The organism is Ensifer sp. ZNC0028 (assembly GCF_000799055.1).
GTDB lineage: Bacteria > Pseudomonadota > Alphaproteobacteria > Rhizobiales > Rhizobiaceae > Ensifer.
Genome location: NZ_JTLA01000060.1, coordinates 1 through 53721, shown reverse-complemented (window position 1 = coordinate 53721; position 53721 = coordinate 1). Strand labels below are relative to the sequence as shown.

Genomic DNA, 53721 nt, shown 5'->3' with positions numbered 1-53721 from the left:
CCCGTGAACGGGCTCAGCACCTTCCGGCACTTCTCGATGTAAATCAGCTGATAGGTGCGTTTGACGCTCGCAAGCTCGGGCGAGCCGGCGAGCGCTGCCAGCACGCCGGGGATCTCGCGGCCCTGTGCCAGCACGCACTCGACATAGGACGCGGCAATGGTCCTGGCGGTTCCCTGAAGCGTCGGATCACTCGCGGCAATGGCGGCATCCATCACCACCGCCTGGCGCGCGTCGAAATCCTGGTAGAGCGCTGCGAGCAGGCCGTTGCGGCTACCGAAATGATCGTAGACCACCGGCTTTGCGACCGCTGCCGCCTCGGCCAGACGCGGCAGGGTCAGCGCGTCCGTGCCTTCGTCGCGAACGAGGCTCCATGCCACGTCGATGAGTTGGTTCAGCCGCTGCTCGCGGCTCAGGCGAACGCGCTTTGCAGCGGTCGGGCTTGTTTCCATTGCACTTGACATCGCTATATACCAAAAGTAACTTACCTTAAGTATATAAGATAAACCCTCCCATCGCAACCATCCGCCGACCTGACGGCCGGCGGCCGAAACGGCATGCGCACGCGTGCCGTTGGCAAAGGATTCGTGCTCAATGACTGACGTCTCACTCCCTCACTCCCAAGGCCGAAGCGCATGGCTCGGCCTCATCGCCGTGCTGCCGCTGGTCCTCATCGTAGCCATGGACGGCTCCATCCTCTATCTCGCCATGCCGCGCGTGACTTCGGCCCTCTTGCCCACCGCCGACCAGGCGCTTTGGATCCTCGATATCTACGGTTTCGTCGTCGGTTCGTTGCTGATTGCCTTCGGCAATATCGGCGATCGCTACGGGCGGTTGAAGCTGATTATGATCGGTGCGGTGATCTTTGGTGCAGGATCGCTCGGTGCGGCCTATGCGCAGTCGCCCATGGCGTTGATTGCTTCCCGGGCGCTGATGGGGCTCGGCGGCGCGACATTGCTGCCCTCGGGGCTCGCAATCGTCAGTGCGCTGTTTCCGGATCCGCGACTGCGGGCGCAGGCGATCGGCATCTTCGCCGCCACCTTTGCGGCCGGCTTCGCCATCGGTCCGGTGATCGGCGGCATCCTTTTGCAGCGGCTTGAGTGGGGCGTGGTGTTCCTGATCAATGTTCCCGTCGTGCTCGGCTTCCTCATCGCCGCACCAATCCTTCTTCGCGAAGTGCGCTCCACGACGTATGGCCGCATCGACCTGCCAAGCCTCGTCCTGTCCTTTGCCGGTATCCTGCTCACCACCTATTCGCTGAAGACCGCAGCCGCCTACGGCTTTACGCCGCTCCAGACGCTCTCGGGGATCGTTGGCGTCCTCGCCATCGTACTGTTCCTTCGCCGGCAAACGCGGATCGCCTATCCGCTCCTCGATCTCGGCCTGTTTCGCGACCGCATCTTTTCCATCGCCATTCTCACCGGCCTCCTGCCGTTGGTCGTCTGGTCCTCCGTCGGATACCTCTCGGGCATCTATCTGCAATCGGTCCTGGGCTTTGATGTTTTTACCGCGGCACTTTTGACCTTGCCGGGCGCCGGCGTGCTGATGGCGACCTGCGTCTGGACGGCGCGCATCGTCGATGCGGTCGGGCGTAAGAGGGCGCTTGTCGCGACGCATCTCCTGATCGCAGCCGGTCTCTTTCTGCTGCTATTTACGAGCACCGAGGCGGGCGTTCCAGCCCTTATCGCTTCGACGGTGGTTGCGGGCATCGGCTACGGCCTCTCCTTCAGCCTCGTCGCCGAGATCGCCGTATCGGCCGTGCCTGCCGAACGCGCCGGTGCCGCGGGCTCGATCGCCGAAACCAGCAACGAACTCGGCAACGCGCTCGGTATCACGCTTTTAGGCTCGCTGGCGGCACTCAGCTTCCGGCTGCTCGGCCCCGGCGTGGCCGGCACGCTCAACGAAACCCTCGATAACCCGGGTCTGTCGCCAGAAACGGTGCTGCAGGCCAAGGAAGCCTTCCTCACCGGCCTTCACATCGCGGCCGGCGTCGGCGCACTGTCGCTGCTCGCATTGGGCATCATCGCCTGGCTCTGGCTGCCGAAGAAGCTGCCGGAATAGCAGGGCCGATTGCCTAGAGCTTTACGCGATAACGGTCCCGCCGCTCCGGGTGTCGCCTCTCCCTCTCCGCCGTCATCCTCGGGCTTGACCCGAGGATGCACACCCATGCTCTCACCAAAGTTCGAAGTAGAGGTCGCGCCAGTCCGGGTTCATCTTCTCGATAAGCTCGATTTTCCATTGGCGGTACCAGCGTTTGAGAGACTTCTCTCGCTGAATGGCTGTGCCAATTTGAAGATGTTCTTCGTACCAGACGAGCTGGGCGCAGCCGTATTTTGATGCAAACCCCGGCGTCAGTCCCTCCCGGTGCTCGAAGATACGGCGTTCGAGATTGGAGGTGACGCCGATGTAAAGCGTTCCGCGCTTGTGGTTCGTAACGATGTAAACAAATCCGGCCATCACGCACAGGTTGCTCGTGTATGGATCCTCGGGTCAAGCCCGAGGATGACGACCGTAGGGGTGTTTCGACTGGGGAGGGGCGACCCCGGCGCGAAGACGAGCCCCCACGTCATCCGTCGACGGACTGTTTCCGCCGCGCGGGGCTTAATCTCTTAAGCGCGCCGTTTTCCTCCTACGTCATCCTCGGGCTTGACCCGAGGATCCAGTCGCGGAGGCCGTCGCGGGCGTGACGTTTCTTCCTGCCATCCGCAATTCAGCTTCCCGCCGGGCGGCTCTGGCGTAACTCAATCACGAACCAAAAAGAGCGACCCGAGGGCCGCCCTTTCAACTGTAGAAACATGCGGCGCTGCCGCTTATTCGTCGCCCATCTTGAGCGCGGCGATGAAGGCTTCCTGCGGGATTTCCACCTTGCCGAACTGGCGCATGCGCTTCTTGCCGGCCTTCTGCTTTTCGAGCAGCTTGCGCTTGCGGGTGGCGTCACCGCCGTAGCACTTGGCCGTCACGTCCTTGCGCAGCGCCGAGATCGTTTCGCGGGCAATGACGTTGCCGCCGATGGCCGCCTGGATCGGGATCTTGAACATGTGCTTCGGGATCAGCTCCTTGAGCTTCTCGCACATTTCGCGGCCGCGCTTTTCCGCCGCCATCCGGTGCACCATCATCGACAGTGCGTCGACCGGCTCGCCGTTGACGAGGATCGACATCTTCACGAGATTGCCTTCCTTGTGCTCGGTGATCTGATAGTCGAACGAGGCGTAGCCCTTGGAAATCGACTTCAGGCGGTCGTAGAAATCGAAGACGACTTCGTTGAGCGGCAGGTCGTAGGTCAGCATCGCGCGGGTGCCGACATAGGTCAGCTCGATCTGGATGCCGCGGCGGTCCTGGCAGAGCTTCAGGATGCCGCCGAGATAGTCGTCGGGCGTCAAGATCGTCGCGCGGATCCACGGCTCGTGGATTTCGGCGATCTTGACGACGTCGGGCATGTCGGCCGGGTTGTGCAGTTCGCGTTCCGAGCCGTCGGTCATGAACAGCTTGTAGACGACCGAAGGTGCGGTCGCGATCAGGTCGAGGTCGAACTCGCGCTCCAGGCGTTCCTGGATGATTTCGAGGTGCAGCAGGCCGAGGAAACCGCAGCGGAAACCGAAGCCGAGAGCCGCAGACGATTCCATTTCGAAGGAGAACGAGGCGTCGTTGAGGCGCAGCTTGCCCATGGCCGAGCGCAGGTCTTCGAAGTCGGCGGCATCGACCGGGAACAGGCCGCAGAAGACCACCGGCTGCGCCGGCTTGAAGCCCGGCAGCGCGGTTGCGGTCGGGCGCTTGTCCTCGGTGATGGTATCGCCGACGCGGGTATCGGCCACTTCCTTGATCGAAGCGGTGATGAAGCCGATCTCGCCTGGGCCGAGCGCATCCATCGCCACCATCTTCGGCGTCAGCACGCCGACGCGTTCGATCGTGTATTTTGCGTCGGTGCCCATCATGCGGATGGTCATGCCCTTCTTGAGCGTGCCGTCGATGATGCGCACGAGAACCATGACGCCGAGATAGGTGTCGTACCAGCTGTCGACGAGCAGGGCCTTCAAGGGCGCCGCATCGCCGCCGTCACTCTTCGGCGCCGGCAGCTTGGTGACGATCGCTTCGAGCACGTCGGGGATGCCGAGGCCGGTCTTTGCTGAAATCAACACGGCGTCGGAAGCGTCGATGCCGATCACTTCCTCGATCTGCTCCTTGATGCGGTCCGGTTCGGCCGCCGGCAGGTCGATCTTGTTGAGCACGGTGACGAGCTCGTGGTTGTTGTCGATCGCCTGGTAGACGTTGGCGAGCGTCTGGGCCTCCACCCCTTGAGACGCGTCGACGACGAGCAGCGAGCCTTCGCAGGCCGACAGCGAGCGCGAGACTTCGTAGGCAAAGTCGACGTGGCCGGGGGTGTCGATCAGGTTCAGCACATAGGTTTCGCCATCATTGGCCTTGTAGTGCAGGCGCACCGTCTGGGCCTTGATGGTGATGCCGCGCTCACGCTCGATATCCATGCTGTCGAGCACCTGCTCGGACATCTCGCGCTCGGCGAGGCCGCCGGTGGTCTGGATCAGCCGGTCGGCAAGCGTCGACTTGCCGTGGTCGATGTGGGCCACGATCGAGAAGTTGCGGATATGCGAAAGGGGCGTCTTCGAAGATGTTGTGCTCATGGGCCGCATATAGCAGTGCCTTCAACCGCCGCAAAGCGGGAAATGAAGGCTTCGTTCACTATAAATCAGGCTATTCGGCCCCCGCCTCCGCATCGACGAGCGCGCCGGCATTCGGCACCTGCGCGCTCCTGATCTCGAAGCTCTCGCGCTCGGCCGCCGGCACCTCGTCGCGTTTGCGCAACCTGAGCAGCACGAAGAAGGCATAAAGCGCAGCAACGACCATCGCCGCATAGATGAACGTGCGCTGCCCGAATACCGGTGTCAGCAGCGTTACCAGCATCGGCACGGCGGTCGCGGCAATCGACCAGGCAACCAGCATGGTGCTCGCAAGCGGCACGAAATCGGCGGGATCCGTGCGGTCGTTGGCATGCGCGTTGGCGATCGAATAGACGGTCTCGACCGCCCCGGCGAAGAGCGCAAAAACCAGCATCAGAAGGAGCAGATTGCTGAAGGAGGCCGAAAGCGCGAAGAAGCCGGCAGCAAGGATCAGCAGGCACGTGCCGATCAGCACCAGGCGGCGGTCGATCCGGTCCGACAGCGTTCCCATCGGGTACTGGATGGCGATCAGGCCGAACTGCATGACGAACATCAGATTGGCGACATCGCCCTGGCTGACATTGTTGGCGGCCGCATAGATCGGCGTGAAGCCCTGCACCACCATCGACAGGCCGCCGGCGGCAAGCACGCCGATGAAAGCGACCGGGGAATTGCGCCAGACCATCGGGATGTCGATGCTGACCTTGGCCGGCGGTGGTGGCGTCGGCAGGCGGGTGAGCCCGATCGGCAGAAGGGCAAGGGCGGTGAAGAAGATGGTGACGAGCGGCGGCAGGTTGCCGTCCGCCGGGATCTGCCCGAACAGCCAGGCGCCCGTGCCGAGCCCGATGACATAGGCCATGTAGAACAGCGCCATCGCCTTGCCGCGCCAGTGGTTTTCGCTCGCATGGTTGAGCCAGCTCTGGGCGATGATGAAATTGGTGTTGCCGGACGCGCCATAGAGGCCGCGTGCAAGCACCCACAACAGCGGATGCATGCCGAGCGCGATCGTCAGGGCCGAGAGAATGACGAGCGCCATCGAGCAGGAGAAGGCGCGCGCATGGCCGACACGACGGATCATCGGCCCGGCGATGACGCAGCCGATCAGTCCGCCAAAGGCAATCATCGTTACCGCCGCTCCCGGCACCCAGTCCGGCGCGTCCGAGCGCGTCAGCGCGAAGGGCACATAGGCGAGCATCATGCCGTTGCCGATCGCCACCGCCGTCATCGAGGCGACGATACTGGCGATCGAGGTCAGCGAGGAGGGCTGCTTGGTCATGTCCAACCTGTCGATGGAGGCCGCCCGTGCGGGTGCGCTGGCGTGATGGATGAGGGACGTCTAAAGTATTGAAGTGAAAGCTTTTCTCGTTTCTGCATCCGAAACCGCCACCATAGCCGAAACACCCGTGTCGCGCTGTCGCCAATGCGGCATCGCATGCCCGTATTTTTCAGTCTTTCGTAGTCTTGACTCCACTATATGAGAAATGCAATCTCAAATAATGGAAAACGTCACCGACCCTCTCGAACATGCCATCGGCGAGCGCATCCGCACGCTGCGGACGCAACAGAACCTGACGCTCGACGAGCTCGCCTCAAGCTCCGGCGTCAGCCGGGCGATGATCTCGCGCATCGAGCGCGGCGAGGCGAGCCCGACCGCCCAGCTTCTTGCCAAGCTTTGCAGCGCGCTCTCGACGACCCTTTCTGCGCTCTTTGCCTTCGAAGCCGAGGAGGCATCACCGCTTGCCAGGCGCGCCGATCAGCGGCTCTGGCGCGATCCGGAATCCGGCTATCTGCGCCGCTCCGTCTCCCCGGACGGTCTTGGCTCGCCGATCTATATCGTCGAGGTTGAGTTTCCGCCCGGTGCCCGCGTCGTCTTCGAGCGGCAACCCTCCGATCGCGGCATCACCCAGCATCTCTGGCTGTTTTCCGGGCGGCTCGAAATGACGACTGCATCCGGCTTCCATTCGCTCGAGCCAGGCGACTGCCTGTTCATGGGGCTGGAGGCGGGCCACATCTTCCACAACCCCCACGATGAGCCGGCTCACTATGCCGTCATCCTCTGCCGCACCAAGGTTTGACCATGTCCGATATTCAGATCCGCCTGCTGTCTGCGAATGAAGCGCTGGCCGCCATCCCTTCGCTCGCCGAGGTGCTGTCCGATTGCGTCGAGGGTGGCGCCTCGGTTGGTTTCATGCAGCCCTATCCGCCGGAAGCGGCACTCGCCTACTGGCGCGGCGTCGCGGAGGCGGTTGCCGGCGGTGAGACGCTGCTGATGGTTGCCGAGGTTGCCGGCCGCATCCTTGGCACCGTGCAGGTCGGCGTCGCGCAGATGCCGAACCAGCCGCATCGCGGCGACCTGAAGAAGCTGCTCGTGCATCGCGACGCCCGCGGCAAAGGCCTGGCGCGCCGGCTGATGGACGCGGTCGAGCGCGAAGCCGCCACCCGTGGCAAGACGCTGCTGGTGCTCGACACCGCGACCGGCAGCGATGCCGAGGCGATCTACCCGCGCTTGGGCTGGGAGCGCGTCGGTGTTATCCCGGATTACGCCATGTGGCCGGAGGGCGGCCTCTGCGCCACGACGTTCTTTTACAAGCGGATTGCGGCTTAGTGGCATTTGTCGCGGCTCGCGATTGCCCCTCTCCTCGGGTTAAACCCGAGGACTAACCCTCTCCCCGCTCGCGGGGAGAGGGGACATGCGCGAGGTGCGGGCTGACCGTTTCACGCCTGATCGGAGAACCCGCGAGCGTACACTGTGGCCGAGCGGGCGCCGCGCGTCTCCTTCGCCCCGCCTGCGGGGCGAATGTGGCCGGCAGGCCGGATGAGGGGCTTTGCTCAGCTTGCCAAGTCTGAAGCCTCGGGTAGGGTACGGGGCACCCGTCTGCAGCCTCTTCAGGACATCCCCATGCGCATTTGTTACACCGAAGACCACAAGCTCCGTGACGCCAAGACCGAGCTTTTCGGCGGCGAACTTGTGCCGCCTTTCGAGGCGCCGTTTCGCGCCGAGTGGATTCTGACGGCGGTCAAGGAAGCCGGCTTCCACGATGTCGTGGCACCGGAACGTCACGGTCTCGATGTCGCGCTCAAGCTGCATGCGCCCGATTATCTCGACTTTCTCGAAACCGCCTGGTCCCGCTGGGTTGCCGATGGCTACCGCGGTGAGGCGATTCCGGCCTGCTTTCCGGCGCGGCGTATGCGCCAGCGGCCGCCGAGGGATATCGATGGCGCGCTCGGCTACTATTCCTTCGCGGCGGAAACGGCGATCACCGAGGGTACCTATGCGGCCGCGCGCGCCGCGATGGATTGCGCCATCTCGGCCGCCGACCACATCCATGCCGGCAACCGTGCCGCCTTCGCGCTCTGCCGCCCGCCCGGCCATCATGCGGCGATCGATCTCTATGGCGGCTATTCCTTCATCAACAATGCTGCCTGCGCCGCCCAGCGCCTAAGGGATCATGGTGCCCAGAAGGTTGCCGTGCTCGACGTCGATTTCCACCATGGCAACGGCACCCAGGATATTTTCTACGAACGCGGCGACGTCTACTTCGCCTCGCTGCATGGCGACCCCGTCGAGGCCTTTCCGCATTTCCTCGGCTTTGCCGACGAGGAGGGCGCCGGCGCCGGGCTCGGCACGACGAAGAACTATCCGCTGCCGCGCGGTACGCTGTTTGACGCCTGGTCGGCCGCCATGGCCGATGCGCTCTCGCGCATCGAGGCCTTCGGTGCCGAGGCCCTGGTCGTCTCGCTCGGCGTCGATACCTTCGAGCGCGATCCGATCTCGTTCTTCCGACTGAAATCCGAAGATTATCTGCGCATGGGTGAAGCGCTGCGGCGCACCGGCCTGCCGGTCGTCGTCTGCATGGAGGGCGGCTACGGCGTACCGGAAATCGGCCTCAACGTCGCCAATGTGCTGAAGGGTATTTCTGGCTAAAGGTCAGCATTCGGAAAAATGCGCTTGCCGCTATTGACCTCAACTTTACTTGAGGTCGTACGACTGCTCTCGTTCAAAGGAGATCAGAGGAAAAGAGCTATGAGCAGTCAGTCAAATAGCGTGGCGCCGCTTTACCGCATCAACAAATACACCGTGCCGGCGGAAGCCCGGCCGCAATTCGTCGAACTGGTCGACAAGACGCTGGCCGTCATTCGCAAGCAGGATGGTTATGTGAAAGACCTGTTCCTGGAGCAGCATGCCGGTCCCGGCCAGTTCGATTTCATCACCATGATCGAATTCGCGAGTGCCGACGTCGCGCCCAAGGTCGCAGCCGCGCTGATCGAGTTCGACCGCCAGCTCGGCCTCGATCGCGAGGCGCTGATGAAGACGCTCGGCATCCGTACCGATTTCGCCAGCTACCGGGCCTTCGGCGGGCTGGCTGCCTAGGGCCGTTCCAGCAAACGTTGCAGCGGTTTTCCGTCCGGAATAACGTGTAACAGAGGGCTGGAACGAAAAAGGCCCGGCAGTCAGCCGGGCCGATCCATGCTTCCGATGCGAACGCGCGTCAGGAAACGAAGAACGTCGACAGGCCCTGGCCGGCGGCAAAGGCCATATAGGCAAGCACGGTGAAATAGACCGTCGTCGCGACGAGGAAGAGATAGCCGCCGGCCACCATCAGCCCGTCGCGCTGGATGATACCGAGCGAGAGAAGCAGGATCGCGATCCCCGGCAGCGTGTTCGACAGCGGGATGAGCCCAAGCGGGAACATCAGCAGCACACCACCGGCCATGATCATCAGGCCGTTGAAGCGGTTCATCAGCGCGCCCTGCGTCAGGAAGCCGAGACGCGGCCGGACATAGCGGTCGAGCTTGGAAACGATATCCGCGCCTTTTTGCAGGGTCGGCACCAGCTTCTCGGTTTCGATCCGGCGATCGAGAATGCGCTGCGGCATCCACGGCAGGCGATTGAGCGTGACCGATACGGAAATCAGGATGATCGCTGCGCCGAAGACCGTGCTGACGCCCGGGATCGATACCGGCAGCAGAAACGGCAGCGTCAACAGGGCGCACAGCAGCAGGAAGCCCTGTTCGCCGATTTCGGTCATCAGCTCGCGCAGCGTTATCGTTTCACCGCGGATCGAGGCAATCATGCCGTTGAGCGTGTCGCTGAGACTGCGTTGCGTGTCGCCGAACTCGATTGCCATTGGAGCTTGCCTCTCTTTTCTTGGATGCCCGTCCTATCAAGAGCGTGTGAAGGATCGGTTATTGTGTGCCCTGATGGCCACGCAGGCCGCTGGAGAAGCGGGATTTGCCGGCAAACCGTGGCGTGAATGGGACGCCTCTTCATCTTCCTGCCGCAATCGCTAGTATGAAGCAACTTCGAGCACCAATGGGGACAACTGATTCCATGATCAAGAAATGCGCCATTCTGGCTGTCGCGGCCATCTATCTTTCGGGATGCACCACCACCGATCCCTATACGGGCGAACAGAAGATGTCGAACACCGCCGGTGGCGCGCTGATCGGCGCAGGCCTCGGCGCGGCAACTGGTCTGCTGGTTGGCGGCAGTGCAGCAGGACGCCGTGACTCGGCCCTCGTCGGCGCCGCGATCGGCGGTCTCGGTGGCGGCCTGATCGGCAACTACATGGACAACCAGGAAGCCGAACTGCGCGCCCAGCTGCAGGGCACCGGCGTATCGGTTACCCGCGCCGGCGACCGCATCATCCTCAACATGCCGTCCAACATCACGTTCGCGACCGACCGCGACCAGGTGATCCCGGCCTTCTACGACACGCTGAACTCGGTGGCGATCGTGCTGCGCAAGTTCAACAAGACGATGATCGATGTCGACGGCCATACGGACGCGACCGGCAGCGCCTCGTACAACCAGGGCCTTTCCGAGCGCCGTGCCGCTTCGGTCGCCAACTATCTCGCTGGCCAGGGCGTCGACCAGCGCCGCATGTCGGCCATGGGCTACGGCAAGGAGCGTCCGATCGCGTCCAACGGCAGCGAAGCCGGCCGCGCGCAGAACCGCCGCGTCGAAATCTCGATCGCGCCGATCAAGGCCTGATCGGTCGAAATCGACGGCTTGTAATGAAAGGGCTGCGCCGAAAGGCGCGGCCCTTTTTCATTTTCGTCGGGCTAGAAGCGGTAGCGCAACAGGCGGCCCATCCGGCGCAGCATCGGCAGGGCGCTGACGACATGCGCCGCTATGCGCGCCAATGGCGACAGGCGCGCGACCTGAGCGGCGTCGTATTCGCTGATCTCGTCGAGCAAGGTCAGGCCGGGCACGTCCCGCTCCAGCGCCCGAGCGTTTTCCAACCCCCAGCGAAGGTCAGCCCCCGTCGCCCGCAGGGACGGGTTCAGTCGCAAAAGCTCGATGCCCAGATGGCTGTAGGCATCGAAGACGATTTCTCCGCCGGCAAGGCAGGAGGTCAGCCGTCGCAAGAGGTCGCGTACCTCCTGTTCGAAAAGATAGGGGAACACGCCCTCGGCGACGACGGTCGCCGGGCGGTCGCCCGGAACAAGGTCGATCCAACCGCGCTCCGTTATCGAGGAGGCGATCGTCGTGCAGCCCGGGCGCTTCGGGAAAAGCTGTTGCCGCAAGGCGATCACATCGGGAAAGTCGACGTCGAACCAGCCGACGGACGCGGGCGGATCGAGCCGCAGCACGCGGGTGTCGAGACCGCAGCCGAGATTGAGCACGATGGCGTCCGGGTGGCGCCCGATAAAGTCGCGCGTCCAGCGGTCGAGCATATGGGCGCGCACCGCGATGCCGATGGTCATGTCATGGCTTGCATCGGGCGGTTTCGGCCTGCCGGCAAGCCGCCGCATCAGATCGGCGGCAAAGTGATCGTTGAGCAGGGAATCCGGGAACGCGCTCTCCGCGGCCTTGGCCTGGAGCGTGACCAACAGGGTCTCCCGTACGCCATGAAGGCCGATCTCCTCGGCTTCCATCCTCTCCTCCCAAGGGCGCCCGCACCCCTCGTACAGCTTGCATTTGCTGGCCTTCCACCCCCGGGGAAAGCCAGCAATGCGCCTATTTAACCACCCGCCGCGCCCGCCAGACGCGTCCGGCTGTCAGCACGGCCAGCGCGGGCATCAGCGCGAACAGCCAGAAGAGCCAGCGCGTCGCCGTCGCCACGCCTTCCGTCGACGGCGTCTCGATGCCGGCGAGATTGGCAGTCAGCCCGGCAAGCGCCGCGCCGAGCGCTGCGGCGAAGAGCTGGACCGTGGTAATCGAGCTCGACGCCTTCTCCGCTTCGCCCTCCGGCGCAAATTCATAGACGGCCGTCACAATGTGCGGCCAGGCAAAGCCCATGCCGAAACCGACCGCCATGATGCCGATGCTGAGCGGCACGGCGATCGTCATGAATTCCGAGCCCGCCATCGGCATGAACAGCGCAATCAATGCCAGGCCGACGAAGCCGAAGGCCGGGCCGGCAAAAATCGTCCGCTTCGCCCTTTCGCCGTGCCAGTGGGCGCTTGTCATCGACCCGGCGGTCCAGCCGATCGACATCAGCGCCGCAATGTAGCCGGCGACCAGCGGCGACAAGCCGTGCAACTCCTGCAAGAGGTACGGCACATAGATTTCCGGCTGCAGGCCGACCATCAGCAGGGTGATCGTAGCATAAAGGGCTGCCAGCGGGGAGGCCGGGGTGAAACTGCCGGAGGGGAGCAGTTTGCCGGTCGCCCGCTTCTCGACGACGAGCAGCGCCAGGAACATAAGGATCGCGGCGCCGACGCAGTATATCTGCCCCGCCGCGGTGGTAAGCGTGCTGGCAATCGAAAGCGCAAGCACGATGGCGACAAGCAGCGCGAGTTGCACCAAGGGAAGCGGCGTGCGCACGCTCTCGCCGGCAGCCTTGCGCGGCAAGGTCGAGAAGGCGAGCGTCGCCAGCAACGCCGTCAGCGGCAAGAGCGACCAGAAGGCGACGCGCCAGGTGGAAAACTCGGCGAACATGCCGCCGATCGCCGGGCCGACAAGCGTCGCCGTGCCCCAGGTGGCCGAAATCAGGCCGATGGCGCGGGTCCACAGTTCCGGCCGGAAGACCTCGCGGATCACGCCATAGGCAAGCGCATAGAGCAGCCCGCCGCCAAAGCCCTGGATCGCGCGGCCGGCAAGCAGCATCGCCATCGAGGGGGCTGCGGCGCAGAGGAGCGTGCCCAGGCCGAAGACGAGCGCACCGATGGCGTAGGCGCCGCCGGCGCCGACGACACCAAGCAGCCGGGCCGACAGGGCCGCGCCGAGGATCGAGGCGGCGACGAAGACGGTCGTGCTCCAGGCGTAATATTCGAGCCCGCCGATCTCGCGCACGATCGACGGCATGATCGTCGTCACGACGTAGATGTTGAGCGCGTGCAGCGCGACGCCACCGCTGAGCACCAGCGAATGCACGGCGTTCCCGCCGGTCAAAAGCGCGCGCCAGCCGGTTTCCTGGTGGGGGGCTGATGTTTTTTCGAGCATGTCAGTACCTCATGCAGCGGTATTGCCGCAAACGTGCGACCGGCCTGGCCGGTGGGGAGGATCACGTTTGCAAGGGCGAATGCCGCCAATATCAGTGGAGCGCAGCCTCGCCGAAATGCGTGAGCTTGTCCGGGTTGCGCATGATGAAGATGTCGTTGACGTTTCCGTCGCCGTCATAGCCGAAGGCGACGGTTGCCGCGATCTCGTTTTTCGCTTCGTCCCGAAGCACGATGCCGCGGCCGCCATTGATGTCGCCGATTTCCCAAACGTAATGCGACCAGTATTCGGTAAGCCGGTCGACGATGAAGGCGAGCACAGTTTCCTTGCCGGCGAGCACGCCGAGCACGGTCGCCACCTTGCCGCCGCCGTCGGCCGTCAGCTTCACATCGGCCGAAAGCAGGGCCGAGAGCCCGGTGACATTGCCGCCGTGGATCGCCGTGTGAAAGGCCGAAAGCAGTTCGTCCTGTCGTTCGCGCGGCGTCTGGTGCCGGGCCTTCTCCAGCCCGATGTTGGTCTTGGCGCGCGACACCAGCTTGCGCGCGGCGGTTTCCTGCATGTCGAGCGTTTCGGCCACTTCGTCATAGGGCTGGCCGAAGATCTCGTGCAGCAGATAGGCGGCGCGCTCCTTCGGCGTCAGCCGTTCGAGCATCAAAAGGAACGCGGTGGTGAGCGAGGAGGTCAGCGCCAGTTTCTCTTCGGCATTGTCGTCGCTCGCCGTATGGATCGGCTCGGGCAGCCATGCGCCGACATAGTCGACGCGCTTGCGGTGCGCCGCTTTCAGGAGGTCGAGGCAGCGGCGGGTGCAGGCCGTCGTCAGCCAGGCCGCCGGCGTGTCGATCGATGCCCGGTCGACCTCCTGCCATTTCAGGAACGTGTCCTGCACCGCATCTTCCGCATCGGCACGCGAGCCGAGAATGCGGTAGGCAAGACCGAGGAGGCGCGGGCGCGCCTCCTCGAAGATCTGCATGTGCTGCCGGTCGTTCATGTCAGTGCCTCGAAATCTGGATGCGGTTCCAAAGGTTGATCATCGCCACCGTCGCGGTGATGACGCTGATCTCCTTTTCGCTGAAATGCTGGCGCAGCTCGGCGCGAAGCGGCGCAAAGTCGGTACGCGGCTCCAGTTCGGTCAGCGCCTCGGTCCAGGCAAGGGCTGCCTTCTCGCGCGGCGTGAAATCACTGACCTGGTCCCAGACGATGATGCGGTCGAGCCGCTCGTTGCTCTCGCCTTCGGCGCGGGATTCCTTGGTGTGCATCTTCACGCAGAAGCCGCAGCGGTTGATCTGCGAGGCGCGCAGCTGCACGAGATTGTGGATCGTGCGGTCGAGCCCGTGCAGGTCCATGGTCTTGTGCACGTCGGCGAGCGCGCCGAGCACATCGGGGATTTCCTGTTCGTAGCGGACGGCTTTGGTATCGGTCATGGTCTCAACTCCATCGTTGTCGTGTTGCTTATGACCAATTGACGATCGACGCCGGACAGCTGTGACGCGGGCTCGATGATTTTTCTCGCAGGACGCGAAGAAAAATGCATGAGCTGATTATTTTGAAGAAGTTTCAATAATTTGAGAGTCGCGATTTCTCGCGGTCATCAGGCTTTCGGTGGATAGCTGTGCTCGCCGCCGCGAAAATCCGTGACCGTGTAACAGCCGCCGCCCTCGGCCGCGATCGAGGCAGCGCTGATCACCGCCTTGCCGTGCCCGCCGGGGATGTCGAGGATGTAGGTGGGCTGGCAGAGGCCGGAGACCCGGCCGCGCAGGGCGGCGACCAGCGCCTGGCCTTCCTCGATCGTCAGGCGGAAATGGCTGGTACCGGGCGCGAGGTCCGGGTGGTGCAGGTAATAGGGCTTGATCCGCGTCTCGACGAAGGCGCGCATCAGTCTGGCAAGCACCTCGGCATCGTCGTTGACGCCCTTCAAGAGCACCGACTGGCTGACCATGACGATGCCGGCATCGATCAGTCGGGCAGAGGCAGCACGCGCCTCGTCCGTCAGCTCGCGCGGGTGGTTGGCATGCAGCGCCACATAGGTCGCCTTGCCGCTTACTTTGAGTGCCGCGATCAGGTCGGCGTCGATGCGCGCCGGCTCGACCACGGGGACGCGCGTGTGGAAACGAACGATTTTCACATGCGGGATCGGCTTCAGCCGTTCCATCAGTTCGCCGAGCCGCCGTGGCGACAGGATCAGCGGATCGCCACCGGTGAGGATCACCTCCCAGATTTCCTTGTGCGCGGCGATATAGGCGATCGCAGCATCGAGTTCGGCCGGCGTCAGCGTGCCGAGACCCTGCGGCCCGACCATCTCGCGGCGGAAGCAAAAACGGCAATAGACCGGGCAGACATGCACGGCCTTCAGAAGCACTCGGTCCGGATAGCGGTGAACGATGCCGGTGACGGGGCTGTGCGGCTTGTCGCCGATCGGGTCCTCGCGTTCTTCGGGCAGCAGCGTCAGTTCGGCCGCGTCGGGCACGAACTGGCGGGCAATCGGGTCATTGGGGTCGTCGGGATCGATGAGGCCGGCAATCGCAGGGCTGATCGCGACGGCATAACGCTCGGCGACAGCGGCAACCGCCGCCTCCTTGGCGCTGTCGATGAGGCCTGTTTCGACCAACTCGCGTGCGGTCTTGATCGGGCGGTGAACGTTCACGCTCGTGTCTCCGCCACGGGCGCCCAAAGCACCTGGTCGATGCGCGACGCCCCGGTTGCGAGCATCACCAGCCGGTCGAAGCCGAGCGCAATGCCGCTTGCTTCGGGCATAATCGCGAGTGCCGCCAGAAAATCCTCGTCGAGCGGATAGGTCTCGCCATAGACCCGGGCCTTTTCGACCATTTCCATCTCGAAGCGCCGGCGCTGCTCGGCCGCGTCGGTCAGCTCGCCGAAGGCATTCGCAAGTTCGACGCCACAGGCATAGAGCTCGAAGCGTTCGGCAACGCGACGGTCGCGCGCGGCGGGGCGGGCGAGCGCGGCCTCCGCCGTCGGGTATTCGTCGAGGATCGTCGCACGGCCGAAGCCGAGATGCGGCTCGACCTTTTCGACGAGCACGCGGCTGAAAAGGTCGGCCCAGGTGTCGTCATGGGCGACCCGAAGACCGGCCGCGGCCATCGCTGCGGCAAGGGTTTCGCGGTCGGTTTCGCCGTTGGCGGCAATCGAGGCCAACAGGTCGATGCCGGCAAAACGCTCGAAGGCGTCCGCCACGCTGAGGCGCTCCGGCGCGGCAAAGGGATCGCAGGCCTGCCCCTGGAAAACGAACTGCTTCGTGCCGGTCGTTTCCGCCGCAAGCGCCAGGATCTCGGCGCAGTCGCGCATCAAGGCCTCATAGCTTTCACCAGTGCGATACCATTCGAGCATGGTGAACTCGGGGTGGTGCAGCGGTCCGCGCTCGCGGTTGCGGTAGACATGGGCGAAGCAGGCGATGCGCTGTTCGCCGGCCGCCAGCAGCTTCTTGCAGGCAAATTCCGGCGAGGTGTGCAGATAGAGCGGATGGCCGGAGCCGTCGTGATTGAGCGCCTCCGTCGTGAAGGCATGCAGATGTGCCTCGTTGCCGGGCGAGACTTGCAGCGTCGCGGTGTCGACCTCGATGAAATCGCGTGTCTCGAAGAACCGGCGCAATGCCGATTGGATCCGGTTGCGGCCGAGAAGAAACGGGCGCCGGTCGGCATGGACATCGGGTGTCCACCAGGGAGAGGCATGCGACATGGTCGGTTCAGTCCAGGCTTTCTTCGCGCAGATGCCGGCTCAGGCTGGCTATTTGCACGAAATTAGGGTAGTGGCGGCGCGAAATCCTTATTTTCGCGTCCTTCAGGGCCAGTGTTTCCGGCCCACGGTGTCGCGCATACCTCTGTTACAAGGAAGACTAATGGTCAAGGTCATCGCTTCATCTGTCCGTAAGGGCAACGTACTCGACGTCGACGGCAAGCTCTATGTCGTGCTTACCGCCCAGAACTTCCACCCGGGCAAGGGCACGCCGGTCACCCAGGTCGACATGCGCCGCATTTCCGACGGCGTGAAGGTCTCCGAACGCTACCGCACGACCGAACAGGTCGAGCGCGCCTTCGTCGAAGACCGCGAGCACACCTTCCTTTACGAAGACGCCGAAGGCTTCCACTTCATGAACCCGGAAAGCTATGACCAGCTGGTCATGAGCACGGACGATATCGGCGACCTCAAGGCCTACTTGCAGGAAGGCATGGCCGTCATTCTTTCGATCCACGAAGGCCTGGCGATCGCCATCGACCTGCCGCGCCACGTGACGCTCGAAATCACCGAGACCGAGCCGGTCGTCAAGGGCCAGACGGCTTCGTCGTCCTACAAGCCGGCGGTTCTGTCGAACGGCGTTCGCACGCTCGTTCCGCCGCACATCCAGGCCGGCACCCGCGTCGTCATCGCGACGGAAGACGGTTCCTACGTCGAGCGCGCCAAGGACTGAGGCATCGACCAGGTCAATTTGGACGGGGACGGCAGCGAAGGTTGCCGTCCCCGTTTTCGTTTCCGGCAGGCTGCGTGAGCAACCAGAAATTTAAGGGGCGCATTTCGAAAAACGGGTGCTAGGATGCGGCGCCGATACGACGTGTCACGAGAGGGCCTGCATGTTCCCATTGTCGCATATGATGAAGTCGTTCATTCGCAAGGGTCGCCTGACGGTGATCGATGCCGATGGCAAGAGGCACGTTTATTCCGGGACGCCCGGGCCGGAAGTGACGATGCGTCTCACCGACAAGAAGCTCTATCGCAGCCTCGTCTTCAATGCGGAACTGGCCGCCGGCGAAGCCTATATGGATGGCACCATGCGCTTCGAGGAGGGCTCCACCCTCCGCGATTTCCTGACGCTGTTTTCGATCAACCGCCTGTCGCTCGGCTCCTACCCGATCCAGAAGTTGCTGCGCGCGGTAAAGATGCGCTTCCGCAAGCGCCAGCAGGCCAACCCCAAGGGCAAGGCGCAGCAGAACGTCGCGCATCACTACGATCTCGGCAACGAGTTCTACAAGCTGTTCCTCGACGAGAACATGCTCTACTCCTGCGCCTACTTCCGCGAGCCGAACGAGACGCTCGAGACGGCGCAGCGCAACAAGCTGAGGTTGCTTGCCTCCAAGCTTTGCCTGGAGCCCGGCATGAAGGTGCTCGATATCGGCTGCGGCTGGGGCGACCTTGCGATGTATCTCGCGCAGCTCGCCGATGTTCAGGTGCTCGGCGTCACGCTTTCCAAGGAGCAGCAGGCGCTTGCCACCGAAAGGGCGCGTAAGGCTGGCCTTTCGGACCGGGTGCGCTTCGAGCTCAAGGACTATCGCGATGTGCAGGGGCCGTTCGACCGCATCGTCTCGGTCGGCATGTTCGAACATGTCGGCGTCCATCACTATGACGAGTTCTTCAAGAAGCTGAACGCGCTGATGCCGGACGACGGCCTGGCGGTGCTGCATTCGATCGGCCACATGAGCCCGCCCGGCATGGCGAGCGCGTGGCTTCGCAAGTACATTTTCCCGGGCGCCTATTCGCCGGCGCTGTCGGAGGTCTTCGAGGTCGTCGAGCGCAACAGCCTCTGGGTTTCCGATCTCGAATTCCTGCGGGTGCACTATGCAACGACGCTAGCCCATTGGGGCGCGCGCTTCGACGCGAACCGCGACAAGGTGATCGCCCTATACGACGAGCGCTTTGCCCGCATGTGGGAGTTCTATCTGATCAGTGCCGAGATGATGTTCCGCACCGGCAGCCAGCTTGTCTTCCACATGCAGCTGTCGCGCTCGCGTGATGCCGCGCCGATCGTTCGCGACTACATCACCGACCGCCAGCGCGATTTCATGGCCCGGGAACAGGCGCTCGCTCTCAACCTTTGAACGGGTGTTCTCCGTCACCGTGCCAGCGTAATCGCTTGTAGTCGAAGCCGAACTCCAGCGTCGGCTTGACGATCGCGAAGAACGGCGAGAGGTCGAAATCCCTGGGCGTGTAGAGCGAATGATGGCGGATATGCAGGATCTCTTCGCGTGAATAGGTCGAGGTCGCGGACGCGCGTCCGGGCGCCCGTGTAACCTCGGGCAGGATCGGATAGCGGATCTGCTCGAAGGCGGCCGCAATCAGCGTCGAGCAGATCGCCCGCGTCGGATCGCCGGAACCGAAGGCCAGCAGCCGCCGCCGCCAGCGCACCGGAACCGGCGGTGTCGGCAGGAAGTAGCGCAGCATGTCCAGAATGTTCTTCAGGTCGTATTTCAACCCGAGCCTCGAGATCATGAAGCCGACGAGGGCCGTGCGATCATCCGGCGTCAGCGCGATCGGCCGGCAGATGCGGGTGTTGAACGAGGCGTATTTCTTCAACGGCACGGCGACGCAGCCCTCGCCGATGTTCACTTCGATCAGCTGCGGCCGCTCGATGACCGGCAATGTCGCCTGATCGAGCGTCAGCGGCATCTGGTCGCCGGCAAAGAAGGCGGCATGCGACCAGGTCGATTGCGTCAGGTACTTGATCGCCGCCGAAACCTTCTGGTTGCCCTCGATCAAGAGAATGTCGCCCGGGCGCAGCGTGCGCGCCAGCGTTTCCTGATCGGATGGCGTGTAGGGTTCGTAGCCGGATGTCTGCGCCTGCAGGCGCGCGGCGAGCCTGGCGCCGAGACGATCCAACACTGTGTCTTTGCTTTCGGAAAGCGGATAGATGGTCCTCATCGAGGCGATCGCTCCGGGGAAGGGAATGAGATTCGCGGGTGGCCGGCATGGTGGCCGAGCCGCGACACTCTGTCGAGAGATTGTCGCATGATTGCATGGCTTTGGCCTTGACGGTGGCATCTCAGATTTCTATTTTAGAATTATTCTAAAGAAGGTTTCCTCCCGATGTTTTCCCGTCTCTTCTCCCGTTCCAAGCGCCCGTTTTTGTCCCTGAGCGAACAGGAAATCCTGGCGCTCGCGATCTCCTCCGAAGAGGACGACGGGCGCATTTATCTCGCCTATGCCGATGCGCTTCGGGCGCAATACCCCCACTCGGCAAAAGTGTTCGAGGAGATGGCGGAGGAGGAAAGTCACCACAGGCAATGGTTGATCGATCTGCACGTCCAGCGTTTCGGCAACCGTATCCCGCTGATCCGGCGCGAGCATGTGCGCGACTTCCCCGAGCGCAAGCCCGACTGGCTGATTGCCGAAATGCCGATCGAAAAGGCGCGCGAGGAAGCCGAAGCGATGGAGGAGGCGGCGCACCGCTTCTATGTCGAGGCCGCCGCCAGAACCCAGGATGCCGCCACCCGCAAACTGCTCGGCGATCTCGCGATCGCCGAAAAATCGCATGAATCGCTCGCCCGTCGGCTTGGCGAACAGCACACGCCCGAAGACGTGCGCGCCGAGGAGGACCAGACCGCGCGCCGCCAGTTCATCCTCACTTACGTTCAGCCCGGTCTCGCTGGCCTGATGGACGGTTCGGTGTCGACGCTGGCCCCGATCTTTGCCGCCGCCTTCGCCACCCAGGACACCTGGCAGACCTTCCTCGTCGGTCTCTCGGCCTCCGTCGGTGCCGGTATTTCCATGGGCTTCACCGAAGCTGCCCATGATGACGGCAAGCTTTCTGGCCGCGGCTCGCCGATCAAGCGCGGCCTGGCGTCCGGTATCATGACCGCGCTTGGCGGTCTCGGTCATGCGCTGCCCTATCTGATCCCGCATTTCTGGACGGCGACCGCGACGGCGGCCGTGATCGTCTTCGTCGAGCTTTGGGCGATCGCGTTCATCCAGAACCGCTACATGGAAACGCCGTTCCTCAGGGCCGCCTTCCAGGTGGTGCTCGGCGGCGGCCTGGTGCTGGCGGCCGGCATCCTGATCGGCAACGCCTGACGGGGGAGCGCAGATACGAAAAAGGGCCGGTTCGACCGGCCCTTTTTTTGAAACTCTTCGTGTTGCCTTGAAGTCAGTTGCCGACCGAGCCGACGAGGACTTCCGCGCCGTTCTGGATGGTGACCCAGCGGCCGCTGTGGTTGGACGCCTGGCGCTTCAGGTAGCGGTAGGGCGTATGGGTCCAGAGCTTGACGCCGTTTTCGAGGTTGTCGAGGATGAAGTCGCCCTGCGCGGTGCGCACGGTCAGAACCGCATGGCCTTCGCCGTCGGGCTTGCGCACCACGGTGATCAACAGGTCGCTTGCCGAGAAGCCCTTGCTCATCAGGCGCTTGCGCTTTTCGAGTACGAAGTCTTCGCAGTCGCCGGCGCCGTCCGGATAGGACCAGACTTCGTCCCGGCCGTGCAGTTCCAGGTCGGTCATCGGCGTGATCTCGCGGTTGACGGTCGCGTTCACCTGCCGGATCGTTGCCCAGCCCCGTTCGGTCACGCGTGCAGCGACGGTTCCCTTGGAGCGTACGTTGCACTCGCTCTTGTACTTCTGGCAGAATTCGTAGTGGCCGATCGGCTGCGAGGTCGCCGAGCCAGTTTGCATCCAGGGAGACGATCCCGCCTGTGCGGGGATTGCCGTGTTTGCTGAAATGAAAAGTGCGCAGAACGCCGCGATACTTCCCTTAACTCCAGTCCAAGACGCCATACAAGTCCCCTGCGGCGCGGTATGCCGGACGCTCTTTGTCCGGACGCATTCGCGCAATCCTGAGTTGAGGGCAGCTTGTTTAGGTTCGTCCCCGGCGCTGCTCTAATCGTTAATAAAGAGTTAATAACGTCGGGACTGCAGAGTCAATCTCCGGAATCGGGGCATCGGAGTTTATGGTTAAAACCGGAACTGGACGCACGCGAACCGTTGCGCCGCAGGGGATCTGCGGCGCAGGAGCGGTTTTGTCCTTGGGTTCCGGTCGAAAGGAAGGGATATTCCGGCGACGGCTCAGGCGAGCATCGTGCCGATTGCCTGTTTCATTTTAGCAATGTCTTCTTCGCGCGAGAGGCGATGATCGCCATCGCGAATGAGCGTCATCACGACGTCGTCGGCGGGCAGGTGCTCCATCAGCCGCAGGGCGTGGGTATAGGGCACGTCGGGGTCGCGCATGCCCTGCAGGATGTGCACCGGGCAGCCGGTCGAGATCGTGCCGTCGAGCACCCGGTTCTTTCGCCCGTCTTCGATCAGCGCGCGGGTAAAGATGTTCGGTTCGGGGCTATATTCGGAAGGCTCTTCGAAATAGCCGCGTTCGGAGAGCGAGGCCCGCTCCGCATCCGTCAGGTTGGGTTCGATCAGTTCGGCGGTAAAGTCGGGTGCCGGCGCGATCAGCACGAGGCCGGCGACCCGGTTTCCGTCGCCCCGACGCCGGAGTTCCTGGATGACCCGCAAGGCAATCCAGCAGCCCATCGACGAGCCGATCAGCACCACGCGTCCGGGTGTGGCCTGGTCGATGACGGCGAGGCTTTCTTCGAGCCACCGCGAGATCGTGCCGTCGGCGAAGGCACCGCCGGAGGCGCCATGGCCGGAATAATCGAAGCGCACGCAGTCAGCGCCTCGCTCCATCGCATAGCGCTCGACCTCGGCCGCCTTGGTGCCGGTCATGTCCGAACGGTAGCCGCCGAGCCAGACCAGCGTCGGCTGCCCGTCCGTCGGCTTGTCGGCATGCCGCACGCGCATTGCGATCCTGCGTCCGGCCTCCGCTGCGCCGACCTCGATGAAGCTGATTTCCGTCTCGGCTGGCGTGTTCTGCATGCAAATTCTCTCCAAAGGCCGGTTTCGTTGGCGATTTTCCTTCTAAAACAGATTCGTCTTGCTATCGACAGGTGGTGATTTTCCTTGCAAGCCGTGCTATTGACTCTCCCGTCGCAATTCACACATAGCCGTCGGTGACAGATTCAGGCGCTTCGTTTGGGATCGCGCCGGCGAACGAATTAAACAACATTTTTCGAAATAGCTCGAGGAGAGTACGACCATTCGCAGACCGTTCAAAGCGGACGCCCCCGTCAAGGAGGGGCCGCGCTCAAACAAGGAAATCCGGGTGCCCCGGGTTCAGCTTATCGACGCCGAAGGCCAGAACATCGGCGCCGTTCCGATCGATCAGGCGCTCCGCATGGCGGAGGAAGCCGGTCTTGATCTGGTAGAAATCGCACCGAACTCCGAACCGCCGGTGTGCAAGATCCTGGATCTGGGCAAGCTGAAATACGCCAACCAGAAGAAGGCGGCTGAAGCGCGCAAGAAGCAGAAGATCGTCGAAATCAAAGAAATCAAGATGCGCCCGAACATCGACACGCATGACTATGACGTGAAGATGAAGGCAATGAACCGGTTCTTCGAGGACGGCGACAAGGTCAAGGTCACGCTGAAGTTCCGCGGCCGCGAAATGGCGCACCAGGAACTGGGCATGAAGCTTCTGCTGCAGGTCAAGGACGACACCCAGGCGATCGCCAAGGTGGAAGCCGAGCCGAAGCTCGAAGGCCGTCAGATGATGATGGTTCTCGCGCCGCGCTAAGCGCTGCCGCCCATCCGTCGAAATGACGAAAGCCGCCTCCGGGCGGCTTTTTTCGTTGCGCGATCCTTCCGGCTTTGCTGACAGAATGCTGACAGTCGCCCTCAGCGAGCTGTCAGGCATCCCGTGCCATTCTCTCCGCATCAAATCGGGAGAAGGAGCCGAGATCATGAATTCAGTGCTGCGAAAGGCCTTGCTCGTTTCTACGGTCGGTATCTGCGGCCTCGTATCGGCGCCGATCGGCGCCTCGCTCGTTGCCACTGGTCCGTCGCATCCTTTCTCGACCATGGCGTTCGCCGACGATGACGACAACGATAACGACGACCGCGGTGGTGGCGATGACGACCGCGACGACGATCGGGGCCATGATCGCGACGACGACGATGACGATGATCGCGGTCCCGGTCATCGTGACGATGACGATGATGACGACCGCTTTGACGACATTGACGACGACTTCGACGATGCCCGGGATGATCATGAGATTGAGCTACGGGTGACCGATGAAAATCTCCGCGGCCTGCGCAATGGCTCGCTGGTTGCCGTCGACAATCTCGGCCGGGTGCTCGAGGTCGAGGTGGAATACGAACGCGGCGTTCGCGTCGTGACGGTCGAGCCGCACGACAGCGATATCCGCCGCAATCCGGGACCGATCGGCAGCGTCTCCATCCGTCCGGCATTCTGATCCGGTCACGATTTGCCCGGCGCATTAGCCCCACACCATGCGCCGGAGCAATGGTCGGCCGTCACCAGCCCGCCCGGCGGTCCGACCCGGCAAGCGCATGCCCCCTGTGCCCGAGACGGCATTGGGGGCATGCGCGTCGCTGGCGTTCTCGCCAAGGCTGGCATAGGCTCGCCCCGAACGATGTCCGCGGCGTCGCGGTAGAGAAACCACTTGGCGGGCGCATCCGCCAACGCATTTGGAAGGAACCGAAGCTGAGGAGCAGTTGCGACAGGATGAAGCCATGGCGATGACACGACGAGACCTGATCGCGCTCTTCTGCTGCTCGCTCCTGCTTTCGCTCGCGCCGCAGCCTGGCGGCATCGCGGCCCTGGCCAAGGATGACGACGATGATGATGACGGCGGCTCGCATGGCGGCGGCGGTCACGGCAACGACGATGATGGCGATGATGATGACGACGACGAAGACGATGATGACGACGAAGACCTCGGGGCGGATGGCGCCGGCGGTGCCCGGCGGAGCGATCAGGAGCGGGCGCGCGACGGCGTCGAAAAGGGCGACATCCTGCCGCTGAAGGAGGTTCTTCGCCTGGTCGACGAAGACAGATACGGCCGGGTCATCGCGGTCGATCTCAAGCGATCCGGCGGCAGCGAGATCTACCGGCTCCGCACCCGCGACCGGCAGGGCACGATCCGCAACCTGCGCATCAATGCTCGAACCGGCAAGTTCGTGAACATTTTCGGGTTCTAGAGGAGCGTCATGCGGATTCTTCTGGCGGAGGACGATCCCAATATTGCAGCCCATGTGGCAAGCCGGCTGGAGGCCGAAGGTTATGGCGTCGATACGCTTTCCCATGGCCCGGATGTCTGGGAGCAGGGAGAGAGCGGCAACTACGCCCTGGTCATCCTCGATCTCGGCCTGCCGGGCATGGACGGGCTGTCGATCCTGAAGCGCTGGCGGCAGGCGGGGCTGGAGACGCCGGTTCTGGTGCTGACGGCGCGCGGCTCCTGGATGGAGCGCGTCGACGGTTTCGATGCCGGGGCGGACGATTATCTGCCGAAACCCTTCCGCGCCGAGGAGCTCCTGGCGCGGCTGCGCGCGCTCCTTCGGCGCGCCGGTCCGCGTGTGACATCGGTGCGTGCTGCCGGGCGCTTTACCCTCGACGAGGCAGGGCGCCGGGTGACCTTCGACGGGCAGCCGCTCGACCTCAGCCCGCTCGAATACCGCATGCTCGCCCTGTTCGTGGAGCGCAAGGGCCAGGTTGTCACGCCGCTCGAGCTGGCAAGCCACGTGCAGGGCCGCGACGACGATGCCGCCAAGAATGCGGTGGAAGCGATGATTGCCCGCCTGCGCAAGAAGACAGAGAGCGGCGCGATCGAAACGCGGCGCGGGTTTGGCTATGTGCTGCCGGATGTTGGCGCATGATCCGCTCGTTGCGGCTGAGGCTGGCAATCGGCGCATCAGTCGCCATCTGCCTGGTTCTGCTGGTGGTCTGGCTGTCTTTAAGCCGGCTTTTCACCGATTATGTTGCCGGACGCTACCGCGCCGAAATGGCAACGCTCGTCGATACCGTTGCCGCCCAGGTGCGGGTGCGCAACGGTGAATTGGTGCTGCCGCGCGCGCCGGCCGATCCACGCCTGAGCCTGCCGGCCGGCGGCCGCTACTGGCAGCTCGACCGCGACGGCGGCACGCCGCTGCGTTCACGCTCCCTCTGGGACACGGTGATCGATGCCGATCGCCCGTCGGCGCCGCACCACCTGGGCTTCCTCGAAGCGGAGGGGCCCGACGGTGCGCCGATCCTCGTCTACCGCCAGGCCCTGACGCTCGGCGAGGGTGCGGATGCCAAGCGGTTCGCCGTCGCCGCCGGTTTTGCGCGCGGCGAACTCGATGATGCGCTTTCCGCTTTTCACGGTCGCATACGGCTAATGTTGCTGGCGACGGCGGCCGTGCTTGCCGGCGCCGCATTTCTACAGGGTGCGCTCGGCCTTCTGCCGCTGGCGCGGCTGCGGGAGCGGGCCGCTCGCGTCCGCTCCGGCGAGGAGAAGGACTTTGGTCTGGCCGGCCCGAGCGAAGTGCAGCCGCTCGTCAGCGAAATCAATCTTCTGCTTGCGGAGCGCGCGACGGCGTTGGCGCAGGCTCGGGCGCGCGCCAGCGATCTTGCCCACGGGCTGAAGACGCCGCTGACCGTGCTGGCTCAACTTGCCGAAGGCCTGCCGAAACAGCAGCGCGACATCGCCCTCGAACAGGTCGACCTCGTGCGCCAGCGCGCCGACCGCCAGCTTCAGGCGGCCCGCATGGGCGTCGAGCGCATGGCAACGACCTCGATCGCCGACCTCGGCAACAAGCTGGTCAGCGTCTTGCGTCCCGTGACCGCCGAGCGCGACGTTGCCTGGGAGGTCGACATCGATCCGTCGATTTCGATCGACGTCGATCCGGCCGACCTTGCCGAGTGTCTCGGCAACCTGCTCGACAATGCCGCCAAATGGGCGCGGGCGCGCATCCGGCTTTCGGCGGGGATGATCGACGGGCGCGTTCGGATCGCCGTCGGTGACGATGGGCCGGGCATTGCGAAGGGCGATCGCGCGCAGGCGATGCGCCGCGGGAGCCACAGTGCCAATGCAGCACCGGGCCACGCTTCCGGCAATGGCCTCGGACTGGCGATCAGCGCCGATATAGCGAAGGCCTATGGCGCGGCCATGTCGCTCGGGCAATCGGCGTTGGGTGGTCTTGAGGTCGCGCTGATCTTCGACGTCGCCGGCGGCAGCCGCCGCCCGCGTGATCCGGCCTGAGGCGCAATGCGCCGTCGCAAATTGGCGGAATGTGCCGGCGCTGAAGGCATCGGATCGCCGCTTGCAGCCCGCGTCTTCGATTCCCCAGTTGCGCTTTTCGGGATGTGCGGTTATAAGCCCCCGTCCGAACGGTCCGGCAGGGCATGCCGTGGCCGTTCTTAACGCTGGAAATGGACCTCGTCTGTCCGTTTCGATTCTTAAGAACAATGGAGTAGCAAAATGCCCAAGATGAAGACGAAATCGTCTGCCAAGAAGCGGTTCAAGATCACCGCCACCGGCAAGGTTCGTGCTGCAGCTGCTGGCAAGCGCCACGGCATGATCAAGCGTACCAATAAGTTCATCCGCGACGCGCGTGGAACGATGATCCTCGCTGAGCCCGATGGCAAGAAGGTCGTCAAGAACTACCTGCCGAACGGTCTCTAAGACTTTCAGGCATATTGGACACGTTAAGGAGATCATGACATGGCACGTGTAAAACGCGGCGTAACCGCCCACGCCAAGCACAAGAAGACGCTGAAGGCAGCCAAGGGCTTCTACGGCCGTCGCAAGAACACCATCCGCGCCGCCAAGGCAGCGGTTGACCGTTCGAAGCAGTACGCTTACCGCGACCGCAAGGTTAACAAGCGCAACTTCCGCGCTCTCTGGATCCAGCGTATCAACGCTGCCGTCCGCGAATTCGGCCTGACCTACGGCCGCTTCATCGACGGCCTGAACAAGGCTGGCATCGAAGTCGACCGCAAGGTTCTGTCCGACATGGCTATCCATGAGCCGGCAGCATTCGGCGCCCTCGTCGAAGCTTCCAAGAAGGCGCTCGCCTACCTCAAGGAAGCCGGTACGGAAAACGAATTTGAAAGCGCTGTTCGTTAAGCCAGCGTTTTCCCAAAATCGTTTTTGAAATTAGTTGGGAAACCCGCGCTGGCAGGGCTGGCGCGGGTTTTTCTTGTTTTACGGGACGAAAGTGTACCACGATCGAAGGGGACCATGCGCGGTCCCGGAGCTTGATGACGACGATATGACGTCTCTGCTGGCAGCGCTTGCAGCCGGCCGGGAGCGCGTTGAGCGCTGCGAGCTCAAGGATCGTATGGTCTGGATCAAGCGCTACTGCCGCCAGGGCCCCCGTCTTTGGCTGCGCACGCAAGCCTTCATCGCCCGGATCTGTGGCCTTCCCGTGCTGCTGCCTTCCCCGCTTCTCGACATCGAGGGCATGATCGAGCGCGAAGTTCGCCAGATCGCGACCTTCTCCGAGGCCGGTTTCATGACGCCCGAGGTCATCTATCGCGGACCGAAGGTGCTGGTTCTCTCCCATCTCGGCCTGCCGGTCAGCAAGCATATGGGGCCGCTGCGCGACAGTGACGCCGACGCCCACGATCAGCTGCTGGTGCGCTGTGCTGCGGAACTCGGGCGCCTGCACCGCGCCGGCCTTTGCCACGGACGCCCGCATCCGCGCGATTTCATCATCGACAACGGCGAATTCGGCTTCCTCGATTTCGAGGAGGTGCCTGCGAGCGTCATGCCGCTGGCGACCGCCCAGGCGCGCGACCTCTGGCTCCTGTTTTTGCAGGTAGCGAGCCGGGCCGTTTTGCCGGAGACCCCGGCTGTGGCCTTTGCCGCCTGGAAGTCCGCCGCTCCGGCGGAAGCCAGCAGGGCGCTCACCGAAATCATGCCGCTCTTCATCCGCTTGCTGCCGCTGGCGCGCTTCCTCCTGCGCTTCCGCAAGGGCAACGATATCATCCGTTTCATCGCTGCGACGGACTATCTGGCGGGTGCGACGCAATCACATTCTTGAAGACAAGAACCGATATAGAACCGAACCCATTCCCGCATCGAGGCAGGACAGAATGAGCGAACTGGAAACACTGGAACGGACACTCCTGGCGGACATCGACGCCGCCGGCGACGAAGGATCGATCGAGGCGGTGCGCGTCAACGCACTCGGCAAGAAGGGCTCGATCTCCGAGCTGCTGAAGACGCTCGGCACCATGACGCCCGAGGAGCGCCAGACCCGCGGCGCGCAGATCAACGCGCTGAAGAACACGGTCGCCGAAGCGATCGCCGCTCGCAAGTCGGCGCTCAAGGACCAGGCGATCGCCGAGCGCCTGGCGCGCGAGACCGTCGACATCAGCCTGCCGGTGCGCTCGTCGCCGGCCGAGCGTGGCCGCATTCACCCGATCAGCCAGATCGTCGACGAGATCACCGCGATCTTCGGCGACATGGGCTTCTCGATCGCCGAAGGGCCGGACATCGAAACCGACTACTACAACTTCACGGCGCTGAATTTCCCCGAGGGCCATCCGGCTCGCGAGATGCACGACACCTTCTTCTTCAATCCGGATGAAAACGGTGAGCGCAAGGTGCTGCGCACGCACACCTCGCCGGTGCAGATCCGCACCATGGAAGCGCAGAAGCCGCCGATCCGCATCATCATTCCCGGCAAGACCTACCGGCAGGATTCCGACGCGACCCATTCGCCGATGTTCCATCAGGTCGAAGGCCTGGTGATCGACAAGGCGGCGAATGTCGCCAACATGCGCTGGGTGCTGGAAGAATTCTGCAAGGCCTTCTTCGAGGTCGACCAGGTGACGATGCGCTTCCGCCCGTCGTTCTTCCCCTTCACCGAGCCGTCTTTCGAGGTCGATATCCAGTGCGACCGCTCCGGCCCGATCGTCAAGTTCGGCGAAGGCACCGACTGGATGGAGATCCTCGGCTGCGGCATGGTGCACCCGAACGTGCTGCGCTCCGGCGGGCTCGACCCGGACGAGTACCAGGGTTTCGCTTGGGGCATGGGCCTCGATCGCATCGCGATGCTGAAATACGGCATGCCGGACCTGCGTGACTTTTTCAACGCCGACGTCCGCTGGATGACCCACTATGGCTTCCGCCCGCTGGACATGCCGACGCTGTTCGGCGGTCTCTCGGCCTGATCGCGCGCAGTTGACCGGAGCGGGCGCGCTCACACTGTTCGCGCCTCCGCTCGTTCTTTTTGTTTTGCCGCATTTGTGCGACGCCAGGTGATGCCACCTGGCTGCAAAATGCTCCTAGGACACAGGTGAAATCATGAAATTCACGCTTTCCTGGCTCAAGGACCACCTTGAAACCGACGCTTCGCTGGAAGAGATCTGCGCGCGCCTGACGATGATCGGGCTCGAAGTGGAAGACGTCGACGACAAGGCCGCCTTCAAGCCCTTCGTCATCGCCAAGGTCGTTTCGGCCGAGCAGCATCCGAACGCCGACAAGCTGCGCGTGCTGATGGTCGACACCGGCGCCGGCGCTCCGATCCAGGTCGTCTGCGGCGCACCGAATGCGCGCGCCGGCCTCGTCGGCGCTTTTGCGGCCCCCGGCACCTACGTGCCCGGCATCGACGTGACGCTCGCCGTCGGCACCATCCGTGGCGTCGAAAGCCGCGGCATGATGTGCTCGGAAAAGGAACTGCAGATCTCCGAGGATCACAACGGCATCATCGACCTTCCCGCCGATGCGCCCGTCGGCACGAGCTATGCCACTTACGCCGGCCTCGACGATCCGATGATCGAGATCAACCTGACGCCGAACCGGCCGGACTGCACCAGCGTCTACGGCATTGCCCGTGACCTCGCCGCTTCCGGCCTTGGCACCTTGAAGGCGCGTAACGCGCCGACCTTCAAGGTGGACGGCGACACGCCCGCCAAGCTGACGCTCGACCTCGGCGAAGACAAGCATCTCTGCCCGGGCTTCTCGCTGCGCCTGGTGCGCGGCGTCAAGAACGGCCCGTCGCCGAAGTGGATGCAGCAGCGTCTGCTCGCCATCGGCCTGCGCCCGATCAACGCGCTGGTCGACATCACCAACTACATGACCTTCGACCAGGGTCGCCCGATGCACGTCTTCGACGCCGCCAAGGTCAAGGGCAACCTGACGGTCCGCCGCGCCAAGGACGGCGAGACGGTGCTTGCGCTCGACCAGCGCGAATACAAGCTCGGCCCCAACAACGTGGTTATCGCCGACGAAAAGGCGATCGAGTCGATCGGCGGCGTCATGGGCGGCGAGCATTCCGGCTGCGACGAGAACACCACCGACGTTTTGATCGAGTCGGCGCTCTGGGATCCGATGAACATCGCCAAGACCGGCCGCACGCTCGGCATCATCACCGATGCGCGCTACCGCTTCGAACGTGGCGTTGACCCGGAATACATGGTGCCCGGTCTCGAGCGCACCACCGAGCTGGTGCTCGAACTCTGCGGCGGCACGGCGGCCAAGGCGGAAGTGGTCGGTTATGCCGGCTACAGCCCGAAGATCGTCGACTTCCCGGTTTCCGAAGTGAAGCGCCTGACGGGCCTGGAAGTCTCCTCCGAGGAGAGCGTCTCGATCCTGAAGAAGCTCGGCTTCGGCGTCGAAGGTTCCGGCGATCGCTTCAAGGTCTCCGTTCCGTCCTGGCGCCCCGATGTCGACGGCAAGGCCGATCTCGTCGAAGAGGTCATGCGTATTCACGGCGTCGACAACATTGTTGCCGCCCCGCTGCCGAGCCATGGCACCGTCAACGGCAAGATCCTGACGACGCTGCAGATCCGCACCCGCCTTGCCAAGCGCGCGCTTGCAAGCCGCGGCATGCTCGAAGCGGTCACCTGGTCGTTCATCTCCGAGGAACAGGCCAAGCTCTTTGGTGGTGGCTCGGCTGCCCTGAAGCTCGCGAACCCGATTGCCTCCGACATGTCGGACATGCGTCCGTCGCTGCTGCCAGGCCTCTTGACCGCCGCCCAGCGCAATGCCGACAAGGGTTTCGGCGACGTCGCAATCTTCGAAGTCTCCGGTACCTATGAAGGCGATACGGCGGACGCGCAGCGCCGCGTTGCCGGCGGTATTCGTCGTGGTACCGCGTCCTTGAATGGCGCCGGCCGCCTCTGGTCGAACGCCGCCAAGGGCGGCGGCAAGCCGGTCGATGTCTTCGACGCCAAGGCCGACGCCATTGCGGTGCTCGAAGCCTGCGGCGTGCCGATGGGCAACGTCCAGTTCGAGCCGGGCGGTCCCGCCTGGTACCATCCGGGCCGCTCCGGCACGATCAAGCTCGGCCCGAAGATCGTTCTCGGCACTTTCGGCGAGTTCCATCCGAAGACGCTCGAAGCGCTCGACGTCTCGGGTGCGCTTGCAGGCTTCGAGATCTATGTCGACGCCATGCCCGAGCCAAAGAAGAAGGCGACCCGCACCAAGCCGGCGCTCGACCTCTCGCCGTTCCAGGCGGTCAAGCGCGACTTCGCCTTCGTCGTCGACAAGACGGTGGAAGCCGGCGCCATCCTGCGCGCCGCTTCCGGTGCCGACCGCAAGCTGGTCACCGGCGTCAGCGTCTTCGACGTCTTCGAGGGCGCCTCGCTCGGCGAAGGCAAGAAGTCGATCGCCATCGAGGTGACCATCCAGCCGGTCGAACGCACGCTCACCGACGAGGATTTCGAGGCGCTCACCGCCAAGATCGTCGCCAATGTGACGAAGACGACTGGCGGCGTTCTGCGCGCCTGACCCGATCGATACGACTGAACGAAAAAGGCCGCTGCACCGCAGCGGCCTTTTTGTTGAACCCTATTGCGCGCGCTGCATCAGCTCGATGCGGTTGCCGAAGGGGTCGTTGACATAACATCTGCGGTAGCCGGCAAGCGGTTCGTCCTTGGCGATCGTCACGCCGCCGGCTTCGAGCCTGAGGATCAGGCGTTCGAGACCGTCGACCAGGAAGGCCGGATGGGCCTTGCGCGCCGGCACGAAATCCCGGTCGATGCCGAGATGCAGGCGGATGTTGCCCTGCTCGAACCAGCAACCACCACGGCCAAGCAGGTTGGCCGGCTTGGCGATCTCCGTCAGCCCGAGCAGCCCACCGTAAAAGCCGCGCGCCAAGTCTTCGCCGCCCTCCGGTATCGCAAGCTGTACATGCTCGATGGCAAGCAGCCGGCCGGTCGACGTGGCCTCGGGTCCGCCGTCCGTCATTGCGCGTGCAGGTGATAGATCTTGTTGACGATCAGCCAGCGGCCATCAATTTTCACCAGTGACAGATAGTCGGTAAAACGCTCGCCGGCAAAGCTGTCTATGACCTTCACCGTGGCGGCGTCGCCGGTAATGTCGATCATCTGCACGTCCATTTCCGGCTGTGTTCCGGGCGGCGCCGCGCCGGTGTCGAGGATCGCCTTGATGAAGCCGTCACGCGTCATCCATTCGAGTGCGCCCTGGTAGTTGCCGATGATCGCAGCATCCGGATGGAACGCCTTGCGCAGCGCCCCCTCGTTCGCAAATGCCATGCCGTCGACATAGAGGTGCACCACTGCACTGATCGCCTGTTCGTCGGACATCCCCGCTCCTCCTGACCTTTTGACCGTCGATCGAGAGGTAGGGCACCCGGCGGGAATTTCGATGGGTGATCTCCTCGCGCCGGTGGCGCGAGGAGAAGGTGTCAACGGTTGGTGAGCGCCAGCGACGCATCCGTGTAGCGCTTTCCGGCGACTAGGGCCGGGGAGAGTGCGTCGGCGAGCCGGCTCGATTCTTCGGCCGTGAGCGTGATGTCCGCAGCGGCGGCGTTCTGTTCCAGATGGTCGAGCTTGCGTGCGCCGGGGATCGGCACGATGAAGTCGCCCTGATTGATGACCCAGGCGAGCGCCAGCTGGGCGGCGGTCACGCCCTTCTCCTCGGCCAGCGCCTGCAGCGTCTCGACCAGTCGGACGTTGGCGTCGAAATTCTCTGCCTGGAACCGCGGCAGCGAGCGGCGAAAATCGTCGGCTTCCAGATCCTCGGCTTTGCGGATCGCGCCGGTCAGCATGCCGCGTCCAAGCGGGCTGTAGGGTACGAAACCGATGCCGAGCTCGCGGCAGGTGGCAAGCACGTCCTCTTCCGGATCGCGCGTCCACAGCGAATACTCGCTCTGCACAGCGGCGATCGGATGAACCCTGTGGGCGCGGCGGATGGTGGCGGCACTCGCTTCCGAAAGTCCGAGCGCGCGCACCTTGCCCTCTCGCACCAGCTCGGCCATGGCGCCGACGGTGTCTTCGATCGGCACCTCAGGGTCGACGCGGTGCTGGTAGTAGAGATCGATGACATCGGTGCCGAGCCGCTTGAGTGAGGCTTCCGCCACCGCCTTCGCCTGCTCCGGCCGGCCGTCGACGCCCCTGATCGCCTGAACGCTCGGTACGCCGGTCTCGATGCGGAAACCGAACTTGGTGGCGATGACCACCTTGTCGCGCACCGGTCCGAGCGCCTTGCCGACGAGCTTTTCGTTCTCGAACGGGCCGTAGACTTCGGCCGTGTCGAAGAAGGTGACGCCGAGATCGACCGCGCGCTGCAGCGTGCGGATCGATTCCGCTTCGTCCGCAGCGCCATAGGCGAAGCTCATGCCCATGCATCCAAGGCCGATGGTGGAGACGGTAAGGTCACTTCCGAGTTTGCGGGTTTTCATGTCGTGTCCTTTATGGCTGCCATACGCCGGAGCTAGCGCGTTGGGAGCGCACGTCTATCGTCCGAGGCATGAAATGGTGGGTGGTCACCGCCGCCTACGCCCTCTTGTGGCGGCGCGACGGGTTCCTCTGCGTCATCGCCAGACGAGCTCCTCGCTTCGTCCTGACGCTGGCGACATGTGAAGAATAGGGCTCGATGGCGCGGTTGAAAATCACTGTCAATTCTCACGGGCTGTTCTATTACTTCGATCAATGAACAGAACACAGCTCTCCCAACTCGCGGTATTGGCCGCCGTCGCCGCCCATGGCAGCTTTCGTGGCGCCGCCCGGGAACTGGGCGTCGCACCTTCGGCCGTCAGCCACGCCGTCGGCAGCCTTGAGGCGAGCCTCGGCATTCGCCTGCTGGCGCGTACCACCCGCAGCGTCGCGCCGACGGAGGAGGGGCGCCGGCTGCTCGAACGGTTGGCACCGGCGCTCGACGAGATCGCTCATGCGCTGGAAGCGGCGTCGGATGCCCGCGAGCGTCCCGCCGGCAACCTGCGCATCACTGCACCGCGTTTCGCTGCCGATCTGATCCTTGCGCCGCGCCTGGGCGCCTTCCTCGACCGCTATCCCGAGATTGTGCTCGAAATCGCCAACGAGGACGGCTTCACCGATATCGTCCAAGAAGGTTTCGATGCCGGCATCAGGCTCGGCGAGAGCCTGGAGGCCGACATGATCGCGGTGAAGGTCGGGCCGGAGCTCGAAAGCGCCGTCGTCGCGTCGCCCGAATACTTCCAACGCTACGGCCGGCCGCAGCATCCGCGCGACCTCGCGCAGCATCGCTGCATCCGCCGGCGCTTCTCCAACGGCACGCTTTATCGCTGGGAGTTCGAGAAGGATGGCGAGGAACTGACGGTGTCGGTCGAGGGACCGCTGATCCTTGGCGAAGACCGACCGATCATCAAGGCGACAATGGGCGGCGCCGGCCTTGCCTATCTTTTCCTGTCGCGCGTCGAGACCGCGATTGCCGAAGGCAAGCTGGAGCGCGTCATGGCGGACTGGTGCGCACCCTATGCCGGTCCCTATCTCTACTATCCGAGCCGCCGGCAGATGCGGCCGGCACTGCGCGCCTTCATCGATTTCTTCCGGCACAGCGGATAGCCACGGCGCGAAATCGGGTGGCGCGACAGGCCTGGATCTGGAATGCCATTGGTTTCATGTCTTGATGAGAGGAAGGTCCATGAAGAAGCCCGGTTCGATGAAGGGCCTTGAAGAACTCGGCCGGGTGCGGCTTTCCCGAAACTTCTTCTTCCGCGATTTCCTGCATTCGGAGATCGCCGATTTCTACCGCATCCCGAACATTCCCGATGATCCGGATCTGGCGATCGAGGCCGGTCGTCGTCTCTGCGAAGAGTTGCTGGAGCCGCTGGAGGCGACCTTCGGTCGTCTCGTCATCCGCTCCGGCTACCGCAACCGCGCCGTCAACGGCTTCGGCAATGCCAACGGGCTGAACTGCTCGACCAATGCAGCCTCGGCCGCAGATCACATCTGGGACATGCGCGATGCCGACGGATGCATCGGCGCCACCGCCTGTATCGTCATCCCCTGGGTCTGGGACCGGCGCGGCGAGATCGGCGGCTGGCAGTCGATCGCCTGGTGGATCCACGACCATTTGCCTTACGCCTCGCTCTGTTTCTTCCCGAAGCTCTGGGCTTTCAACATCCAATGGCACGAGCGGCCGGCGCGCCGGATCATGAGTTTCGTCGAGCCGCGCGGTGTCTTGACCAAGGCCGGTATGGCGAACCAGGGAGGCCGCCATGCCGAGGCCTATGCCGGGTTTCCGGACTTGAGGACCGCCCCGATATTGACCTTATAGCGCACATGCTCGTCGGTGCGGGAGTAGCGGTCATAGAGCCGCCGCGCCGTTGCATTGTCGGCCTCGGTGTACCAGTAGAGCCGATCCCAGCCCTTCTCCTGACAATGCGCAATGAGATCGTCGATCATCGCCCGCGCCACGCCTTGGCCGCGCGCTGCAGGATCGACATAGAGATCCTCGATATAGCAGATCGGCTGGCGGAAGAAGGTGGCGAGCTGCTCCTGGCAGATCGCAAAGCCGACCACCTGCCCGTCGAGGATCGCCAGCCGCGCAAAGAGCGGCGCGGCGGGATCGATCAACCGCTTCCAGGTGCCGTCGATGATGTCTTCGGCGAGTTCGCTGCCGGAAAAGGCGACATAGCCGGCCCAGAGGCGACGCCAGTCCGCCTCGTCGCCGCCTGTCGCGGCGCGTATCGTCAATGCCATTGTGTTGTTTTTGCTCCCGTCATTCACCGACGTCGTTGAGTTTTCGCACCGCCTCGTCCGACAACTTGAGTTCGGCGGACCGAATGAGGCTCTGCAATTGCGCAAGACTGGTGGCGCTGGCGATGGGGGCCGTGACGCCCTTGCGCGTGCGGATCCAGGCAAGGGCGATTTCCGCCTGGGTCGCTCCGGTGTCGGCCGAGATGTCGTCGAGCACGCCGAGGATGCGCATGCCGCGTCCGTCGAGATATTTCTCGACGCCGCTGCCGCGCACCGAGCCTTCGAGGTCCTTGTGGGTGCGGTATTTTCCTGAAAGGAAGCCCCGCGCCAGCCCGAAATAGCTGATGACGCCGATCTCTTCGGCGATGCAGAGGTCGCGTAGCGGCCCTTCGAAGGCATCGCGGTCGTAGAGATTGTATTCCGGCTGCAGCACCTGATAGCGGGGCAGGCCCTGGTTGGCGGACACGTCGAGCGCCTCGCGCAGTTGCAGCGAGTTCAGGTTGGAGGCGCCGATCGCCCGCACCTTGCCTTCGGACAGAAGCTGGTCGTAGGCCGCAAGCGTCTCCTCGTAGGGCGTTTCCGGATCCGGCCAATGCGAGAGATAGAGGTCGATATGGTCGGTCTGCAGGCGTTTCAGCGAATCCTCGACCGCTTGCAGGATCCAGCGGCGCGAAAGCCCCTTGCGATCGGGGCCGAGTTCGGAGCCGACCTTGGTGACGATGACGGCCCTGTCGCGAGACCGGCCCGACTGTTTCAGCCACTTGCCGATGATCGTTTCGGACTCGCCGCCCTGATTGCCGGGCGCCCAGGAAGAATAGACATCGGCAGTGTCGATGGCGTTGAACCCGGCATCGAAAAAGGCGTCGAGCAGCGCGAAAGAGGTCTTCTCATCGGCGGTCCAGCCGAAGACATTGCCGCCGAAGACGAGGGGCGCGATTGTCAGGTCGGTGCGGCCAAGTCTCAGTTTTTCCATGGTTTCGCTCCATTGGACTGGATGAAGGCATGTTGCGATCGGGAGGATTGCGAGGGAAAGATAGGGCAGAAAAGCTGACATTGTCACCCGCCTTTCGGCAATTTTCTGCACGGTGCCCTTCTTCGCCAAACCGCGCTCTGCCGCTTGCTAGGTACGTACCTCGGCGCTAGTCTCTGCCGCCAAATCAGGGAGCCTTGTCATGTTACGTTTCGGAATTCTGTCCACGGCCAGGATCGGCCGCGACCTCGTCGTGCCGGCCATTCAGGACGCGGAGAACGCCGTCGTTTCGGCTGTTGCCAGCCGCGACTTCGCCAAGGCCCGGGCCATGGCCGATCGCTTCTCCGCGCCGCATGCCTTCGGTTCCTACGAAGAGATGCTGGCCTCCGACGTCATCGATGCGGTCTATATTCCGCTGCCGACGGCGCAGCATGTGGAGTGGTCGGTCAAGGCCGCCAATGCCGGCAAGCATGTGCTCTGCGAAAAGCCGATTGCGTTGCGTGCCTCCGAGATCGACCAACTCATCGCCGCGCGTGACCGCAACGGCGTCGTGATCGCCGAAGCCTTCATGGTCACCTACAGCCCGGTCTGGCGAAAGGTCCGCTCGCTGATCGCCGAGGGCGCGATCGGCCGGCTGCGCCACGTCCAGGGTGCCTTCACCTATTTCAACCGCGACCCCAACAACATGCGCAACATCCCGGCGCTCGGCGGCGGCGGCCTGCCGGATATCGGCGTCTACCCGACGATCACCACCCGCTTCGTCACAGGCAAGGAGCCGGTGCGCGTTCAGGCAAGCACCGATCGCGATCCGGAATTCGGCACGGATATCTATTCGAGCGTGCGCGCCGATTTCGGTGATTTCGAGCTGAGCTTCTATATCTCCACCCAGTTGGCGGCCCGCCAGGTCATGGTCTTCCATGGCGACAAGGGCTTCATCGAGGTGAAGTCGCCCTTCAATGCTGACCGTTATGGCCGCGAGGAAGTGGAACTGACCAACCAGAACCACGCCCAGTCACAGCTCTTCCGCTTCCAGGACGCGCGCCAGTACAAGCTTCAGGCGGAGGCTTTCGCCCGCGCAGCCAGGGGCGAGGACGAGGAAGTGGTGACGCTGGAAAACTCCCGCCTCAATCAGAAATTCATCGACGCGATCTACCGCGCCAGCGCCAAGGACGGTTGGGAGACCATCTGATCGACAGCAAGGGCCCGCCGGTCTTGCCGGCAGGCCCTTGCTTCATGATCTCCTGCGATCGTCCCGTCAGGCAAGCGCTGCCTGTTCTCGTGCGAGGCCCCGCAGCTTGAAGATCAGAAAGTCGGCGACCGTGATCAGGCCGATGGCGATGAAGCCGATACCTGCGACGGTGAGCAACGGATAGGCCGCGACCAGCAGCGCGACGCTTGCCACCTGCCAGAGGATGTCGCCGGCGATGCTGACGCGTGCTGCCGAAGCGACCGGCCCGCCGTTGCGCGCCGCGGCGAGGTGAAAGATCCCCCAGAAGACCAGCCCGACGCCGAGCATCTTCATCATCGTCGCCGTCGCGGCAGGGCTGAAGAGCGAAGCAAGCGGGGCGGCAAACAGGATCAGCACGGCGCCGACGGCCAGCGAGTATACGCCGTCGGCAAGGAAGGTCTTGTTGAGCAGGCTGCGGTTCGAGAAGGTCATCGTCGGCTCCATCGGTTTGTCGATGGCCGGATATTTGCGCCAATGACGTCATCGAGCCAATTACCTCAGAGGTAATGGATTTTACCTGCCGCGCGCGCCACTCTCCGGCAGAACGGAGAATCACGACCCATGCAGTTTGGCGAACATCTGAAGGAATGGCGCGGGCACCGCCGCATGAGCCAGCTTGATCTTGCGGTTGCCGCCGGCATCTCGGCGCGCCACCTGTCTTTCCTCGAAACCGGCCGCTCGAAGCCGTCGGAGGGTATGATCCTGCGGCTGGCCTCGGTGCTGGAGGTACCGGCGCGCGATCAGGGCACGCTGTTTTCGGCAGCCGGCTATCGACCGCGCATGGCGACGCGGCCTGCCGCCGGGCTGGACGCCATGCCGCCAGTCGTTGCCAACGCCATCAGGCTGATTCTCGCGAGACACGACCCCTATCCGGGGCTGGTGCTCGACCACGAATATACGCTGCTGGTCGTCAATCCGGCGCTGGCGAGCCTTGCTGTTGCCGCCGACATTCCGTTCCAGCCGGGAGAGAACTTCCTCGACACGTTTCTTGGCAACGACAATGTGCGCAAGCTGGTCGTCAACTGGGAGGCCGCGGCCGCCGATCTGGTGCAGCGGGTCAGGACCGAGGCCTGGTTGCAGGGTCCGCGCAGCCGTCTCGGCAAGCGGCTGGAAAAAGCCGCGTCCAATCCGGCCGTGGCGCGTGCGATCGAGAACCATCCGGACACCGACCGGTTGCCGGTGCTGCCGATCGAGCTCGACATCGGCGGCCTGCGCTTGAGCTTCATCACCACGCTTCAGACCTTCGGCTCGACCCAGGATGCGCTGGTCGAGGGCGTGCTGATCGAATCCTTCTTTCCGGCGGACGAGGAGACCAGGGCGTTCTTCGAACGCAAGGGATGACGGGCTACCGGTCGCGCTCGATGCCGATGGCGATTGCGCCGCAAATCATCAGCGCGACGCCCATGTTGTAGGCGCCGATCGCTGCCGCCGCCTGGATCCAGTCGCCGTTTGCGCCGGCCAGCGCCAGCAGCCCCGTGCCGGCAAACAGGCAGGCGCGGGCGGATTTGAGGCCGCATATGGCAATGCCGAGGACGAAGGATGCGGTGACGATCATGAGGGCCGCCTCTCCCCTTAGGAGTTGATGATGATCATGCCGCTGATGATCAGCGCGGCGCCGAAGGCGTAGCGCAGCGTCACCGCCTCGCCGAGAAAGACGGCGGCGAGCAGCGGCACGATGCAGAAGGTGAGCGCCATGAAGGAATAGGCGATCGTCAGGGGCACCGACTTGATCGTGAAGATCCAGATGATCGTGCCGATACCATAGACGGCGAGCGCGATCAGCAGGGTCGGGCTGAGGGCCAAGGCCAGAAGCCCCTGGGCACTGGCGTTCCCGGTCTTCGCGCTTGTCAACTTGAAGAGGATCTGCCCGGCCGAGATCAGCACCGGGGTGAAAAACAGCCCGAACCAGACGGTGGGTGCGAGATTGAGGTTCATCGCCATGCCTCACTCCGCCGCGGCAGTTCTGTCTTCGCGATAGAAGATGTCGCGGCCGATATCGACACATGTATGCGCTGCTGGAACCGGATGCATCGCCCGCAGGAAGGAGTGGGTATAGGGGAAGAAATTGAAGTGCGGATTGAAGGTGTAGCGATATTCGCGCTCTCGCGGCACGACGATGATCAGCCGCCGGCGGGTAATCCGGCGAAGCTCGGCGATTGCCTTGCGATAGTCGAGGATGTGCTCGATCACATGCGTGCAGACGACCGTGTCGAATTCGCCGTCGGCAAAGGGCAGGTCTTCGATCATCGCGGCGTGATATTCGATGCCTTCGATCCGCGCCGCATCGTCGATGGCGAAGTCGACACCGGCGAGGCGCGTGAGGCCAGGCTTGGTCTCCCGGATCCGCTTCAAGAGAACACCGGTGCCGCAACCGACGTCGCAGACGCTGTCGCCGACGACGCTTGCCGCGATCTTGCGCACGCAGGCTTCGGAATTGTCCGTTCCCTCGTGCACCCGGGGATGCTGCCGGTAGAGGTCCTCATACTCGTTCGCCGACAGGAACGGCGCCCGTGCGCGAAAGTCGGCGAGATGCGCGATGTGCTTGCCCCAGGCGAGGCTCGCCATGCCCTTGAACAGGCGCGAATCCCTGAGGATCGGTGGAATGACGTCCTCGATCAGGAAGCGTATGCGATTGGTCGTTTCCCGGTTCATCCGCGGCGCTCCCGCACAATGTGTGGTGCCGACTGCAATCCGGCCTCCTGGATGTCGACGCTTTCGACCGGCATGGCCCGCGAAGGGGTCGCGATGTAGTGCAGCCGGAGCTGCTCGGTGCGGGCGCGCGAGACCGAATCGAGGATCAGGCCTGCCGTGAACGTGATGATGGACATCATCAGCATGGCTAGCGCAAAGACCCAGGTGGGCATGCGCGGCACGAGCCCGGTCGCGAAATACTCGAGCAGGACGGGCATCATGAAGCCGATGCTCGTCGCAAAGAAGGCCATGGCGATCACGCCGAAGAACGTGAAGGGCCGCGTTTCCTTCATGAGCATCGCGAAGGTCCAGAGGATCTTGGCGCCGTCCTTGTAGGTCGACAGCTTGGAATGTGACCCTTCCGGGCGCCGGCCATAGTCCAGTTCAAGCTCTGCGACCGGCAACTTGAGACGCGAGGCATGGACCGACATCTCCGTCTCGATTTCGAAGCCGTTGGAAATGGCCGGGAAGCTCTTGGCAAAGCGCCGCGAGAGTACGCGGTAACCGGAGAAGATGTCGTTGAAATCGGTGCCGAAAATTTCCCGGTACAGAATGTTGAAGAGCCTGTTGCCGAAGGCGTGGCCCTGCCGGCCGGCGTCGTCGTGAACCCCGCGTCGTGTGCCGACCACCATGTCGGCGCGCTCGGTGATCAGGGTGCGGATCAGGTCTTCCGCATCGGTCGGGCAATAGGTGCTGTCGCCGTCCGCCATGACGTAGATGTCGGCGTCGATGTCGGCGAGCATGCGGCGCACCACGTGCCCCTTGCCCTGCCGGCGTTCACGCACAACGGTCGCGCCGGCGAGCATCGCCTTCAGCGCGGTGCCGTCGGTCGAGTTGTTGTCATAGACGTAGATGCGTGCCGTCGGCAGTGCCGTCTGGAAACCCTGGACCACCTGTCCGATGGTCGATGCTTCGTTGTAGCAAGGCAGGAGAACGGCGATGTTGAAGCGGTCGAACATCAAAGTGGCTCGGTTGCTGTTGGATCGCGCCATCATAGGATCAGGGTGTTAACAAGGTGCCAAGGTGCGCCGCGCGGGGCGGTCCAAGCGGCATGCGCCGCTGCCGCGCGCTTTACGCTTTCTTGATCGCAGGGGCGTAAGCTCCGCGCGATCAAGAGGGGCGGAGACCTATGTCGGGCGGCACGGCAGCACTACCGGAAATGGCGGCGATGCCCAGGCAGCGACGGTTCTCGTCGAACCTCCTGTGGATGGTGCTCGCCTATGGCGTGCCCACGGTTCTTTTCCTCGTCACCCAGTTCATGCGGGCACCGGATTATCTCGGCCGCGACAATGACGATGCCATGCGCCTGGTCGAGGTGCGCGATCTCCTTGCCGGCCAGAGCTGGTTCGACCTGATGCAGCTCCGCCTGGGGCTCGAGGGCGGAACGCTGATGCATTGGTCGCGCCTGATCGACCTGCCGATCGCCGGGCTCATGTCCTTGTTCCGGCCCTTTGTCGGCGTGGCGCAGGCGGAAGTCCTGGCGCTGGCGATCTGGCCGATGGCGCTCGCGGTTGCGCTGCTGGCGGCGATGGGGCTCGCCGGACGCCGGGCCGGCGGCACGGCCGCCATGCATTTCTGCCTGGGGCTGACTGCGATCTTCATCGCCACCTCGAACCGCTTCCTCGGAGGAGCGATCGACCACCACAATGTGCAACTGGTGCTGGCTGCGGTCATGGTGGCCATGCTCGTCGATCGCCGGTATCGTGCCCTGAACTATGCGCTTGCCGGAGTGGCGGCAGCCATCGCGATCGCCGTCGGTGCCGAAACCACGCCGTTCGTGGCCGTCGTCTGCGCCATCGTTGCCTGCCAATGGCTCTGGGCCGGCCAACCGGCCGCCCGCGCGACCGTCGCCTTCGGCCTGTCGCTGGCAACGGGCCTCAGCGTCATCTTCTTTTCGACCGTGCCGCCGCGCCTCTATTTCGTCGCGACCTGCGACAATCTCTCGATCGCCTTCTATTCGCTGGCGTTGACCGGCGGCGTCCTTCTGGCGCTCGCGGCCGTCACGGTCAGCCACCGCGCGCCGGCGCTGCGCTTCGGCGCGCTCGCTCTCTGCGGTCTCGGCGTTGTCGCGGTCGCCCTGGCGGTGGCGCCGCAATGCCTCGGCAATCCGCTGGCCGGTCTCGATCCGTTGCTCGTCGAACTCTGGCTCGACCAGGTCTCCGAAGCCCGTTCCGTTGCGCTCATTGCTGCGCAGGAGCCGACCAATATCGGCGCTTACTATTTCACCGGCGCCTTTGCCTCGGCGATCTGCCTCTGGCGCATCTGGCGTCGCGACCGGGTCGATCTCCATCTCGTGCTCCTGGCCCTGGTGTTTTCGAGCCTGGCGATCGCGCTTGTCCAGGTCCGCGGCATGGCATTCTCCAACCTGCTCGCCATCGTGCCGATGGCGCTGCTGCTGGCCGATCTGCGCGCGCGGTCGGGCGGCGGAACGGCTGGGGCCCGCGCCTCCCTTCTCTATGTCGGCGCCCTGCTCGTTTCCGTTCCGGCGACGTGGGCCATCGCCGGAACGCTTGCAGAAAAGGGGATCAACGGGTTTGCTGCGGCAGAAAGAGTGGTCACCAACGGCGAGGCGTGCCTGAGCGACGTCGCGCTTGCCGATATTGAGCGGCTTGCGCCGTCGCTGGTCGTCGGACCGTCGGATATCGGCGCGACACTGCTTCGCCGCACCGAACACCGCGTGCTCAGCGCTCCCTATCATCGCAATGCCGCCGGCATGCTTCGCGAGCTGAAGATCGGCCTGGCCGAGCCTGAAGCCGCAGCCGTCCTGTTGCACCAGCTCGGCCAGCCGGTGCTCGCCTTCTGCGCCGTCGACGTGCAAACGCAGATCATAGCTGCCCGTGCTCCCGATGGTCTCTATGCCGACCTCGCCGCCGGGCGTGTGCCGGCGTTTCTGACGCCCCTGCCGGTGTCGGAAGGCTCGCCCATCCGGCTCTACACGCTGTCGCCTTGAGCGCCACGCCCCTGGCGCGTGGAAAGCGTGAGGGATGTGCTGGCCTTCGGCGAAGGGTGCGGTAAAAGAGGCAATGGCCTCTTTCTTCGACAACGATTCTCCGAGCAACCTCACTGAATATTCGGTGTCCGAGCTTTCGGGCTCGATCAAGCGAACGGTCGAACAGGCCTTCGACCAGGTGCGCGTGCGCGGCGAGATCTCCGGCTATCGCGGCCCGCATTCCTCGGGCCACGCCTACTTCGCGCTCAAGGACGACCGCGCGCGCATCGACGCGGTGATCTGGAAGGGCACCTTCTCGCGGCTGCGCTTCCGTCCGGAAGAGGGCATGGAGGTGATCGCGACCGGCAAGGTCACGACCTTCCCCGGCTCGTCGAAGTATCAGATCGTCATCGAGACGATGGAACCGGCCGGCGTCGGCGCGCTGATGGCGCTGCTCGAAGAGCGCAAGCGCAAGCTTGCGGCCGAAGGGCTGTTCGACACCAATCGCAAGAGGCCGTTGCCCTATATGCCCAAGGTGATCGGTGTCGTGACGTCGCCGACCGGTGCCGTCATCCGCGACATCCTGCATCGCATTGCCGATCGCTTTCCCGTCCATGTCGTCGTCTGGCCGGTTCGGGTGCAGGGCGATGGCTCGGGTGACGAGGTGGCAGCGGCGATCCACGGCTTCAACGCGCTCGAGCCCGGCGGGCCGATTGCGCGGCCGGATGTGCTGATCGTTGCGCGTGGTGGCGGTAGCCTCGAAGACCTCTGGGGCTTCAACGACGAGGCCGTCGTGCGCGCAGCCGCGGCCTCCGAGATCCCATTGATTTCCGCCGTCGGCCACGAGACCGACTGGACGCTGATCGACTATGCCGCCGACCAGCGTGCGCCGACGCCGACGGGTGCTGCCGAAATGGCAGTGCCAGTCAGGGCCGATCTCGAAGCCGGTCTCTCCGGCCTGTCGGCCCGCCTCAAGTCTGCCGTCGGCCGCCAGATGGACAATCGCCGCCAGGCGGTGCGGGCGCTCGCACGGGCTCTGCCGTCGCTCGACCAGTTGCTGGCGTTGCCGCGCCGGCGCTTCGACGAAGCCGCCCTCGGGCTCGGGCGCGGCCTCACGATGAACACGGCCAACAAGCGGCGCCAGTTCGAGCGCGTTTCTGCCGAGTTGCGTGCCGATCTTCTCAAGGGCAAGCTTTCCGAGCGCCGCCAGCGCCTGGCCGACGCCATGAACAAGGCCGACCGCATCGTCGAGCGGCAGGTGCATCGGGGCGAGGCGCGGGTTTCGGCGGCGGACGCTGCATTGCGCGCCTTGCCTTCGCGCCTCATCGGCCAGATCCATCGGGCATCCGATCGCGTCGCCGGCCTTGCGGCCCGGTCCGATGCGGCCGTGCGCGCCGACGTGCGCCGCCTGCGCAGCGTCATCGTCGCCCAGGACCGCATCCTGCAGTCGCTTTCCTATCGCAACGTCCTGCAGCGCGGCTTTGCACTGGTGCGTGACGCCGAAGGCGGGCCGGTGCGCCAGGCTGCGTCCGTCTCGGTTGGCATGACGCTCAGCCTGGAATTTGCCGACGGTCGCGTTTCGGCCATTGCCGGCGAAGGCGAGGGCGAGCCGGCTTCTCCGCCGACGGCGCCGCGCAAGAAGCAGACGAAGCCCGCAGAGCCGGCGGGGGACCCGCCGAAACAGGGCAACCTGTTCTAGCGCGTCATCCCGCTGTCATGGCGACGGCGTAACGCCAGCGTTCCCAAGAGAGCGACGGAGCCCGGCATGGTCGAGCGAGCCAAGATTATCTTCATCCACGGGGCCTCCAGCAGCGGAAAATCGACGCTGGCGCGGGCGGTCCAGGCGCAGATCGGCGAACCGTTCTGGCACGTCTCGATCGACCATCTTCGCGATTCGGGAACGGTGCCGATGGAACGGTTCCGCCTCGGCGATTTTCGCTGGAAGGAACACCGGGCGCGCTTCTTCGACGGGTTCCACCGCTCGCTGGTTGCCTATGCGTCAGCCGGCAACAATCTCCTGCTGGAGCACATTCTCGAGGAGCCCGGCTGGGCGTCTGAGCTCGCGGTGATGTTTCAGCCGTTCGACGTGTTCTTTGTCGCGCTTCACTGTGAACTCGACGAACTGGTCCGGCGCGAGCGGCTTCGCGCCGACCGGCCGATTGGCAGCGCCGCGGATGATTTTCACCGCATTCACTTCGGACAACGTTACGATCTGGAGCTCGGTCCGGGGCAGGCCGCCGAGGACGCCGCCGCTCAGTTGATATCCGCCTGGTCTGTGCGCTGCTCGCCCTCCGCCTTCGACTCACTGGCGCTGGAGGCGCGGGCAGGATCGGGGAAATCCCAGGTCTAAGAACAGTGAGCCGGCTATCCTTCTTCGGTGGCGCTCGTCGCTCGCGAAAAACAGCATTGTATTCGGTTGATTTTTCAGCTCATTTTCCCAGCTACGGATCTTGAATCCAGATCGATATGTTAGGGAACGCCGGATGCGCATCCTGCTCGTGCTTGCTCACCCGCTCGAAGACAGTTTTGCCGCAAGCGTGGCGCGTCAGGCGCGCGCCGCCTTGGAGGCGAACGGCCATTCGGTCGACTTGCTCGACCTCTATCGCGAGGATTTCGATCCGCGTCTCACCGTTGTCGAGCGTGGAAGCTACTTCACCGACGCCTATGATCGCTCAGGCGCTGCAGATTGGATCGCGCGGCTGCAGGCGGCCGACGGGCTGGTGCTCGTCTTTCCGCAATGGTGGTTCAATTTTCCGGCGATCCTGAAGGGCTTCTTCGATCGCGTCTTTGCCCCGGGCGTCGCCTTCGACAACGACCCGGCCGGCGGCCGCATCATTCCGCGGCTCCACAACATCAAGCTCTTCTGGGCGCTGACGACGACCGGCTCGCCCTGGTGGGTGGTGCATCTCTACATGGGCAATCCGGTGAAGCGGCTTTTGAGGCGCGGCATCGCCGCCTTCTGCGCCAAGGGGCTGAACTTCCGCATGCTGGCGCTGCACGACATGGACCGGGCGACCGACGTCAAGCGCAAGGCGCATCTGGAGCGTGTCCGCCGGCTTGCCTCCAGTCTGTGATCGCGGCTACTCGAACGTCGCGAGATATTTGCGCAGCAGTGCGTTGAGCACCAAGCGTTCCTCGGGCGACAGCGCGGAAACGACGCGATGCTGGTTGGCCACATGCGCGGTCGCGGCCTCGTCGACACGGCGCAAGCCCTCGTCCGTCAAAGCGATGATCACCCCCCGCCTGTCCTCGGGATTGGCGATCCGTTCCACGAGCCCGGCCTTTTCAAGTTGATCGATACGGTTCGTCATGGTGCCGGAGCTGACCATGGTCGTATCCAGAAGGTCTCCGGGCGAAAGCCGATAGGGCGGTCCGGACCGACGGAGTGTCGCAAGCACGTCGAAGCTCGACGCATTCAATCCGCGCTCGGAAAACGACTTCTCGATTTCGCGGGCGATATGTGTCGAAACCCGTGAGAGCCGGCCAAGCAGGCCCATGGCCGAAACATCGAGGTCCGGCCGCTCCCGGTGCCATTGGGCCAAAATCCTGTCGACGCGATCCATCAATACCTCCATGCATTTATCTCAGCATAGAGTATCTTGACTTAGAGATAAACCGCGTTATCCTCACTTTATCTTGATATAGAGATTCTTGAGGTAAAGATATGAGCTCGAACCGCACCGTCGACCTTGCCTTGACCGCTCTGGCACCGGCCATTTGGGGCAGCACCTACCTCGTCACCACGCAGTTCCTGCCGTCCGGCTATCCGCTGACGGTCGCCATGCTGCGGGCGCTTCCGGCGGGGCTGCTCCTGCTCCTCATCGTCCGGCGGTTGCCGGAAGGCATCTGGTGGCCGCGCACCTTCGTGCTCGGCGCGCTCAACTTTTCCTTCTTCTGGGCGATGCTCTTCGTTTCGGCTTACAGGCTGCCGGGCGGCGTCGCCGCCACGGTCGGTGCCGTACAGCCGCTGATCGTCATCCTCCTGTCGCGCGTCTTCCTGGGCTCGCCGATCCGTCTGCTCAGCGTCGTCGCCGGCCTTGCGGGCATCGCCGGCGTTGCCCTGCTGGTGCTTACGCCCGGCGCCGCGCTCGATCCGCTCGGGGTGCTCGCCGGTCTCGCCGGCGCCGTTTCCATGGCCTTCGGCACGGTGCTCAGCCGCCACTGGGCGCCGCCGGTGCCACCGCTCACCTTCACCGCCTGGCAATTGGCGGCCGGTGGCCTCATGCTCGTGCCGGTGGCGCTGTTCTTCGAGCCGTCGCTGCCGCCGCTGACCACGGCCAACGTCCTCGGTCTTGCCTATCTCGGCCTGATCGGCGCCGCCTTCACCTATCTGCTCTGGTTCCGCGGCCTCTCGCGCCTCGAGCCCTCTGCCGTGTCGCCGCTCGGTTTCTTAAGCCCCGTCGTCGCCATCCTGCTCGGCTGGGGCGTGCTCGGCGAGCAACTGACGCCGGTGCAGGCGCTCGGCATCCTCGTCGTCTTCCTCAGCGTCTGGCTGAGCCAGCGCGCGCAACTCGCCCCGAAGGTGCGACCGGCCCGCGCTTGAGTGTGGGCTTGCAACCACAGGGCATGCGCTTCACATTGCCGGGACCTCAACTCGCAAGAAGCGCATGCCGCAATGACCGAGCACCTGACGCCGGCGCACTATTTTGACCTCCTCCGTTTCGCCAGGCGCCAGACCCGCCGCGCGGCCGAAGCGGAGGATTTGCTGCATGAGGCGCTGATCGTGGCGCTCAAGGCAGGGCGTTTTCCGACCGGCGGCGATCGTGCCTGGTTCTGCGGCGTTCTCCGCAAGCTCGCAGCGATGCAGGCGCGTACTGCCGCTCGCCGACTTCGCCGGGAGCAGCAGCTTGATATCCCAGAAGCGGAAGACGCCAGTTCCGCCGATCCGCTCGCCTTCGCCGCCACGCTTTCCCCCAGCCTCAGGATCGTGATGCTGCTGGCGATCGCCGGCCACAATCGCCTCGAAATCCGTCACCTCCTTGGCATATCCGATGAAGCGCTGCGCCAGCGCATCCTGATGCTGCGCCGGGCCTGGCGTGATGCCGGCCATGTCGAGACCAATCTGGAGCTGTCCGGGCTTCGCTATCCGCTCGAAAGCGGCCGCATCCGCCAGGCGCTGTTGCCGATCACGCGGAGCGGCCGCGCCGCCTTTGCCAGCCACGATCCGGATGGACATCTCTTCGCGGTCAATTTTTCACCGCGCGCGTCTCACGAAACGGCAACCGGCGGCAACAAGCCGGCGTAACAAGCAAAAAGGAAGCAACCAATGCTGTCGAAACCACGTATCGGGGCCATCTGCTACTTCGTCTCGGAACTTGCCCGGACGGAAGCCTTCTACCGTGATGTTCTGGGTCTCAACGTCCAGCGCATGGAGGACGACGAAGCCGGCGCCTGGCTGATGGCCAAGATAGAAGACGAGGTCGAGTTGATCTTCTTCGTCGCGGAAAGCAAGCCGGGCAACACGCCGATCGTCGTGTTCGATCTCGCCGAGGGCGGTATCGACGATGTCGTGGGCGGCCTCGCTGAAAAGGGAACCACCATCGTCACGCCGGTGAGCCATGCGCCCGGCGGCTGGTCGGCAGAATTCGCCGATCCCGATGGCCACGTCCTGTCGCTCTACCAATCGGCGGAGATGCCGCGCCTGAAGCGGGCTGCCAACGGCTGAAGGGGCCGTTTCCCCTATAGAAAAGGCCGCCGCATGTGTTGCGGCGGCCACAAGCCTTTCAGGTCGGACGAGACCGGGGAGGGGCCGTGATCAGGCCCATTCACCCTTTCGCATGACAGGAACGCGGCTACCATCGACGCGCACGCCGTCGATGTCGACCTGGCCCGAACCGATCATCCAGTCGATGTGAATGAGGCTGGAATTGCCGCCCTGGGCGCGGATCTGGTCAGGTGTCAGCTTGGTGTCGTCGACGAAGCAGCCGGAGTAGCACTGGCCGAGTGCGATGTGGCAGGACGCGTTTTCGTCGAACAGCGTGTTGTAGAACAGGATGCCGCTGGCCGAGATCGGCGAGGAATGCGGCACCAGCGCCACTTCGCCGAGCCGGCGCGCGCCTTCGTCGGTATCGAGCACCTTGTTCAGCACTTCCTCGCCGCGCGAGGCCTTGGCCTCGACGATCCGACCGCCCTCGAAGCGCACCTGGATGTTGTCGATCAGCGTGCCCTGGTGCGACAGCGGCTTGGTCGAGGAGACATGGCCTTCGACACGCAGCGCATGCGGCGTCGTGAACACTTCCTCGGTCGGGATGTTCGGGTTGCAGGTGACGCCGTTCTTGGCTTCCGACGCGCCGCCGCACCAGAGATGCCCGTCGGCCAATCCGACGGTCAGGTCGGTGCCGGGGCCGGTAAAGTGCAGCGCGGCAAAACGTTCGCCGTTCAGCCAGGCCGAGCGCCGGGCGAGGTTGGCGTTGTGCTCCTTCCAGGCGGCGACCGGGTCGGCGACGTCGACGCGCGAGGCGGCGAAGATGGCGTTGGCGAGCTTCTCGACGGCAACCTCTTCCGGATCATTCGGGAAGACGAGCTTCGCCCAGGACGGGTTCGGGTAGGAAACGATGTTCCAGTTGATGTCGAAATTCGAGATCTTTTCGAGCGCCGGCTTGTAGGCGATCGAGTTCGCCTTGTTGGCGCGCGCCACCTTGGCCGGATCCTGCGCCGATAGCATCATCGGGTTGTCGCCGGAGATTGCAAGCCGCGCCGCACCACCGGCAAAAGCCTCGGCCATGCCCTTGAACAGCCAGTCGCTCGCCCGGTCGAAGCTCTCGTCCGGTGCATAGGCGTAGCGCGAAAGCGTCGTGCCCTCGTCCGAATAGAGCGTCGTCACGAGGCCTGCACCGGCCTTGTAGGCGTGCTTGGTGATCAGGCGAACAAGCGGCATCGCCGCGACCGGCGCAGTCATGACAAGGTCCTGACCGCGCTGAAGCTGCAGGCCGACCTGGATCGCGACTTCCGCGAGCTTGTCGAGTTTCACCGGGTCGATCGGGTCGGGCGTATTGGCGGGAAAGGTCATGATCTACCTGTCTTTCTGAAATCGGAAGAAGAAGACTTAGAGCGCTTTGCGGCGAAAATGAAGGCTGAGCCCGGGAGGTTTAGTGCAATCAGCGCGCGCCGATGGCCGCACGCACCCGCTCAACATTGCTCCTGTGCACGGCTTCGTACGGCGCGAAATAGAGGATCGCGCCGGAGGCGATCTCCTCGGCGGCGAATTCCTTGAGCGTGCCGGTGTCAGCACCGGTCGCGATCGCCTGCGTCAGCCGCTCGATATAGCCGCAATTGGCGTCGATCAGGTCCGGCCCGTAGCCGCCGCTGGCGATGCGTTCGCGGTCGCCATGGGCGGGCAGAATCCGAGCAATCGGCCATTGCCGCAGGCGCATGAGTTCGGCGATGTGCGTCGCGGTCTGATCGGCCTCGCTGATAAAAGTCGTCGTATCCTCGAGCGTATCGCCGGCCAGCAGCAACTTTTCCTCGGGCAGCCAGATCACGTTGCCGTCGGCGCTATGGATGGCGAAGTGGTGCAGTTCCACCGGCCGCGTCCCGACGGTCAGCAGAAGCGTCTCGTCGAACAGCCGGCTCGGCATGACGAGCGGCTGGATCGGCGGCGTCGCGGCTTCGATCTTCTCGCGGTTTTCTTCAAGTTTCTGTCCCGTCAGCCTGAGCGCGATGATCTCGCAATCGGCAAAGACGGCATTTCCGGCCACGTGGTCCTTGTGCCAATGGCTGAGCACGACGCGGATCGTGGTGACGCCAAGGCTTTCGAGGTGGTTGCGGATCGCCCGGGCGTGATCGAGCGAGATGTGCGTGTCGTAGACCAGGGCCTCGCGACCGTCGACGATGGCATAGGAGGCAACGCCGAGTTCGTAGGCGCCGTCATCGAGCCAGTTCGCCGCCTCTGAATAGAGCCGCACCCCGGCAACGCGCCCGTCATAATAGGCATAGACGCCGGGGTAGGGCTCAAGGATCGTCAGGGTCGAGGTCATGTCCGTCACAATGCGCTCCTCCAGCATGGCTTACGCCCTGTCATAGAGCAGGCGCGCGCCAAACTGAAGGACGGCATGATCTCGCCCTTTTCGTTATGCCTGCCCGGCGCGCAGCAGATAGGCGTCGTGCTCCCTGAGGAACGTCATCAGCCGCTCACCGTAGTCCGGCGTGACGGCTGCCTTGACGCTTGGTCGCTCGGCGAGCGCTTTGCGCCAGGCGTTGACACGATCGAGCCCGTCGAAAATGCCATGGTCGGCGAGCGTGTCGAAGAGATCGAAGTAACGGAAGACCGGCGCAAAGACCGCATCGACGAGAGAAAATTGTGTGCCGGCAAAGTAGGGGCCTTCGCCAAGTGCCGCTTCCATGGTCGCAAACTTGCCGGCGACCGCCTGACGTTTCTGCTCGTAGGTCTCCTGGTCCCGGGCCGTCTCGAAACCCCAGAGATCAGAAAGGATCGACGAGCCGAATTCCATCCAGCCGCGATGACGGGCGCGCTCCAGCGCATCTTGCGGGTGAAGCTTCGGGCCGGCTTGGCTTTCCTCGACATATTCGGCGATGACGGAGCTTTCGAACAGCACCGCTTCGCCGCCCGGCTGCGGCACCTGCAGCAGCGGCACCTTGCCGAGCGGCGAAATCTTCAGGAACCAGTCGGGCTTGGCCTTGAGGTCGATATAGGTTCGCTCGAAGCGAACGCCTTTTTCGTCGAGCGCTATCGAGGCGCGCTGCACGTAGGGGCAGAGATGGTGGCTGACGAGGGTAAGCATGGCGATCTCCCGGTTGAAGAAAAGTAGATGCATATGCATGTATGTGGACTTGCTTCGACTTTCAAGATGGATGTAATTGCATCTATGAGCAAAGAGACAAAAATCGACGAAAGGGGCCCTGGTCCTGAAACGACCGCGGCCTGGATAGGGCTGATGCGCGCACGGGAGTGCGTGCTTGCTCGGATCGAGGCCGATTTCAAGGCGGCCAGCCTGCCACCGCTTGGCTGGTACGACGTGTTGTGGGAACTGGTTCAGGCGGAAGACGGCAGGCTGCGGCCCTTCGAGATCGAGGCGCGCACGCTGCTCGCCCAATACAATCTCTCCCGCCTGATCGATCGCCTGGTCAAAGAGGGGTTGGTCCGTCGCGAAGCCTTCGACGCCGACGGTCGCGGCCAATGGGTTGTCGTCACCGAGGCCGGAAGGGCGATGCGCGCGCGTATGTGGCTAACCTATGGCCCGTCGATCGAGTCGCATGTCGGAGCGAGATTGAGCGAGGGGGAGGCACGGCAACTGGCGGCGTTGCTGGCGAAGTTGAGGTAGGCGTTGCAACTCAAGGAGAGCGTGACGGCGGACAGTCGGATGGTGATCGCCGCGCTTGGATGGCCCCTCACCCTAACCCTCTCCCC

At 63.9% G+C, this 53721-nt stretch carries 60 protein-coding genes (1 of these 60 only partly in view); 31 read left to right on the top strand and 29 right to left on the bottom strand.

Annotated features, from left to right (window positions below):
• Positions 1-461, bottom strand: the 5' portion of a protein-coding gene (locus L981_RS14495; protein ID WP_043617184.1) for a TetR/AcrR family transcriptional regulator. 160 nt of this gene lie to the left of the window's left edge; 461 of the gene's 621 nt are visible here — the first part of the coding sequence; its start codon is at positions 459-461; its stop codon lies beyond the left edge, outside the window.
• Positions 462-591: 130 nt separating this feature from the next.
• On the opposite strand from L981_RS14495, the gene L981_RS14490 reads away from it, so the two are divergent.
• The gene (locus tag L981_RS14490) at positions 592-2058 is read left to right on the top strand and encodes an MFS transporter (protein ID WP_043617181.1); all 1467 of its coding nucleotides are present in this window, start codon (positions 592-594) and stop codon (positions 2056-2058) included.
• A gap of 111 nt (positions 2059-2169) precedes the next feature.
• Here L981_RS14490 and L981_RS14485 read toward each other — a convergent pair whose 3' ends face one another.
• From L981_RS14485 to L981_RS14475, 3 genes are all read right to left on the bottom strand, one after another.
• A complete protein-coding gene (locus tag L981_RS14485) occupies positions 2170-2454 on the bottom strand; it encodes a GIY-YIG nuclease family protein (RefSeq protein ID WP_043617178.1) in 285 nt (94 codons plus the stop codon).
• 353 nt (positions 2455-2807) lie between these two features.
• Positions 2808-4634, bottom strand: coding sequence for a translation elongation factor 4 (lepA, locus tag L981_RS14480; protein ID WP_371258870.1), 1827 nt, complete (start codon positions 4632-4634; stop codon positions 2808-2810).
• 70 nt (positions 4635-4704) lie between these two features.
• Positions 4705-5946, bottom strand: coding sequence for an MFS transporter (locus tag L981_RS14475; RefSeq protein WP_043617171.1), 1242 nt, complete (start codon positions 5944-5946; stop codon positions 4705-4707).
• 220 nt (positions 5947-6166) lie between these two features.
• Here L981_RS14475 and L981_RS14470 point away from each other — a divergent pair, with 220 nt between their 5' ends.
• The 4 genes from L981_RS14470 to L981_RS14455 all read left to right on the top strand — a co-directional run bounded on the left by L981_RS14470 (position 6167) and on the right by L981_RS14455 (position 9042).
• A complete protein-coding gene (locus L981_RS14470) occupies positions 6167-6745 on the top strand; it encodes a helix-turn-helix domain-containing protein (protein WP_082006022.1) in 579 nt (192 codons plus the stop codon).
• Positions 6746-6747: 2 nt separating this feature from the next.
• Complete coding sequence (locus L981_RS14465) at positions 6748-7275, top strand: GNAT family N-acetyltransferase (RefSeq protein WP_043617165.1); 528 nt, start codon at positions 6748-6750, stop codon at positions 7273-7275.
• 294 nt (positions 7276-7569) lie between these two features.
• Positions 7570-8595 carry a histone deacetylase family protein gene (locus L981_RS14460; protein ID WP_043617162.1) on the top strand — a complete coding sequence of 342 codons (1026 nt, stop codon included), beginning with the start codon at positions 7570-7572 and terminating at the stop codon, positions 8593-8595.
• A gap of 99 nt (positions 8596-8694) precedes the next feature.
• Positions 8695-9042, top strand: coding sequence for a hypothetical protein (locus L981_RS14455; protein WP_043617159.1), 348 nt, complete (start codon positions 8695-8697; stop codon positions 9040-9042).
• Between the two features lie 118 nt (positions 9043-9160).
• Here the strand turns inward: L981_RS14455 and L981_RS14450 are convergent, their stop codons facing one another.
• Complete coding sequence (locus L981_RS14450; protein ID WP_043617157.1) at positions 9161-9799, bottom strand: exopolysaccharide biosynthesis protein; 639 nt, start codon at positions 9797-9799, stop codon at positions 9161-9163.
• A 203-nt stretch (positions 9800-10002) separates the two neighbouring features.
• Here L981_RS14450 and L981_RS14445 point away from each other — a divergent pair, with 203 nt between their 5' ends.
• The gene (locus tag L981_RS14445) at positions 10003-10665 is read left to right on the top strand and encodes an OmpA family protein (RefSeq protein ID WP_029742421.1); all 663 of its coding nucleotides are present in this window, start codon (positions 10003-10005) and stop codon (positions 10663-10665) included.
• 71 nt (positions 10666-10736) lie between these two features.
• Here the strand turns inward: L981_RS14445 and L981_RS14440 are convergent, their stop codons facing one another.
• From L981_RS14440 to epmA, 6 genes are all read right to left on the bottom strand, one after another.
• Positions 10737-11552, bottom strand: coding sequence for a class I SAM-dependent methyltransferase (locus tag L981_RS14440; protein ID WP_043617154.1), 816 nt, complete (start codon positions 11550-11552; stop codon positions 10737-10739).
• Between the two features lie 82 nt (positions 11553-11634).
• On the bottom strand, positions 11635-13062 hold the full coding sequence (locus tag L981_RS14435; RefSeq protein ID WP_082006021.1) for an MFS transporter: 1428 nt from the start codon (positions 13060-13062) through the stop codon (positions 11635-11637).
• Between the two features lie 91 nt (positions 13063-13153).
• Complete coding sequence (gene sigJ, locus L981_RS14430) at positions 13154-14047, bottom strand: RNA polymerase sigma factor SigJ (protein WP_043617145.1); 894 nt, start codon at positions 14045-14047, stop codon at positions 13154-13156.
• A 1-nt stretch (position 14048) separates the two neighbouring features.
• Positions 14049-14480 carry a carboxymuconolactone decarboxylase family protein gene (locus tag L981_RS14425; RefSeq protein ID WP_043617143.1) on the bottom strand — a complete coding sequence of 144 codons (432 nt, stop codon included), beginning with the start codon at positions 14478-14480 and terminating at the stop codon, positions 14049-14051.
• Between the two features lie 167 nt (positions 14481-14647).
• The gene (locus L981_RS14420) at positions 14648-15700 is read right to left on the bottom strand and encodes a lysine-2,3-aminomutase-like protein (RefSeq protein WP_043617141.1); all 1053 of its coding nucleotides are present in this window, start codon (positions 15698-15700) and stop codon (positions 14648-14650) included.
• A complete protein-coding gene (epmA, locus tag L981_RS14415; RefSeq protein WP_043617133.1) occupies positions 15697-16749 on the bottom strand; it encodes an EF-P lysine aminoacylase EpmA in 1053 nt (350 codons plus the stop codon). The genes L981_RS14420 and epmA overlap by 4 nt, the downstream gene beginning before the upstream one ends.
• A 160-nt stretch (positions 16750-16909) precedes the next feature.
• Here epmA and efp point away from each other — a divergent pair, with 160 nt between their 5' ends.
• Both efp and L981_RS14405 read left to right on the top strand, forming a co-directional pair.
• Complete coding sequence (gene efp, locus L981_RS14410; RefSeq protein WP_043617128.1) at positions 16910-17479, top strand: elongation factor P; 570 nt, start codon at positions 16910-16912, stop codon at positions 17477-17479.
• Between the two features lie 160 nt (positions 17480-17639).
• Positions 17640-18881 carry a cyclopropane-fatty-acyl-phospholipid synthase family protein gene (locus L981_RS14405; RefSeq protein WP_043617125.1) on the top strand — a complete coding sequence of 414 codons (1242 nt, stop codon included), beginning with the start codon at positions 17640-17642 and terminating at the stop codon, positions 18879-18881.
• Here L981_RS14405 and L981_RS14400 read toward each other — a convergent pair.
• Entirely contained in the window at positions 18871-19701 is an 831-nt protein-coding gene (locus L981_RS14400) for a lipo-like protein (RefSeq protein ID WP_043617121.1), read from the bottom strand. The two genes, L981_RS14405 and L981_RS14400, sit on opposite strands and share 11 nt — an antisense overlap.
• Before the next feature lie 165 nt (positions 19702-19866).
• On the opposite strand from L981_RS14400, the gene mbfA reads away from it, so the two are divergent.
• Positions 19867-20850, top strand: a complete 984-nt coding sequence (gene mbfA / locus L981_RS14395) for an iron exporter MbfA (RefSeq protein ID WP_043617119.1) — start codon at positions 19867-19869, stop codon at positions 20848-20850.
• 73 nt (positions 20851-20923) lie between these two features.
• On the opposite strand, the gene L981_RS14390 is transcribed toward mbfA, so the two are convergent.
• A complete protein-coding gene (locus tag L981_RS14390; protein ID WP_043617116.1) occupies positions 20924-21544 on the bottom strand; it encodes a transglutaminase-like cysteine peptidase in 621 nt (206 codons plus the stop codon).
• A gap of 288 nt (positions 21545-21832) precedes the next feature.
• Positions 21833-22636 carry a carboxylesterase gene (locus L981_RS14385; RefSeq protein WP_043617113.1) on the bottom strand — a complete coding sequence of 268 codons (804 nt, stop codon included), beginning with the start codon at positions 22634-22636 and terminating at the stop codon, positions 21833-21835.
• Positions 22637-22856: 220 nt separating this feature from the next.
• Here L981_RS14385 and infC point away from each other — a divergent pair, with 220 nt between their 5' ends.
• Positions 22857-23393: a translation initiation factor IF-3 gene (infC, locus tag L981_RS14380; protein WP_043617110.1), complete on the top strand. Its 537-nt coding sequence runs from the start codon at positions 22857-22859 to the stop codon at positions 23391-23393.
• A 172-nt stretch (positions 23394-23565) separates the two neighbouring features.
• Here infC and L981_RS35390 read toward each other — a convergent pair whose 3' ends face one another.
• Positions 23566-23871: a hypothetical protein gene (locus tag L981_RS35390; protein ID WP_043617108.1), complete on the bottom strand. Its 306-nt coding sequence runs from the start codon at positions 23869-23871 to the stop codon at positions 23566-23568.
• 15 nt (positions 23872-23886) lie between these two features.
• On the opposite strand from L981_RS35390, the gene L981_RS35385 reads away from it, so the two are divergent.
• From L981_RS35385 to pheT, 9 genes are all read left to right on the top strand, one after another.
• The gene (locus L981_RS35385; protein ID WP_043617105.1) at positions 23887-24075 is read left to right on the top strand and encodes a hypothetical protein; all 189 of its coding nucleotides are present in this window, start codon (positions 23887-23889) and stop codon (positions 24073-24075) included.
• A 280-nt stretch (positions 24076-24355) separates the two neighbouring features.
• A complete protein-coding gene (locus L981_RS33295) occupies positions 24356-24823 on the top strand; it encodes a PepSY domain-containing protein (RefSeq protein WP_052201799.1) in 468 nt (155 codons plus the stop codon).
• Positions 24824-24832: 9 nt separating this feature from the next.
• The gene (locus L981_RS14360; RefSeq protein ID WP_043617101.1) at positions 24833-25498 is read left to right on the top strand and encodes a response regulator transcription factor; all 666 of its coding nucleotides are present in this window, start codon (positions 24833-24835) and stop codon (positions 25496-25498) included.
• Positions 25495-26862 (top strand): sensor histidine kinase, encoded by a 1368-nt coding sequence (locus L981_RS14355; protein ID WP_043617098.1) that lies wholly within the window; start codon positions 25495-25497, stop codon positions 26860-26862. The genes L981_RS14360 and L981_RS14355 overlap by 4 nt, the downstream gene beginning before the upstream one ends.
• Positions 26863-27081: 219 nt before the next feature.
• On the top strand, positions 27082-27285 hold the full coding sequence (gene rpmI / locus L981_RS14350) for a 50S ribosomal protein L35 (protein ID WP_043617095.1): 204 nt from the start codon (positions 27082-27084) through the stop codon (positions 27283-27285).
• 39 nt (positions 27286-27324) lie between these two features.
• Positions 27325-27729 carry a 50S ribosomal protein L20 gene (gene rplT, locus L981_RS14345; protein ID WP_043617092.1) on the top strand — a complete coding sequence of 135 codons (405 nt, stop codon included), beginning with the start codon at positions 27325-27327 and terminating at the stop codon, positions 27727-27729.
• Positions 27730-27874: 145 nt separating this feature from the next.
• Positions 27875-28648, top strand: a complete 774-nt coding sequence (locus L981_RS14340; protein ID WP_052201798.1) for a hypothetical protein — start codon at positions 27875-27877, stop codon at positions 28646-28648.
• A 52-nt stretch (positions 28649-28700) separates the two neighbouring features.
• The gene (gene pheS, locus L981_RS14335; RefSeq protein ID WP_043617089.1) at positions 28701-29783 is read left to right on the top strand and encodes a phenylalanine--tRNA ligase subunit alpha; all 1083 of its coding nucleotides are present in this window, start codon (positions 28701-28703) and stop codon (positions 29781-29783) included.
• A gap of 133 nt (positions 29784-29916) precedes the next feature.
• Entirely contained in the window at positions 29917-32343 is a 2427-nt protein-coding gene (gene pheT / locus L981_RS14330; protein WP_043617087.1) for a phenylalanine--tRNA ligase subunit beta, read from the top strand.
• A gap of 60 nt (positions 32344-32403) precedes the next feature.
• Here the strand turns inward: pheT and L981_RS14325 are convergent, their stop codons facing one another.
• The 3 genes from L981_RS14325 to L981_RS14315 all read right to left on the bottom strand — a co-directional run bounded on the left by L981_RS14325 (position 32404) and on the right by L981_RS14315 (position 34258).
• On the bottom strand, positions 32404-32802 hold the full coding sequence (locus tag L981_RS14325; RefSeq protein ID WP_052201797.1) for a VOC family protein: 399 nt from the start codon (positions 32800-32802) through the stop codon (positions 32404-32406).
• Positions 32799-33161 (bottom strand): nuclear transport factor 2 family protein, encoded by a 363-nt coding sequence (locus L981_RS14320; RefSeq protein ID WP_043617084.1) that lies wholly within the window; start codon positions 33159-33161, stop codon positions 32799-32801. Before L981_RS14320 ends, L981_RS14325 begins: the two co-directional genes overlap by 4 nt.
• A 101-nt stretch (positions 33162-33262) precedes the next feature.
• Positions 33263-34258 carry an aldo/keto reductase gene (locus L981_RS14315; protein ID WP_043617081.1) on the bottom strand — a complete coding sequence of 332 codons (996 nt, stop codon included), beginning with the start codon at positions 34256-34258 and terminating at the stop codon, positions 33263-33265.
• Between the two features lie 250 nt (positions 34259-34508).
• Between L981_RS14315 and L981_RS14310 the strand changes: the two genes are divergently transcribed.
• Both L981_RS14310 and L981_RS14305 read left to right on the top strand, forming a co-directional pair.
• Entirely contained in the window at positions 34509-35399 is an 891-nt protein-coding gene (locus tag L981_RS14310) for a LysR family transcriptional regulator (RefSeq protein WP_043617078.1), read from the top strand.
• A gap of 79 nt (positions 35400-35478) precedes the next feature.
• The gene (locus tag L981_RS14305; protein ID WP_043617075.1) at positions 35479-36114 is read left to right on the top strand and encodes a hypothetical protein; all 636 of its coding nucleotides are present in this window, start codon (positions 35479-35481) and stop codon (positions 36112-36114) included.
• On the opposite strand, the gene L981_RS14300 is transcribed toward L981_RS14305, so the two are convergent.
• The gene (locus L981_RS14300; RefSeq protein WP_043617072.1) at positions 36066-36539 is read right to left on the bottom strand and encodes a GNAT family N-acetyltransferase; all 474 of its coding nucleotides are present in this window, start codon (positions 36537-36539) and stop codon (positions 36066-36068) included. The two genes, L981_RS14305 and L981_RS14300, sit on opposite strands and share 49 nt — an antisense overlap.
• Positions 36540-36558: 19 nt before the next feature.
• On the bottom strand, positions 36559-37509 hold the full coding sequence (locus tag L981_RS14295) for an aldo/keto reductase (RefSeq protein WP_043617222.1): 951 nt from the start codon (positions 37507-37509) through the stop codon (positions 36559-36561).
• A gap of 199 nt (positions 37510-37708) precedes the next feature.
• Between L981_RS14295 and L981_RS14290 the strand changes: the two genes are divergently transcribed.
• Positions 37709-38695 (top strand): Gfo/Idh/MocA family protein, encoded by a 987-nt coding sequence (locus L981_RS14290; RefSeq protein WP_043617070.1) that lies wholly within the window; start codon positions 37709-37711, stop codon positions 38693-38695.
• 66 nt (positions 38696-38761) lie between these two features.
• Here L981_RS14290 and L981_RS14285 read toward each other — a convergent pair whose 3' ends face one another.
• Positions 38762-39166: a hypothetical protein gene (locus L981_RS14285; protein WP_043617220.1), complete on the bottom strand. Its 405-nt coding sequence runs from the start codon at positions 39164-39166 to the stop codon at positions 38762-38764.
• Between the two features lie 129 nt (positions 39167-39295).
• On the opposite strand from L981_RS14285, the gene L981_RS14280 reads away from it, so the two are divergent.
• The gene (locus L981_RS14280; protein WP_043617066.1) at positions 39296-40075 is read left to right on the top strand and encodes a helix-turn-helix domain-containing protein; all 780 of its coding nucleotides are present in this window, start codon (positions 39296-39298) and stop codon (positions 40073-40075) included.
• Positions 40076-40079: 4 nt separating this feature from the next.
• Here L981_RS14280 and L981_RS14275 read toward each other — a convergent pair whose 3' ends face one another.
• The 4 genes from L981_RS14275 to L981_RS14260 are packed head-to-tail and all read right to left on the bottom strand — an operon-like array spanning position 40080 to position 42417.
• On the bottom strand, positions 40080-40289 hold the full coding sequence (locus L981_RS14275) for a hypothetical protein (RefSeq protein ID WP_043617063.1): 210 nt from the start codon (positions 40287-40289) through the stop codon (positions 40080-40082).
• A 17-nt stretch (positions 40290-40306) separates the two neighbouring features.
• A complete protein-coding gene (locus tag L981_RS14270) occupies positions 40307-40675 on the bottom strand; it encodes a transporter (RefSeq protein ID WP_245281632.1) in 369 nt (122 codons plus the stop codon).
• A gap of 3 nt (positions 40676-40678) precedes the next feature.
• Positions 40679-41386, bottom strand: coding sequence for a bifunctional 2-polyprenyl-6-hydroxyphenol methylase/3-demethylubiquinol 3-O-methyltransferase UbiG (locus L981_RS14265; protein WP_043617060.1), 708 nt, complete (start codon positions 41384-41386; stop codon positions 40679-40681).
• Positions 41383-42417, bottom strand: coding sequence for a glycosyltransferase family 2 protein (locus L981_RS14260; RefSeq protein WP_052201802.1), 1035 nt, complete (start codon positions 42415-42417; stop codon positions 41383-41385). Before L981_RS14260 ends, L981_RS14265 begins: the two co-directional genes overlap by 4 nt.
• 176 nt (positions 42418-42593) lie before the next feature.
• On the opposite strand from L981_RS14260, the gene L981_RS14255 reads away from it, so the two are divergent.
• From L981_RS14255 to L981_RS14240, 4 genes are all read left to right on the top strand, one after another.
• Entirely contained in the window at positions 42594-44375 is a 1782-nt protein-coding gene (locus tag L981_RS14255; RefSeq protein WP_245281630.1) for a hypothetical protein, read from the top strand.
• Positions 44376-44448: 73 nt separating this feature from the next.
• A complete protein-coding gene (xseA, locus tag L981_RS14250) occupies positions 44449-46053 on the top strand; it encodes an exodeoxyribonuclease VII large subunit (RefSeq protein ID WP_043617212.1) in 1605 nt (534 codons plus the stop codon).
• A gap of 66 nt (positions 46054-46119) precedes the next feature.
• Positions 46120-46704 carry a chloramphenicol phosphotransferase CPT family protein gene (locus tag L981_RS14245; protein ID WP_052201795.1) on the top strand — a complete coding sequence of 195 codons (585 nt, stop codon included), beginning with the start codon at positions 46120-46122 and terminating at the stop codon, positions 46702-46704.
• 133 nt (positions 46705-46837) lie between these two features.
• Positions 46838-47428: an NAD(P)H-dependent oxidoreductase gene (locus tag L981_RS14240; protein WP_043617057.1), complete on the top strand. Its 591-nt coding sequence runs from the start codon at positions 46838-46840 to the stop codon at positions 47426-47428.
• Positions 47429-47434: 6 nt separating this feature from the next.
• Here the strand turns inward: L981_RS14240 and L981_RS14235 are convergent, their stop codons facing one another.
• On the bottom strand, positions 47435-47929 hold the full coding sequence (locus L981_RS14235) for a MarR family winged helix-turn-helix transcriptional regulator (RefSeq protein WP_156134088.1): 495 nt from the start codon (positions 47927-47929) through the stop codon (positions 47435-47437).
• Positions 47930-48018: 89 nt separating this feature from the next.
• On the opposite strand from L981_RS14235, the gene L981_RS14230 reads away from it, so the two are divergent.
• From L981_RS14230 to L981_RS14220, 3 genes are all read left to right on the top strand, one after another.
• Positions 48019-48897 (top strand): EamA family transporter, encoded by an 879-nt coding sequence (locus L981_RS14230; RefSeq protein ID WP_043617053.1) that lies wholly within the window; start codon positions 48019-48021, stop codon positions 48895-48897.
• A gap of 72 nt (positions 48898-48969) precedes the next feature.
• Positions 48970-49599, top strand: a complete 630-nt coding sequence (locus tag L981_RS14225; RefSeq protein ID WP_043617050.1) for an RNA polymerase sigma factor — start codon at positions 48970-48972, stop codon at positions 49597-49599.
• A 21-nt stretch (positions 49600-49620) separates the two neighbouring features.
• Positions 49621-50019 (top strand): VOC family protein, encoded by a 399-nt coding sequence (locus L981_RS14220; RefSeq protein WP_043617047.1) that lies wholly within the window; start codon positions 49621-49623, stop codon positions 50017-50019.
• A gap of 90 nt (positions 50020-50109) precedes the next feature.
• Here L981_RS14220 and L981_RS14215 read toward each other — a convergent pair whose 3' ends face one another.
• From L981_RS14215 to L981_RS14205, 3 genes are all read right to left on the bottom strand, one after another.
• Positions 50110-51363, bottom strand: coding sequence for an aminopeptidase (locus tag L981_RS14215; RefSeq protein WP_043617044.1), 1254 nt, complete (start codon positions 51361-51363; stop codon positions 50110-50112).
• An 88-nt stretch (positions 51364-51451) separates the two neighbouring features.
• Positions 51452-52330 carry an MBL fold metallo-hydrolase gene (locus L981_RS14210; RefSeq protein ID WP_245281633.1) on the bottom strand — a complete coding sequence of 293 codons (879 nt, stop codon included), beginning with the start codon at positions 52328-52330 and terminating at the stop codon, positions 51452-51454.
• A 93-nt stretch (positions 52331-52423) separates the two neighbouring features.
• Positions 52424-53095 carry a glutathione S-transferase family protein gene (locus tag L981_RS14205; RefSeq protein WP_156134086.1) on the bottom strand — a complete coding sequence of 224 codons (672 nt, stop codon included), beginning with the start codon at positions 53093-53095 and terminating at the stop codon, positions 52424-52426.
• Between the two features lie 84 nt (positions 53096-53179).
• Between L981_RS14205 and L981_RS14200 the strand changes: the two genes are divergently transcribed.
• Positions 53180-53635 (top strand): MarR family winged helix-turn-helix transcriptional regulator, encoded by a 456-nt coding sequence (locus tag L981_RS14200; RefSeq protein WP_052201801.1) that lies wholly within the window; start codon positions 53180-53182, stop codon positions 53633-53635.
• Positions 53636-53721: the final 86 nt, after the last annotated feature.

Bases quoted from the DNA above. Each gene is read 5' to 3' on its own strand.
- L981_RS14315 (WP_043617081.1), bottom strand. From the start codon at position 34,258: ATGAAAACCCGCAAACTCGGAAGTGACCTTACCGTCTCCACCATCGGC.
- L981_RS14240 (WP_043617057.1), top strand. From the start codon at position 46,838: ATGCGCATCCTGCTCGTGCTTGCTCACCCGCTCGAAGACAGTTTTGCC.
- L981_RS14305 (WP_043617075.1), top strand. From the start codon at position 35,479: ATGAAGAAGCCCGGTTCGATGAAGGGCCTTGAAGAACTCGGCCGGGTG.
- L981_RS14205 (WP_156134086.1), bottom strand. From the start codon at position 53,095: ATGCTTACCCTCGTCAGCCACCATCTCTGCCCCTACGTGCAGCGCGCC.
- L981_RS14280 (WP_043617066.1), top strand. From the start codon at position 39,296: ATGCAGTTTGGCGAACATCTGAAGGAATGGCGCGGGCACCGCCGCATG.
- L981_RS14225 (WP_043617050.1), top strand. From the start codon at position 48,970: ATGACCGAGCACCTGACGCCGGCGCACTATTTTGACCTCCTCCGTTTC.
- L981_RS14245 (WP_052201795.1), top strand. From the start codon at position 46,120: ATGGTCGAGCGAGCCAAGATTATCTTCATCCACGGGGCCTCCAGCAGC.
- pheS (WP_043617089.1), top strand. From the start codon at position 28,701: ATGAGCGAACTGGAAACACTGGAACGGACACTCCTGGCGGACATCGAC.
- L981_RS14400 (WP_043617121.1), bottom strand. From the start codon at position 19,701: ATGAGGACCATCTATCCGCTTTCCGAAAGCAAAGACACAGTGTTGGAT.
- L981_RS14290 (WP_043617070.1), top strand. From the start codon at position 37,709: ATGTTACGTTTCGGAATTCTGTCCACGGCCAGGATCGGCCGCGACCTC.
- L981_RS14425 (WP_043617143.1), bottom strand. From the start codon at position 14,480: ATGACCGATACCAAAGCCGTCCGCTACGAACAGGAAATCCCCGATGTG.
- L981_RS14260 (WP_052201802.1), bottom strand. From the start codon at position 42,417: ATGGCGCGATCCAACAGCAACCGAGCCACTTTGATGTTCGACCGCTTC.
- L981_RS35390 (WP_043617108.1), bottom strand. From the start codon at position 23,871: ATGATCATCCCGGGCATCGTCGAAGTCGTCGTCAATGTCGTCAAAGCG.
- L981_RS14455 (WP_043617159.1), top strand. From the start codon at position 8,695: ATGAGCAGTCAGTCAAATAGCGTGGCGCCGCTTTACCGCATCAACAAA.
- sigJ (WP_043617145.1), bottom strand. From the start codon at position 14,047: ATGAACGACCGGCAGCACATGCAGATCTTCGAGGAGGCGCGCCCGCGC.
- L981_RS14460 (WP_043617162.1), top strand. From the start codon at position 7,570: ATGCGCATTTGTTACACCGAAGACCACAAGCTCCGTGACGCCAAGACC.
- L981_RS14445 (WP_029742421.1), top strand. From the start codon at position 10,003: ATGATCAAGAAATGCGCCATTCTGGCTGTCGCGGCCATCTATCTTTCG.
- L981_RS14470 (WP_082006022.1), top strand. From the start codon at position 6,167: ATGGAAAACGTCACCGACCCTCTCGAACATGCCATCGGCGAGCGCATC.
- xseA (WP_043617212.1), top strand. From the start codon at position 44,449: ATGGCCTCTTTCTTCGACAACGATTCTCCGAGCAACCTCACTGAATAT.
- L981_RS14475 (WP_043617171.1), bottom strand. From the start codon at position 5,946: ATGACCAAGCAGCCCTCCTCGCTGACCTCGATCGCCAGTATCGTCGCC.
- L981_RS14435 (WP_082006021.1), bottom strand. From the start codon at position 13,062: ATGCTCGAAAAAACATCAGCCCCCCACCAGGAAACCGGCTGGCGCGCG.
- L981_RS14405 (WP_043617125.1), top strand. From the start codon at position 17,640: ATGTTCCCATTGTCGCATATGATGAAGTCGTTCATTCGCAAGGGTCGC.
- L981_RS14450 (WP_043617157.1), bottom strand. From the start codon at position 9,799: ATGGCAATCGAGTTCGGCGACACGCAACGCAGTCTCAGCGACACGCTC.
- L981_RS14440 (WP_043617154.1), bottom strand. From the start codon at position 11,552: ATGGAAGCCGAGGAGATCGGCCTTCATGGCGTACGGGAGACCCTGTTG.
- L981_RS14270 (WP_245281632.1), bottom strand. From the start codon at position 40,675: ATGGCGATGAACCTCAATCTCGCACCCACCGTCTGGTTCGGGCTGTTT.
- L981_RS14285 (WP_043617220.1), bottom strand. From the start codon at position 39,166: ATGACCTTCTCGAACCGCAGCCTGCTCAACAAGACCTTCCTTGCCGAC.
- L981_RS14340 (WP_052201798.1), top strand. From the start codon at position 27,875: ATGACGTCTCTGCTGGCAGCGCTTGCAGCCGGCCGGGAGCGCGTTGAG.
- L981_RS33295 (WP_052201799.1), top strand. From the start codon at position 24,356: ATGGCGATGACACGACGAGACCTGATCGCGCTCTTCTGCTGCTCGCTC.
- L981_RS14300 (WP_043617072.1), bottom strand. From the start codon at position 36,539: ATGGCATTGACGATACGCGCCGCGACAGGCGGCGACGAGGCGGACTGG.
- L981_RS14485 (WP_043617178.1), bottom strand. From the start codon at position 2,454: ATGGCCGGATTTGTTTACATCGTTACGAACCACAAGCGCGGAACGCTT.
- epmA (WP_043617133.1), bottom strand. From the start codon at position 16,749: ATGTCGCATGCCTCTCCCTGGTGGACACCCGATGTCCATGCCGACCGG.
- L981_RS14235 (WP_156134088.1), bottom strand. From the start codon at position 47,929: ATGGAGGTATTGATGGATCGCGTCGACAGGATTTTGGCCCAATGGCAC.
- mbfA (WP_043617119.1), top strand. From the start codon at position 19,867: ATGTTTTCCCGTCTCTTCTCCCGTTCCAAGCGCCCGTTTTTGTCCCTG.
- rpmI (WP_043617095.1), top strand. From the start codon at position 27,082: ATGCCCAAGATGAAGACGAAATCGTCTGCCAAGAAGCGGTTCAAGATC.
- L981_RS14200 (WP_052201801.1), top strand. From the start codon at position 53,180: ATGAGCAAAGAGACAAAAATCGACGAAAGGGGCCCTGGTCCTGAAACG.
- L981_RS14355 (WP_043617098.1), top strand. From the start codon at position 25,495: ATGATCCGCTCGTTGCGGCTGAGGCTGGCAATCGGCGCATCAGTCGCC.
- L981_RS14320 (WP_043617084.1), bottom strand. From the start codon at position 33,161: ATGTCCGACGAACAGGCGATCAGTGCAGTGGTGCACCTCTATGTCGAC.
- rplT (WP_043617092.1), top strand. From the start codon at position 27,325: ATGGCACGTGTAAAACGCGGCGTAACCGCCCACGCCAAGCACAAGAAG.
- L981_RS14310 (WP_043617078.1), top strand. From the start codon at position 34,509: ATGAACAGAACACAGCTCTCCCAACTCGCGGTATTGGCCGCCGTCGCC.
- L981_RS14255 (WP_245281630.1), top strand. From the start codon at position 42,594: ATGCCCAGGCAGCGACGGTTCTCGTCGAACCTCCTGTGGATGGTGCTC.
- L981_RS14295 (WP_043617222.1), bottom strand. From the start codon at position 37,509: ATGGAAAAACTGAGACTTGGCCGCACCGACCTGACAATCGCGCCCCTC.
- L981_RS14385 (WP_043617113.1), bottom strand. From the start codon at position 22,636: ATGCAGAACACGCCAGCCGAGACGGAAATCAGCTTCATCGAGGTCGGC.
- L981_RS14465 (WP_043617165.1), top strand. From the start codon at position 6,748: ATGTCCGATATTCAGATCCGCCTGCTGTCTGCGAATGAAGCGCTGGCC.
- L981_RS14490 (WP_043617181.1), top strand. From the start codon at position 592: ATGACTGACGTCTCACTCCCTCACTCCCAAGGCCGAAGCGCATGGCTC.
- efp (WP_043617128.1), top strand. From the start codon at position 16,910: ATGGTCAAGGTCATCGCTTCATCTGTCCGTAAGGGCAACGTACTCGAC.
- L981_RS14215 (WP_043617044.1), bottom strand. From the start codon at position 51,363: ATGACCTTTCCCGCCAATACGCCCGACCCGATCGACCCGGTGAAACTC.
- L981_RS14275 (WP_043617063.1), bottom strand. From the start codon at position 40,289: ATGATCGTCACCGCATCCTTCGTCCTCGGCATTGCCATATGCGGCCTC.
- L981_RS14220 (WP_043617047.1), top strand. From the start codon at position 49,621: ATGCTGTCGAAACCACGTATCGGGGCCATCTGCTACTTCGTCTCGGAA.
- pheT (WP_043617087.1), top strand. From the start codon at position 29,917: ATGAAATTCACGCTTTCCTGGCTCAAGGACCACCTTGAAACCGACGCT.
- L981_RS14265 (WP_043617060.1), bottom strand. From the start codon at position 41,386: ATGAACCGGGAAACGACCAATCGCATACGCTTCCTGATCGAGGACGTC.
- L981_RS14360 (WP_043617101.1), top strand. From the start codon at position 24,833: ATGCGGATTCTTCTGGCGGAGGACGATCCCAATATTGCAGCCCATGTG.
- lepA (WP_371258870.1), bottom strand. From the start codon at position 4,634: ATGAGCACAACATCTTCGAAGACGCCCCTTTCGCATATCCGCAACTTC.
- L981_RS14210 (WP_245281633.1), bottom strand. From the start codon at position 52,330: ATGACCTCGACCCTGACGATCCTTGAGCCCTACCCCGGCGTCTATGCC.
- L981_RS14325 (WP_052201797.1), bottom strand. From the start codon at position 32,802: ATGACGGACGGCGGACCCGAGGCCACGTCGACCGGCCGGCTGCTTGCC.
- L981_RS14230 (WP_043617053.1), top strand. From the start codon at position 48,019: ATGAGCTCGAACCGCACCGTCGACCTTGCCTTGACCGCTCTGGCACCG.
- L981_RS14390 (WP_043617116.1), bottom strand. From the start codon at position 21,544: ATGGCGTCTTGGACTGGAGTTAAGGGAAGTATCGCGGCGTTCTGCGCA.